Origin of the sequence: Rothia sp. HMSC069C03, assembly GCF_001811075.1 — a bacterium.
In the GTDB taxonomy this organism is placed as follows: domain Bacteria; phylum Actinomycetota; class Actinomycetes; order Actinomycetales; family Micrococcaceae; genus Rothia; species Rothia mucilaginosa.
The window spans coordinates 1-57,671 of sequence record NZ_KZ627140.1 but is presented as its reverse complement, the minus strand read 5'-3'; the positions used below and the strand labels follow the sequence as shown (position 1 = coordinate 57,671).

The window sequence follows — 57,671 nt, the reverse complement described above, 5'->3', positions numbered from 1 at the left end:
GCATCCGTCTGCTCAATCAGAGGAATCACCTCAACCGCCGCGAACGAGGTCTGGCGGCGGCCCTGATTATCGAACGGCGAAATACGCACCAGGCGGTGAGTACCCGCCTCCACCGACAGGCGGCCAAAAGCATACGGTGCGTTCACCTCAAAGGTCACCGACTTCAGGCCCGCCTCCTCAGCGTAGGAGGTGTCCAGAACCTTCGTCGGGTAGCCGTTCTTCTCCGCCCAACGCAGATACATGCGTAGCAGCATCTCCGCGAAATCAGCAGCATCCACGCCGCCGGCGCCCGAACGGATCGTCACCACAGCCTCACGCTGATCGTACTCACCCGACAGCAGCACCAACACCTCAAGCTCTTCCAGCTTGGCGCGGATCTCACCGCACTCGCGTTCAGCATCAGCGAGCAGCTCGGCGGCGGTCTCCTCATCCTCCGCTTCGGCAAGCTCCACCATCACCTCAACATCATCAATGCGAGAAGACAGCGAACGCAGACGATTCAGCTCCGACTGCTTATACGACAGCGCGCTCGTCACCTTCTGCGCGTTCTCCACGTCATCCCACAAATCGGGTGCGGCAGCCTGCGCAGACAGGTCCTCAATGGCGCGCTCAATCCCCTCAATATCGCTCACAGCAGCAATAGAGGTGAAAATCGCGCGAAGCTCTTTAATCTCAGCAGAAAAGTCGAAGGATGCCATAGCTTTTAACACTATCGCGAAACTGCCAGAAAGTCCCGCCGTTACAGCCCCCAACAGCCCACAGCGCAGAAGGATAAGGCAGGCAGAGGGCAGAAGCCACGCAATGAAGACCTAAAAAGGGCATAAAACGAGGGCGCATCCGCTAGCCGTTACACTACCTTGCGGATGCACCCTCGCAGTCTAAGGGGCTCACAACACACCAATAAGCGAGTGAGCCGATAAGCCCGTGCGCCGTTGATGGACGCACTAATCGGTGGACGGACCCTGGCTCGTCTTCAAACGCGACGAACCATGAGCGGTCACCTCAATACCATCAGGCACCAGAATCGACAGCAGCGGCGGACGAATACGAGCCGACAGGTACACGTGCACACTGTGATCAGAATCCACGGACACGTTCTCCAGGCGCAACGCATGAAAATCCTGCCCCGGCTGAACCTCAGCCAGGTACGCACTCGCATACTCCCACGCCGCCGAACCACTCGCTTCATCCGGAGTGCGCATCGTGCGGGTAATCGAGTTCGCCTGAGCGTCCGCCACATCCTGCAGATGCTGAGTCTGCAGATACGCACCCGTAATCGCCACCGTCACCGAACCGATGAGCAGAAGCAACGCCAGCATGCCCACAATCAGCAGGGCAATGCTGCCCTCTTCCGGGTCTGAGGCAATCGGGTCAGCGGCGAGGCGGCCTGAGGCAATCGGGTCAGCGGCGAGCGCCCGGCTCTGCACACGGGCTCGAATCTTCATGTTGGCACGAGCCAGCAAACCATTAGGAATCAGCATGACCAGACCCCCAACTCGTCGCATGAGAACTCACCGGAATCACGCCGCCACCCATAAACGAAGGCAGAAGCGGCAGACGCGCCTGAACCGTCACCGTGGCGTAGGCCTTCGTACCCGAGACGCACTCCCCCGACGCACAACTCAACGACACGCTCACATCGGAGGGCTCAACCCCATAGTCAGCGGCAGCATGCACCGCCAGACGCTGAGCTAAATCCGGGCCAACCGACGAATCCTGCGGTTGCTCCTGCACGTACAGCACCACCTGGGCGCTCGCCGCATGAGCTGCCATCACCGAAGACTGCAAGCTAAAAATCGTCAGAATGCAGTAGAGCACCGGGATGAGCAGAGTAATACCTAAGCCCAGGAACTCCACAATGGCGCTACCTTCTTCAGGATTATGCCGATCAGAGCGGCTCTTCAGGCGTTCCTTCACCCGTTGCCGAAGCGAAAAGTCGCTAATCACCGGAACGATGCTCCGCATAAATCGCATGCCCCTTCACCTCAATAGAATCCGGAAAACCCCACGGACCCAGCACCGGCAACGGCGACTTCACCGTCACCTCCAAAGTGCGCACACCCGTAGAATCACTACTCTGACGGTACGAAATATTCTCAGCATACGAGGACGGAAGAACCCCCTCAATCATCTGACGGGTACGCTCCATGCCCTCCTGCGGAGTGCGGTCACGCATCGTACCGTAACGTGCCCCAGCCGCCGCAGCATCCACCAACATGGTTCGTGCATACAGGGCGAAAGAAACCTGCAGAATCGCCATGGTCAGCAACACCAGCAGCGCACCGACCATGACGAATTCCGTGCTGACGTCACCGCGCTCGCTATCCTCCACAGAATGTTCCGCGGAGGATAGCTCAGCGGCAGTCAGCTCAGAAGCGATGCGGGGCTTACGCATTACTGGTGAACCAGGGCAATCGCGTCGTTGAACATCTTGGTCAGAGCGGGCTGAGCAATCGCCAGGATAGCGGCAACCAGCACGGCGCTCATCATGGTGATCATGACCCAGCCGGGCACGTCGCCGCGCTCGGGGTCATCCTGCTTGTTCTTCAGGCGCAGAGCCAGCACGGATGCGATAGCCAGGGCAATCAGCACGGTGAGGGTGGTGCGGAAACGACGGAACATGATTTTCTCCTTCTATCAAAGGGTGTAGTGTGTGGTTGGTGCGGCGCACCGGGCAATCAGCCCAGCCCACCGCGGTGCGACCGGTACGGTGTGTACCCGCCGCAAAATCTAAAAGTTCAAACGCATGAGCGATAAGCCCGGGAAGACCGCAAAAATCACCGTCAGCGGCAGGATGAAGAACACCACCGGGGCGAGCATCGCAATCTCCTTCTTACCGGCTGTTTCCATCAGCTCACGCTTAGCGTTATCGCGCACATCCTGAGCCTGCGCACGCAACACATCAGCCAGAGGGGTACCGCGCTCAATCGCAACAGCAATACCCTCAACGAAGCGGCTCAACGCCGGAACGCGAGTACGCTCCGCGAACTCCTGCAGCGCGCTCAGCAGCGAAACACCGGTGCGGGTCTGCGCCAAAATCTCAGAAAACTCACGAGCCAACTCACCGCGAGAGGTCAAACAGATACGCTCCAAAGCCGCCAGCGCCGACTCGCCCGCCGTCACCGACAGAGCCATCATCTCCGCCAGCGCCGGGAACTCAGCAACCAGCTGCTTCTCACGCTTAGTCACCGCCTCGCCCAGCCACCAGTCACGCGCCAGGAAGCCGCTCAAACCGCTCACCAGCACCAGCACAAGAGCCACCAGGATGGAGAAACGCTCCTGCACCACGCCAATGACGGTCAAGGCGCTCATGACGGTCACACCGGCAAGAGCCCACAGCAGCTGCTCAGCACGAAACGCGCTCACACTCTGCGAAGAGCCGGCACGACGCAGACGCTCCTGCACCGAACTATCGCTCAGCGACGAGCCGCTCAACGACGAAGACAGCGAACGCAGAAGCGGCGCGCAGAACGCCGAAATCGCCTCCAGCAGGCTCGGCTCACGGCGCTCCTGCTCCTTCAACAGCGACTCACGCAGAGTCTCACCGCGCAGCTGCGACGCCACACGATCAGAAAACGAAATACTGCGAGTATTCAGCACCGACGAAAGAATCAGACCCACGCCGGTCGCCAACAGCAGACCAAAAATCAGAGGCAGGTTCACCCGAAAACCCTCCGTTCACGCGGCAACTCACCAATACGCAGCATCAGACGGTACGCCGCCAAAGAAATAGCGGCACCGGCAATCATCAGCATCGCACCGGCAAAGGAGTTATAAACCATGCGCGCGGCAGGCTGAGTCGCCATCAAGCACAACACAAACCAGGGCGCCACACAGGAGAGACGAGCCGCATTCACAGTCCACGACTGGCGAGCCAGAAGCTCCGAACGGGTACGCGCATTCTCACGCAGAAAATCACTCAGCGTGCCCAGCAGCTTACCCAGGTCCGAACCACCCACCTCGCGGGCAATCTTCAACGCCTCAATAATGGTGTCCGCCACCGGGTCAGAGAGGTACTCCTTCAAACGGTTCAGCGACGGCACAAACTCACCCGACGCGCGGTAATCACGCGAGAAATGGGCGAAGGCATCACGCAGCTCTTCCGGGCCGCGGTACGAGAGCTGAATCAGCGCCTCCGGCAGGGACAGACCCGCTCGAATCGCCGAACGCAGGTGGTCCACCGCATCCGGCCACAACTGCCAAATACGGGCATCTGCCGCACGGGCACGATGATTCACAATCACGCGAGGCGCCGCAAAACCACCAATCAGGCCCAGCAGACCCAGCGGCAAAAGCTGAGTAAGCATCAGCAGCAGAACCGACGCGCTCACACCGCTGGCGACGCTCACCCACATGAACGTGCGAGGAGTCAGCGAATGCATACCCGCCTTACGCAACGCCACAACCAGCGCCGGATCGTTACTCGGCTTCGGCGGCTTGCCGTTATCAGGAAAGCAGGAAAGGTAAATCAGGCAGACGCCCAACCCCAAAATCAGGCTCAGAAACAGAGGCATTACTGCCCCGCCTTCGCCGCAGCCAGCACCTGCTCAGGGCGGTGACCGGCACGAACCCAACGGTCCGGGTTCGGCAGCTCCAACGCCACACACATCATCTGACCGTCACGGCGCACAAACAGCGGGGACATCTCAATCACGCCGTCCTCAACGCGGCCGCCCAGCATGCTGATCTCTTCGACCTGGCGCTGACCGCGCGAATCGCGGCCGCAATGCACCACAATGTCAAAGCAGGACGCCACGGTCGGCACCACGAACGCCGAGGAAATATTCTCGCCCGCCAGCAGCGGCAGGGTACAAATCTTGGTCACCGCGTCACGCGCCGAGTTCGCGTGAATCGTGCACATACCCGGCAGACCCGCGTTGAGCGCAATGAGCATATCCAGGGACTCCGCCTCACGCACCTCACCAATGAGGATGCGGTCCGGACGCATACGCAGAGCCTCCTTGACCAGGCGGCGTAGCTCAATCGCACCGGTGCCCTCAAGGTTCGGCTGGCGGCACTGCAGACCCACCACATCGCGTAGCGGAACCGCGAGCTCAAAGATTTCTTCGCACGTAATCACGCGCTCACGCGGCGGAATGGATGCCGACAGGCAGTTCAGCATCGTGGTCTTACCCGCCTGGGTTGCGCCCGAAACGAGGATGTTCATGCCGCTCTCCACCGCCGCGTGTAGCAGGGACGCCGCGCCGGCACTCAGCGAGTTCATGCGCACCAGGTCGGGCAGGCGGCGGGCACGCACCACGAACTTACGAATATTGATGCTCGTGTGCCTGCGAGTAATATCGGGAATTACCGCGTGCAAGCGGGAGCCATCCGGCAGGGATGCATCAACAAACGGGGAGGAAAGGTCCACACGACGGCCCGAAGGCTTGAGCATGCGCTCCAGCAAGCTATTGATCGCCTCGGCGCTCAGGTGCAGACCGGTCAATTCACTTTCGCCGTTACGGGCGATAAAGATTTCGTCAGGAGAGTTGATCCAGATTTCTTCAACGCTCTCATCATCGAGGAACGGCTGAATCACGCCAAAGCCGCAGATTTCATCGTGCAGGCGCTGAATCACGGATTCGCGGTCGCCCAAATCCGGCAGGGAAATGCGGGTGCGTCGCTGTTCGTAATCGGTCAGGTGCTCGTCAATGAGCCCACGCACCGTATGCTGGTCCTCGTGCGGGTCCAGGCTGCGGTGGCGCATTGCCTCACGGATATTCTCCTCGAGCAGAGTTAGATGCTCCGCCCGGGTATCCAGTACGGTGTTCTCCATTGAAATGATCCGATGCTGTGTGTGGTGTGGTTGTGTGGAATACGGTGAAGCATTGATACATCAATGCCACCATCACCCTACCCTCAGCGCATCAAATTTATCAAAATGTAATAAAACGCCCCTTAATATTTACGAGTATAGTATTTGAGCATTTTTGATGCACAGAATTGCACATATTGTTACCCAACGTGCACTAAAATTTCAAAACACCTAGTCAGCTGTGACTTGCAGAATAGTTGCAGGTACACCCCTCGAACCGCTCACCGTCAATCACTGCCATATTGCACTCGGTGCACACGTAACATTTCGTCTTAAAAGCCGCTGCCTCCCCTGCTAAAACGCAAGAACCCTACCCAGCAGCAGCACCTTCCCGGGCACAACTTTCGGGCACAGTAAAGGGGCGTGAACTCCCCCATCGGGAATACACGCCCCCATCACCAGCAATTATCTAGCGGTTAGTCGCCGCCACGAATCACCTTCACGGCTTCCTTAATCGGACCGTCAAAACGCAGGTTACCGTGCTCCAGCACCACGCCGCGGTCACAAATCTTAGACACCAAATCCAGGTCATGGCTCACCACGGCAAGAGTCTTACCGGCAGAGCACAGCTCCTGAATCTTCGCAATACACTTCTTCTGGAACGGCTCATCGCCCACCGCAAGAATCTCATCCACCAGGAAGATATCCGGGTTCGTATGAACCGCAACCGAGAACGCCAGACGCAGGTACATACCCGAAGAGTAGAACTTCACCTCGGTATCGATAAAGTCGTGAATCTCAGCGAAATCCACAATCGAATCGAAGGAAGCCTCAATCTCATCCTTGGTCATACCCAAGATTGCGCCGTTGAGGTACACGTTATCGCGGCCGGTCAGATCCGGGTGGAAACCAGCGCCCACCTCAATCAGACCCGCAATGTTGCCGCGGGTGAGAACCTCACCCTCATCGGCGCGCATCACGCCAGAAATCATCTTCAGCAGCGTAGACTTACCCGAGCCGTTCAGACCCAGAAGAGCCACACGCTCACCCTGACGAATGTCCAGGCTCACGCCGTTGAGCGCATTGAACTTCTCCGAAAGATCACCCTTACGGCCCTTAATCAGCCACACAAAAGCTTCCTTCATCGAACGGGTGTGGCGCAGAACGAAGCGCTTCACCAAATTCTCCACGTGAATCACCACGGGAGCGTCCGGGCTCACCGGCGGGAACTCAAGCTTCTTAATATCCACAGAATCAGAGCTCCTGGGCGAAGTTGCCCTCAAACTTACGGAAGAGCAAATCACCAATCAAAACGGTCAGCAGAGAAATACCAAGGGCAATCGGAGTCCAGAAGCTGAAGAGATGCGGAACCACCTGCGAAGCAGGAAGCGCCAAATCCTCAGGACGGAGCGTCGGATGCCAGAAACCGTAGTGGAACAGTTCCACGGCAACCGTCAACGGGTTAAGCATGAACACGTTGAACACCCAGGGGTACAGGGTGTCACGCACCATGGTCCAGGAATACAGCACCGGCGAGAACCAGGTAGCCACCATCAGCAGCATGTCCACAATGTTCTCCGAATCGCGGAAGAACACGTTCGCCACACCGAAAATCAGACCCAGACCATAGGACAGCAGCATCACGATGAGCATGCCCGCCAGAATCGATCCAAACGCCAGGAAAGTCGGGGACCAACCCACCAAGAAGCAGGCCAGCAGCATCACAGCAATCTGAGGCACAAAATGCACCAGAGCCACCCACACCGTCGACAGCGAGAATAGCTCACGCGGCAGGTAAATCTTACGAATCAGCGCGCTGTTAACCACCATGGCGCGAGCACCATTACCAAAACCCTCCGAGAAGAAGTTAATGGCAATCATGCCCGAGAACAGGTACACCGCATAGTTGTGCATACCGCGTTCCAAGCCAAGGAACATACCCATGGCAATGTAGAACACCAGGAACTGCACACCCGGCTTAATGTACGACCACAAAATGCCCAGCACCGAGCCGCGGTAGCGGACCTGGATTTCCTTATCGACCAGCAGTCGAAGCAGGTAGCGGTTCTTCACCGCATCCAGGATGCCGCGCCCACGGCCGGGCGCCTTCAGGGGAACAGACTTCAGATCGTTCATCGGGTCAGCTCAGAATCCGTATGCTCGGCGAAGGTCTTAGCCCACGCATCGTAGGAGGCAACCTCAGCAGCCTTCGAACGGTACTGCTCACGCAGCTTATCCCAGCCGGTCACCAGCTGAACGTGCAGCTTAGCAGCCTGAGCCAGCTTCGACTTGAGCTGCTCGGGGTCGCGGCGGTACCAGAACAGGCCGGTACCCTCAGCATTAGTCGCCAGAGCCGAATCGAACTTCGACAGGGTCCACCAGTTAGTCTCGCCGTAGTTCAGCTGAATCTGCGGGTGAGCCTTCGCCTCTTCGCTCACCGGTTTGAACAGCTGACGAGCAACAGTCTTCGCGGTCCAGGAAGCAAGCTTCTTGTAACCGGGGGACGCGAAGGAACGGCGACCACGGAACGGAGGCTTCTTCGTCTGGATAGCCGGGAAATCATCCACGTTCGGCTTCACCTGAGACTCCGGGTACTCCTTAGCCATCGCACGAATCACCGGCAGACGCTGCGAGAGCGAGGGGTGCAGGTGATCGGGGCCGGAGAGCAGGTCCTCCAGCGCCATCAGGCGGCCAGCCTCGGTGTAGTACTGCATGGACAGGGTGTGCTTGACGTCCAAGAACAGGGACTCCAGCAGCACGCGGCCACCCTTATCGAAGGGCGAGTGTAGCAGCGCCGTAATGAGGCGGTTGCGCTCGTGGTAGTACGCCTGCCAGCCGACGGAGTCATCCTTATCGGTCCAGGACACGTGCCACACGCCCGCACCGGGGAAGGACACAGTAGAGAAGCCCGCAGCCTTAGCGCGCAGACCGTACTCAGCGTCATCCCACTTCAGGAACAGGGGCAGAGACAGACCGATTTCCTTGATGACGGTGGTCGGGATGAGGCACATCCACCAGCCGTTGTAGTCCACGTCCACGCGGCGGTGCAGCCACGGGGTGTTACGCAGGTTGTAGTGGCCCAGGTTGTGGCCCATCGCCATGTCATTGTGCGGCTTAGCGTAGAAGTTACGCCACGGGTCAACAACCTCACCGAACGCGTGCAGGACCGAACGGTCGAACATGTCGAACATGTGCGCACCCACGATGGTGGGTTCCTTGCAGTAGTTCGCGAAGATCACCATACGCAGGATCGACTCAGGCTCAACGATAACGTCGTCATCAAGCAACAGCACGTAATCGGAACCGTTGTTAACAGCCTCAAACATGCCGCGCGAGAAGCCACCGGAACCACCCAGGTTGCCCTGGTTGATAATGCGGAACTTACCGGAGAGGGGCTTGACGACCTCTTCGAAGTCCTCGTGGTCCTGCACCTTCTGGGTGCCCTGATCCACAATCAGGAACTCGTGCACAGCATCGAAAATCTCTGGGCTCTCACCCAGAGCACGAATGTTGTTGATGCAGTACTCTACCTTGTTCATGGTGGTAATCTGCACAGTCGCCTGACCAACCTTCACGTCTGCGCGGGGCTCAATGTCGCCCAGCCAGTTCGCCTCAACCAGCTCAAGGTCGGTGGTGCCAGCCAGGTCGAACCAGTACCAGCCGCCGTCACCGAACGGTGCCAGAGGCAGCGTGAATGTGTTGGTTTCCTCGCCGGAGAGCAGCTTCGCATCCACGCGCTGAATCACGCCACGGCCGTTGGACTTGTACACAATGACCATGCCCTCGCCGCGAGTCTGAACGCTCAGCACGACCTTCTGCAGGTCAGTCCAGCGGCGCCAGTACGAAGCGGGGAACGCATTGAAGTACGTGCCGAAAGACAGGCTCTGACCCGCGTTCACGGTGATGGAGCGACGGCTGTTCAGGCTGTTCGCGGCATCACGGTTCGCGCTGGAGCTCGACACAGACAGACCGGAGGTGTTCATCGCCTCCGCAATAGAGGTGGAAGCGTCACCGTCAATACGGGTGGGCAGCTGAACGCCGGTTGCGACACTCGCGTCCACGTACAGGGGCACGACGTCAGTCTCAACCGCGCTCGGGAAAATAACCCGCTGCAGGTTCTTCAAAGTCTTATCAGCCATGGTTATGCGTCAACACCACCGGACTCGATCTTCGCACCGTTAGCGAAGTGCGGGCGGATCTTGTTGTCAAACATGGACAGTGCAGCGCCGATAGCCATGTGCATATCCAGGTACTTGTAGGTACCCAGGCGGCCGCCGAACAGCACATTGTTCTCGCCCTTAGCCAGGTCGCGGTACGCCAGCAGCTTCTCACGGTCCACGGAGGTGTTGACCGGGTAGTACGGCTCGTCACCCTTGTTCGCGAAGCGAGAGTACTCGCGCATGATGACGGTTGCATCCTTAGTGTAGTCACGCTCGGGGTGGAAGTGACGGAACTCGTGGATGCGGGTGAAGGGAACATCAGCATCGGGGTAGTTCATCACGGAGCAACCCTGGAAGTCCTCAATCGGCAGGACTTCTTCTTCCAGGTCGATGGTACGCCAGGACAGGTCGCCCTCAGCGTAGTCGAAGTAGCGGTCAACCGGGCCGGTGTAGACCACGGGAATCTGACCCAGGACGTTCTCGCGAGAGTACTGGTGACCGGGCTCGAAGAAGTCAGTGTTCAGGTGCACCTCAATGTTCGGGTGCGCCGCCATACGCTCCAGCCACGCTGCGTAGCCGTCAACGGGCAGACCCTCGTACTTGTCGTTGAAGTAGCGGTTGTCGTAGTTGTAGCGAACCGGCAGGCGGGAAATGATGGATGCGGGCAGCTCTTCCGGCGGGGTCTGCCACTGCTTAGCGGTGTAGTGCTTGATGAACGCCTCGTATAGGGGGCGACCAATCAGGGAGATACCCTTATCGTTCAGGTTCTGCGGGTCGGTACCAGCCAGCTCGCCAGCCTGCTCAGCGATGAGCGCCTTTGCCTCTGCGGGAGAGTAAGCTGCGTTGAAGAACTGGTTGATGGTGCCCAGGTTAATCGGCATGGGGTAGACGATGCCGTTGTGGCGGGTGTACACGCGGTGTACGTAGTTGGTGAACTCGGTGAAACGGTTCACGTACTCCCAGACACGCTCGTTGGAGGTGTGGAACAGGTGCGCACCGTAGCGGTGCACCTCAATACCGGTCTGCTTCTCCTTCTCGCTGTATGCGTTACCACCGATGTGGGAACGGCGGTCCAGCAGGGCAACCTTCAGGCCCAGCTCAGTGGCAGCCTGTTCTGCGATGGTCAGACCAAAGAGGCCCGAACCGACTACTACGAGGTCAGCGGTCAATGTTTTCTCCTGTATTATCACGGCGCACCGCCGCTTCTGCGAGGGCGGTATTCACCTACCAGATTGGACACATCCGAGTGTTCTCAGTCGCGCCGCAATCCGCACGGGTAGGGACAAAAAGCCCCACCCGTGATGGATATAGTCATAATCTAAGATACCCGTTTATCATGCCTCACGCATACTTATGACGTGTTTTTAGTGGCTTTTGGGCTATTGTTCGCACACTCTTTCCCCGAGTGAATATTCTTCACGAACCCCGAGGTCAAGCGGGTCTGAGCGAGTTTCTTTTTCTGCAGACTTTGACGTTCCACCAACGGCAAGGAAAGTTGGTTTACGGGTAAATATTCATTGTGAATAGCTATCGCGATTTTGTTGAACCACCAAACGATCGACGGGACAAAGCCGTGAACCAATTCGGATACCAGAGTCTTCTAGGGGCGTCAATGAGGATGCGCAAGCAGGGTCAAACATGGATGTTTCAGCGGGTGCACTGCCGGGCTTTTCGAACGGCAATCTGGGCAGTATATCGGTGAGTTATCCACAGTTTTTTGAAAAACGAGGCGAAAAATTCAAAAAATACGAACATGTTAATTTTTATACAGATAATTTATTGAGCTTTAATGCCTTTTAATGTTTTCTGAGGGTATGACTCTCTTCTTTCTTGACCACCACAACACCACTCTCCCCTACCCCCGCGTACTCCGACTCGACGGCGAGGCGGCACCCAACGGGATACAGTTGCGCCCTGGTAGCGCAGGTAGCGCAAACCAGCAGGCTCTAGAGCAGGCGCTCAACCACGCTCTGCAACACCCTGCCGCCGGCACGCACGCTCAGACACAGGAGACTACGTTCCAGCTACGCCCCGTGCACAATAATGACCCCCTCGACGCCACGGGTGCGCCAAACAGCCACATTCCGAACGAATCTCAAACTCCGGGCGCACCCGCCGTCAGCCTCCTGCACATTCTGCGCGGACCCGACGCGGGCGCAACCTTCCCCATCAGCCGCGGCCGAACCAGCCTCGGCAGGGCGGCGCTAACTACCCGCGGAGAAGAACAGCCGCACCACATTCACCTGCAAGACCCCTTCCTCAAGCCGGTGCACGGCAACTTCTACGCCGACAGCTCCGGCATCCGCTGGATCGAGAAACGCCCCGCTGCAAGCGAGGGCAGCGAGAACGCACAGGGCAGTATGAAAGCACAGGGCGGCAAGAAGTCACAGGACGGTAAAAAGGCCCAGAACGCCGAGCCGCGCATCCTGCGCTGGGGCGAGCCTTTCCGCCTCGGCTCCTCACTCTGCATGCTCACTTCCCCCAGCACCGACGGCGAACGCACCGCCACGAAGGCGAGCGCCACCGCTTCCCCCGACTCTTCCAGTGGCGAGCCCGCGCAGATGCTCGCTCCCCTGGGCGATGCCGGAAACCCCTTTGAGCCGGTGGTGGTGAACCCTCCCGCGCCGCGTAAGCTCAAGCAGATTCTGCTGAGCGTGTGCCTGCCGATTGTGGTGGGCCTGATTATTGCGCTGGTGACCGGCATGTGGTTCCTTCTGCTGATGTCTGCGGCGTCTTCGCTGCTGATGCTCCTGCATTTCTTTGGCGGTCGGGCGGAGAACCGTGCCGCATCGCAGCAAACTCATCAGGCGGCACTGCAAGAGAAGAAACGTGCCCTCGCCCTGCCGACCGCGGGCGGCCTGGCAATTTCGGGTCCCTCAGCCCTGCATGATGTCGCCTACCCGGCTATTGTGCTCGGATGCGGTCCCCGCCAGCCCTACCTGCGCGGCCGCAACCTCCCGCTGAGCACTCTGGAGAAACAGGAGGCGCCCCACTATCTTCCGCTACCCACCCCGGCTCTCGGTCACTACCTGAAGCTGGAGGAGGCGCATCTGCGTGCCTACCTGGTGCAACTGGTGGCGGGTTATCCGGGTGCGGTGCATGTTCTGTTGGCGGGTGCTGAAAGCGCTGATCAGCTGCGGACCAATAGTCTCTTGCAGACTCTGGCTGTGGTGCCGGGTGTGAGCGTGCATTGTCTGCCGGGCGTGCAGCAGGAGAAGTATCTGCAGGCCCGGCAGAGCAGCTTGCAGTCGGAGCTTTCCGCTTCTGTTCCGCCGCTGATTCTCATGCCCCAGCAGGCGAGCGCTGTCTACGCTCCCCTGCTGACCGCGCTGAACTCTGGGGCGGTCGCGGAGTCTTCGCAGTCCCGTGCGTTCGCTTCCCCGCGTGAGCAGAAGATGAATGCCCCGGCACTCTGCGTGCTGGGCAGCGCTGAGGGTGATAGCTCCGCCCATACACCCGGTGCGCTTTTTGGTGCCGCCTGGGTTGAGTGCGCGAGTGAGGGTAGCCACCGTCAGAGCATCCGATACCGTACGCAGGGCTATGCGGCGCCGCCGGTGCAGCCCACCGAGGGTGTCTACCAGGTGCATCCGCTGGCGTGTGAGGGTCTGTGCCAGCACGCCGACGGGCTCAGCGTTGAGGCGTTCTGTGCCGCTCTTGAGAACCTGTACCGCACCGGATGCGAGCAGGAGCAGGGTCCGCTCAGTGAGGCGCAGGTGCACCAGTCGACGCATCTATTCTCTTCCCTGCAGGCGCAGAGCGCGCGGCAGAAGAACCGCACCGATGACATGGCGGTGGAGTCCGTTCTGCAGCGCTGGTCCGCTCAGCGTTACGCCTCCGATATTCGCTGCTACCTGGGTGTTTCTTCGGGTGGCTCACTGAATATTGGTCTGTCTGAACACGGCCCGCACTGGCTGCTCGGTGGCACGACCGGTGCCGGCAAATCGCAGCTGCTGCGTTCGCTGGTGCTCAGCACTGCCCTACGTTACCCGCCCGAGCGCCTCGGCCTGATTCTGGTGGATTTCAAAGGCTCGGCTGGTTTGGGTCCTCTGGCTCAGCTACCGCATGCGCTCAGCGTGTTGAGCAATTTTGATGTGTCCGCGGTGGAGCGTGCGCTCGAATTTTTGCGCGCCGATATTCACCGACGCGAGGTGGATCTGCAGGCGCTCGGCGTGAACTCCTACCGTGACTACCTGGCGTCCTGCCAGGCGGCGGGTACGACTCCGCGCTATCCCGAGCTGCTGATTGTGGTGGATGAGTTCCGCATGCTCATCGATTCCATGCCGGACGCTATGGCTGAGCTGATGCGCATTGCCACGATTGGCCGCTCGCTGGGTCTGCACCTGGTGTTGGCGACTCAGCGTCCGCAGGGTGCTATTTCGCAGGATATTCGCGCCAATATTGCCACGAGCATTTGTCTGCGTGTGGCGAGCGCGCAGGATTCCTATAACCTGCTGGAGCATGAGTCTGCGGCATATATTTCGGCGGCGCATCCGGGTGCCGGGTATGTGCGCCTGCCGGATGGTCGTTCTCTACCGTTCCGCGCCCCGCTGGTGGATGCGGTCCCCTCGAGCAGCGATGCCCGTCCGGTGCAGGTACTGGGTCTTGAGGAGGGCGGCTGGCGTGAGCTGACTGCCACTTCTGCCGTTCAGACGTTGGGCGGTCATGAGGATGAGCTGCTGATTCGTTCGGCACAGCAGATTCGTGCACTTTATGAACGCGAGTACGCACCGAAGAGTCTTCAGAAGAATGCGGCAGTTGAAGATGAGTACTGCCCGATTCCGCCGGAGCTTCCCGAGAGCACCCCGCTACCCGTGGTGGAGGCGCCGGTGAGCGAACCGGTAGCGTACGGCATCGACCCGGCGGCTACCTCTCAGGTTGTAGATTCTCAGGAACCCGCAGACTCTGGCGCGGCTTCCGAAGGGTACCTGTTGGGCGAGCTGGAGATTGCCCGCTACGGTGTGCGCCGCCCGATCAGCTGGTCGGGTCAGCAGGCTCTGGCGCTGCTGGCTCAGAGTGCCGAACGTGCCCCGATGCTCTACGGTCTTTTAACTCAGGCGTTTGCCACCCGCACGCCAGTTGTTCTGCTGACCTCTGACGGTGCGCTCTACCGCGACCTGGAACCCTACGCCGGTGCCTTTGAAGCGCTCGTGGGTGCCCAGGAACTTTCGCATCTACGTTTCTGCCTGGAGGAGCTGCGCACCCCGAACCTGTGGGGTACCGAGGGCTCCGCCCGCCCGCTCATTGTCGTGGATGGCCTGGACAGTTGGCTGGAGGCGCTGGTTCGCCAACCCGATACGGAGAACCTACTCTACGACTTGCTCTCGCAGGGGTGCCGTCGCGGCTATTCGGTGGTGTTCGCCTCCGCGTTGAACCCGCGCGGTCGTTTCGCCGCTGCGGCGCATTCCACGCTGTTGAGCCGCCGCTTCCTGGACGCCGACCTGATGCGTTCAACGAGCAAGGACTACCCCACCCCGGCGCAGAGCCACTACTGCGTGGAGGGTGCCATTAACGAGGAGCTGATTGGGGATCAGCCGCTGAGCGCGTCGATTCTTTCGCCCTGCGTTGCGGGTTTCCGGGAGCTGGTTCAGGTTCTGCGGGGTAACGCCGCGAGTGCTTCTAACGGGTCGAATACTCGCCCCGGCACTCTTCTGCGGCAGTTCCCCGAGTACTATCGCATGCCCTCGACCGAGTACGTGACCGCCGCCCACGCCGCGTGCAATCCTCAGGGCGCTAAGCTGTTGGTCGCGTTTGACCGCCGGCAGATGCCGGTGTGGTTGAGCGCCCCGGCTGGCGCGGTAGTTCCGGTGCAGGGTTCCCGGTCGGCGGGTAAAACCACCCTGCTGGAGAGCATTGCTCAGCTCAACCCGCAACTCGAAGCCCTCGTCCTTGAGGGTTCTGGCGGCACCTCGGGTGATGGCGGTGCTACGGGTGAGCCGCCGAGCGTGGAGCGTACCCGCGCGCTCCTGGATTCGGTGAAGGACCCCGCACACACGCTCGTGTTTGTCGATGACCTGCAGTATCTCTCCCCCGCCATTCAGCAGCTACTTCTGGAGCGTCGAGGTGAGTTCCGCGCCATACTGGTCGCCTACACGCCCTGGCCGAGGCGCGCCTCCTCACCCCTGCTGGCTGCGCTCATGGGATGCTCGCGTGCGCTTCTGCTCGCGCCCGCATCCCTGGCGGATGCCGACATGTGCACGGTGACCGCGCTACCTCTGGATCGGTTCACGCAGGGTGAGCAGCCCGCCGGCCGTCTCGTGGTGGTGGATGGTGCCTCCGTGTGCGCGGCGCAGGTTCCCCTGGCACTGGCCACGGCTGCACAGGCTGTAACAGCTACGCAGAAGGTACCGGCTGGAGTCTAGAGTGGAGCGGTCTAGAGTGAGCCGTCTAGGGTTTTACACTCCAGGGGTTTAGCGGTGTCGGCGGTTGTACTTCTCCGCTTCTTCGCCCGATGCCTCGGTGACCGCCTCAATATAGCGGCGGCTACTGGGCATGAGCACGAAGATGAAGGCAGCCGCCGCACCAATAACACCCGCAATCGTGATGAACTGGCCGATATTCAGGCCGTAGGCACTCACGTTCATGACTAAGGTGCTTGCGGTGACCCACAGGGCGCAGAGGGTAATCAGAATCATGGGCAGGCGCGAACCGAAGCGGCCGCGGTAAAAACGCAGGCCGAAGTAGGTCATGCCCGCGGCAATGAGCACCTGGAGTACGCCGCCCACAATCGCCTGGGCGGTAGACATTCCGCTGATGATAAAGGGGTAGAGGATACCGCGAATCAGAATGTATGCCGCGAAGACTTCGGTCAGAACGAATGCGTAAATGACGTTGAACGGGCGTGACGTCACGGTGGGCTCCTCATGGGTAGTGTCGGCGGCAGACCGGGGTTTATTTGGTCCGATGTGCTGGTATGTTTCCGATGCGCTGGTGCGTTAGCGGGTGGGCGCTCCCCCGTCTCGGGTTCACCGCCTCGTCGTCGGTACGGTATTTCAGGGGTAGGTACCGCTTTATATTATGCCTGAGGCGCCGCTCACCCAGCCGCCCGCGTCTCGCCTATGAGACACAACTCAGAATATGTGTGTCAGCATGCGATTCCCCACCCTCTCAATTAGACAAAGGTTTGCCTAAGTGATAGATGCCTCAGTGTAATACTGAAGTTTTTAGAGAAAAGTACTTGTCACATCCGCTCCAACATGCGAAAGTTGATAAGTCAATTTTCACCCTAACGCTGGGTGAGCATCCCATCATCGGATGTATTTGACACGCACACAGGAAAATAGATGTGTCTTGCCACCGCGTGAGACCGTAAATCATGAAGGAGGTCCACCGTGGATTGGCGTAGTCGTGCAGCTTGTTTGGACAAGGATCCGGAGCTGTTCTTCCCCGTAGGAAACACCGGACCTGCCCTGTTGCAAATTGAAGAGGCTAAGACTGTCTGCCGCTCTTGCGAGGTTGTAGACGTCTGCCTGAAGTGGGCCATCGAGACCGGCCAGGACTCCGGCGTATGGGGTGGCACCAGTGAAGACGAGCGTCGTGCGATGAAGCGTCGCGCAGCTCGTGCCCGCCGTGCATCCTAACTTCCGGAGTATTCAATAGGGCATCAAAAGCGTGGTGCAGTGATATAAAGTCACTGCACCACGCTTTTGCCATATACAGAACCTATCTAGACAGCAAACTGCCGCCACCCCGTACTCGGGGCGGCGGCAGTTCAATATGTCGTGCGAGAAGGTGGCTAGATGAGCACCGCGGTGATGACCACGCGGGTACCGGTCGGTTCGTTAGCCTCCCAGCGGATCGAGCCGTTCAGCTCGCTCGCCACCAGGGTACGCACAATCTGCATGCCCAGGCCTTCCTTACCGGTCACCGGGCGGTAGGCGTTCGGACCGGACTCTTCAATCTTCTTATCGCCCATGCCCTTACCGTCATCAGTAATCACGACGGTGAGGATGTTCTCACCCTCATCGTTGGTGCCGCGAATACCCTCGAGGGTTACGGTACCGGTCTCACCGTCCAGGCCGTGCTCCACAGCGTTCGCGACAACCTCGTTGATAACCAGCGCCAGAGGGGTAGCGAACTGGCTCGGCAAAGATCCAAAGGAGCCAATCAGTTTGGTAGACACGTGCTGACCGGGGGAAGCAAGCTCAGCGGCAAGGTGGAACTGACGCTCAATCAGCTCGTCAAAGTTGACGTTCTGAGTCAGGCCCTGCGAGAGCGCCTCGTGCACGGTAGCAATCGTTGCCACGCGGCGCATCGCCTGCTCCAGGCCCTGACGTGCCTCATCAGTGGTCATACGGCGCGACTGCAGACGCAGCAGAGCGGACACGGTCTGCAGGTTGTTCTTCACGCGGTGGTGGATTTCGCGGATGGTCGCGTCCTTGGTCATGAGTTCCAGTTCACGGCGGCGCAACTCGGTCACGTCGCGGCAAAGAATCACGGCACCTTCACGCTCGATGCGAGCACGCCTCTGCGCAAGCAGCGGGATGGATCGCATGGTCACGCGGGCACGAGCAATAACCAATTCGGTGCGCAGGTCACTACGACCTGCAAGGACCAACTGCAGAGTTTCATCCGCCTGCTCACCGGCAGGAAGCATCGCACGTGTGACGTCGGCGAGGTTTTGCTTTTCGAGGTAGCCGGTCATGCCCATGCGGTTGTACATGGAGTTCGCGTTCGGGGAAGCGACGACCACACGACCGGAAGGGTCAAGCACAATAATGCCGTCGATCACGCGGGGGTTGCCCTGGGTGTTATTTCCCTGGGCAAGGGGGTCGGGCCACAGGCCGGAGTGCACCATGGAGAGCATGGTGTCAGCAGTATATTCGTAGACCTCGTCACTGATGGAGGGGTAGCCACTGGGTGTGGCAATCTTGTGGCTGGTCAGCAACGCGATGGTGCGGTTGTTGCGCACGATGGGCACAAAGGTTACGTGCACGCGCGGGCGGGAACCAACGCCTTCACCGCTTCCTTCGTCGGTGTAGGTGCTGATGTTCTGGTCAATCCAGACGCGGTAGGCTTCGTCGCGGATTCCGTCTTCCATGTCGTGGTCGATGATGTCGTGGTGGAAGAGGGTTCGGACGTTGGAGGGGCGCACGTGCGCGAAGGCACGGAAAGTACTGGTTTCGCTGGGGCCGGATACGGCGTCCGGGGAGCTACCGTCGGCAACAACGTAGTCGGTGGGGAACCATAGAACCAGGTCACTCTGGGCGATGTCAGAGATGACCTGCCATTCACCCATGATGAGGTGAACGCGTTCAGTGTCGCCGGGGCCGAAGTCGCAGGCGCTCATAATTCCTTCTGCAAAAGACATATGTTTGTGTGCTTCCCATGAGTTCGGGTGTGTTCAACCATTTTACGGTGTGTTCGCCGCAAATCCCATTCGAACGGCAATACGTGGAATAGTTTACAGAGCATTTCTTGGAGTGCGCTTTTAATCGCAAATATGACGCAGCGCAATGAGAAGCACCCCTCAGTTGTACAGTGAGGCATTCGCACCACTCCCCCGCCCTCAATATGCGTAAGACGCAGAAACCCGACCTGCCGGCGCCCCCAATTTCGGGACCTTACACCGGTAGGTCGGGTCTTCTTGTGCCCGCTTCTAGCAGACGATAATTTTTAGTGCTCTGGCATCACGCTACGCACCGGGTTTGACACTACGAGCCGGGGCGTACCGCGTACATGCCCGCAAGCATCGCTTCGAAGGACTGTACGACCGCATGGCGGGGCGCCACCTCCAGCAGTGCCTCACCGTTGCGGCGCAAACGGTCCATGACCTTCCGCTCGTACGGAATCACTCCGGTGAGCGGAACCGACAGGTAGCGCGCCCAGTTATCGCGCATCTTCGCCTCGGGGTTGAATCCGGCGGCTTCGCGGCGGCTTCGGTTGAGCCAGTACTGCACATCCGTTTCGGGGGCGAAAAGATCCGGGCGCGACTGCACCTCGCGGGCGAGGTTAATCAGACGCGGCAGGCCGATGACGTCCGCTTCGCCGAGCGCAATCACGCGGTCGGAGCAGGCGAGCGCGGTGAGGGTCGCGGCGTTACGGCGCGGTGCCGGGCCGTCAAAGGTCAGTTCCTCGTCGACCTCAATGGGGGCGGCAACATCGCAGATGACCAGGTCATAGCGGTGCTTGAGCCATTCGAGTACCTCGGCGAAGGCCCGGGCGCGAACCTCGGGCCAGCGCGAGGAGGAGGTGATGCCACTCAAGAAGTCGAAGGTGCCGTTTTTGAGGGGCACGCGCTCCATAATGGCGCCGGCTTTCTTCTCGTCGAGCTGGGCACGGTCGGCGTCCGAGCAGAGAATTGCCAGGCCGGAGCCGGTATCTTCGAGCGCCATGAGCGCATCCAGGCTGGGCGCGTAGGTGTCTGCGTCGATGAGACAGACCTGCTGGCCCTGCTGCGCCGCGAGGGCGGCGAGGTTGAAGGCGATGGTGCTTCGACCGGGGGCACCGTGAGTGCCCCAGACGGTCACGATTTTGCCGAGGCGGTGGCCGGGCTGGTAGCGGGAGGGCGCGGCGGGGTCCTGGTTAATGTCCGGGTGCTGAGGCAGGGTGCCGTCGTTGTTCTCGTTCTGCACGTGCAGGGCGTAGTCGCTACCGGGTGCGAAAGAGTCGACGATGGCGGCGGCCTGGCTGAGCACGGATTCCTCGTTGCTGGGCGCAACGTTACTGGGCATAACGGAGGAGGCTTCCGCCGGGTCATGCGCGCCGGGCGCGTTTCCGGCGGGGGCTGCGGGGTCGATTCCGTAGCTTCCGTAGTCGGCGCCGTAGGGCGCGCCGGCGTTTATGGCAGTACCCGCGGCGGGGTCGTAACCGTAGCCGCCCGCCCTATGGCCAGCAGCTCCGTTATCGTAACCGTAGCCGCCGTATCCACTGTCGTAGCCGTAGCCTGCATCGTAACCGTACCCGGCATCCTGACCGTAGGCGGCCTCCGGGCGGTGGGCGACAGGCTGAACGGGCGGCTGAGCCGGAATCTGCGCGGGCACGCCGTAGCCTGCGGCGGGCCGGGCGAGCGCCGCATCCACCGCCTGTTCGAGCGAGCCCAGGATCTCTTCGAGGGCAGCTTCGGGGCGGATGCGGTGCGCCTGCGTGGGCAGCGGCAGGTTGTCCGGGGCGATGACCGCCAGGAGCACTTCGGAGGCGGCGAGCGCATCCACGGTGGAGGCGCTCATTTCGGCGGGCATGTGGGCGCAGAGCAGCACGCGGGCAATGCCTGTGTGCGCCATGCCGACGGCTTCGCTGAAGTCCTGCACAGTACGCGCCACGGAAACGCGGCCGCGCTGGGATTCGATGCGGGTCAAGAGCGAACCGTCATCGCCGTAGAGGATGACGGGGATGTTCACTGGCCCTCCCCGTAGGTGCCGGGGATGAGGCTGATCTTGGAGTCGCTATTGCTTTCCTTGACGAGGGCGGCGAGGGCTTCTTCCTTGACCCACAACTGCACGGTTGCCTTGCCGTTGGCACCAAGCACACCTTCATCGACCGTTACGGCAACGATTTCGGCATTGGTGACGATGGCGCGGGCACCGTTTTCGGTGCGGTTATCACTCTTGGTGTCGGGGTTGCGCGGGCCGGAAGTCCACACGTCCACGCGCTCGCCTGCCTTCAGTGCGGAGGCGGCGGTGCGGTCAATGCTGACAGTGGCGAGGCGGCGCCCCGGGGAGGTTTCGGTACCTACGGATTCTTTGCTGATGAAGTTGCCGGCGGGGATGCGCTGGGTGGCGATTTTGCCGTTCATCTGTGCGGCTTCGGCGCGGGTGAAGTACTTGTCTTTGGCGGAGTCTATGTTCGCTTCGACTCGGGCGAGTTTGTCTTCGGTAATCTTCTCGCCGAGGCGGATTTCGCTTTTGGCGGTGTAGTACTCGGTTTTACTGTTGTTGGCTTGCACGTAGAGCTGCACGCCTGTGATGGAAACGAGCACGAGAAGTACACCGAGGATGAATCGCCAGTCTTTGATGGTGGGTCTTTTGAGACGTTTGGCGTGGGTTTCGGTGAGGGTGGAACGCTTCGTCGCGTTCTGTCGTATGCGCATGATATGGTTGTGCCTTTCGGTGCGGAAGCCGGCGGTGATTCCGGTGTTGTTCAACTGACCGATGAGCGAGTGGTGTGTTTTCGATAGTGCTTTATTTGGTTCTGACACTAGCCCTAACAGCATATTTCATTTAGTACTCTCTCTCAACAAGAGTCGTGTTTATGAAATATTTTTGAGTCTTGCCCCTTTTGAAAGGGTAATTAGATAACTTTTCGGCTCATATAAGGCTTTTTGTGAGCAAATTTCATGGTGATGACATATACTGAAAGTACTCAATAGATGTTCTGTATGGACTCTATACAAAAGGCCGCTAACGGTGGCTAAGGGACCCAGGATTTCACTCACGGAAAGGAATAATTCGATGACTGCACCTCGTTTCCTCACTCTGAGCGACGTTGCTGAGGAGCTGCAGGTTTCGCTTTCGCAGGTGCGTGCTCTGGTGCGCAGCGGCGAACTTCCCGCCATTCAGATTGGTGGACGTAACCAGTGGCGTATTGAACGCTCTCGCTTTGAAGAGTACATTACCGAGCGCCACGAGCAGACTCTGGAGGCGATTGCTTCCGGCAAGCTCACGGCAAAGGCTAAGGTCGATTAGTATTTCGACATGCACCTCGCGGGCGTAATGCTCGAGTGTTTTAGAAAGGTCCGCTCCTCTCGTTGAGATTTCAATGGAGAGGGGCGGACCTTTTTGTGTTTTTTGTTGCTTTTATAAGGGTATTTATAGTTGTCGAGGCGCTTTTGCGGGCGTGCCCGCGAATGGCGTCGCCCGCTATATACTCTTGTACTTTTAGCGTGAAATGCGGGCAATCACCGCGCTGACGCGAGCCAGCGGGATGGTACGTACGCCGGCGCCGCGAGGTGCACGGGAGTAGCCGGAGGCACCCTGCCCATAACCACTCTGACCGTAACTGCCCTGACTATAACCAACCTGCCCGTAGGTTCCCTGCGCGCCGTAGGCTGCACGCACGTACTGGTCGCGTTCATAGATGCGTGGGTACTGGCCACCGTTGAGCAGACGCAATTCAAGGAAGTCAGCGCCAACTCGCTCGATCACGCCGTCGTAGCTGACGGTTCCGCCTTCGAGGGAGAGGCGGACGGGTTCGCGTGCCATGGCGAGGGAGCGGAGGGCGAGCTGAATTTTCATTCGGTAGCGTTCGGGGCGAATATCAGCGCGCCCGGGAGCGATGCCGCCTTCCCACCAGAGCATTCCGTGCAGGGGGATGATGATGTTCTCGCCGCGCGCTTCGATGCTGACCCATTCTTCGCCGACCATTTCGAGTTTGCCTTCGTAGGTTTGCATGTCGGTGGCACAGATGCGGATCGGGCCGCCAACCTGCGCGAGGAGGCGGTCGTCGAGGGTAATGGTGGAGTACTGGACGCGGGCGACTTGGCGGGCGTCCTGTTCCATATCCCAGGCACGTTCGGAGGCGAGGCGCGCCTCAATGTCTCGTAGGAACTTTTCCATGCTCATACTACGACCCTACCCGAGTAGCGGGTGCGGATACGAACCGGGGCATTTTTCTGGTCGAGTGATGGTTCTTGAGCCTGATTTTTGAAGCAAATTCTACCAAATTACATGTTTTTCATACATTTTAATCCGTTTTGCTTCATTTTTAGCGTGACTTCCTGTATAAATGAAGCAACACCAAAAGCTATCAAACACACCGTTTGGAGGTCATCGTGGACCAATTTTCCACCCCCGGATCACCCCCCCGCAGCCTTCGCTTCACGCCCTGCCACCTTCGCAGCACACTCCGCAGTCTCATACTCCACAGCCGCGCCTCGTACTGTCAGCGCAGAGGTGGCCGCCGGCACCAGCTCTGCAACCGGGCCCGGCGCTAAGGCAAACTACCAGGACGCGGTGCTCTTCATCGCCCCTCCCTTGCTTTCCGCGGCGGTCTTGGGCGCGTTGAGCGTGAACCTGCACCGCATCCCCTCGGCACACCCGCTGGCAGATGCTTCGTTGCTCTGCGCTGGTGCGGTAGCAGTCCTCATTACCGCCTGGTGGTTCATCAGTTTTATCTACGCTCTCTTCTACGCTTGGTCTTTGCGCGTTTCGAGCAATAATGCTGACCGTACGGCGCTGAAGGTTCCGACGTTTTTTCGTCCGCGTTTTATGCGCCGCATCGTTCTGACGCTCGGCGGCACGGCTCTTGGAGTCGGCGTGGTCTTGGCTCCCGCGCAGGCTACGGTGGTTACGCCCAGCAACGCCGGGGTAAACGGCACGGAGGGAATGCCGCAGACGACCATTTCGGCAGTCATGACCACAGACTCAACGAGCACTGCAGATTCAATGGGCGCTGAGACGGCAGATGCCAGCCCGGGCTCCAACGCAGATGCGGCTCTCTCCGATACGGCCCCGGATCAGTCCGCTACTCCTCTGGCACTCTCTGCTGAGGTTCCCGATATTCCGCTGGCTTCTCAGCCTTCGGAGGCGGCAGGCTCGCTACAGGATCGCAGCCCGTTCTTCTCCCCACCCCGCACTGAGGCGGGCACCTACTCCTACACGGTCCAGGCGGGCGATACGCTCTGGTCTATTGCCGCCGAGCAGTTGGGTGAAGGCACCGACGCCTCCACCATTTACGACTACACTCTCGATATTTACGAGGCGAATAAGGACGCTCTGGGCCAGAACGCCGAACTGCTCTACGCGGGGCAGGTTCTGCAGATCCCCGAACAGCCCGTTCACTAACCCTCGCCGTCTAGCCCTCGCCGCCGCTACCTCGAATCTTCTGCCCCACCCGATAGCTTTCGCTCAGCTCACCTCACATACCTTGCACCGAAAGGAGCCGTCATGAGCTTCGCCCACCTTCTCCCCCGCGCCCCGTGGACGCCGCCGCCTTCTCAGCCTGCACAGCGTTCTCAGCCTGCACAGCCCGCCGCCCGCAACAATCAACCTGCCGGCCCGTATTCGAAGAGCCGCCCGTCCGCTCAGCCTGCGCTTCCGCAGCAGGTGGCTCCGCTTCCCGAGCAGGGTCAGGGCACGATGGCTCTGGTGCAGAGACGGAACAGCACGTCGGTCTATTCGCTGTTGCCGATACCGCGTTATGAGCAGCATTCGGCGCAGCGCCCGAAGGTAGCGAAGAGGGGCCGCCCGCTGCGTCCTGCGGATGCGTTGGCTCGCCAGCTGGAGGGCCGTTGCGCGGGTGTGGCGATTGCTTACCTGGAGATCATGTCGGCTCGTCGTTCGCGTCAGCAGCTGGCGCAGTGGGTGTCAGCGGATTGTTTCCACCGTCTGCTGCCCTTCTTCCCAAAGAACCCGCGTCAGGTGCGCAAGGATATGCTGCTGACTCTTCCGCCGGTTCTGCTGCGGGTGCGTGCGCAGAAGGTGCACGATGAGCTCTACGAGGTGGTGGCGCTGCTGCGTTGTGCGGAAAGGGTGCGCGTGGTGACCATGCAGATGCGTCTGATTCACGGTATGTGGCTGATTACCGCGATTGAGCAGCCGCAGAGCCGCGCGGACGAAGACTAAGGGTCCCCTACACAACACGTCCAGAAACGAACAGACGTGCAGAGACACGCAGAGAGGGTGCGAATCCGGTATTGGATTCGCACCCTCTCTGTTGCGTCTATAGCGTTTTCGGGTTTACGCCGAGGTTACTTCTCCTTGGTGCGCTCCACGTGAACCTGCTCGTGGCCGTCCTCATCCGGGGCAGAGTACTGCAGGAACTTCGGGCGCGAAGGCTCAGCCAGGCGCACGGCAGAAGCCTGAGTACGCTGCTTGGACAGGTCCAGGTTGAACAGGTAGGTCACGGTCTCTTCACGAACCGCGCCGAGCATCGACTGGTACATGTCGTAGCCTTCACGCTGGTACTCGACCAGCGGGTCACGCTGAGCCATCGCACGCAGACCGATACCTTCCTTGAGGTATTCCATCTCGTACAGGTGCTCGGGCCAGCGCTCGCCGATGACGGACAGCATGACACGGCGTTCGATTTCGCGCATGCTCTCTTCGCCGACGCTCTTTTCACGCTCATCGTAGATGAGGTGTGCGTCCGCCAAAACTTCCTTCACGATCTGGTCGCGAGTAATCTTGGTGCGGTCGCCGGCGTCTTCAGCGAGGTCGTCCACGGTAATGGAGATGGGGTACACCTGCTTGAGGGCGCTCCAGAGTTCGTCGAAGTCCCAGTCCTCGGCGTGGCCTTCAGAGACGCGCGCGTCGATGATGGTGGTCAGCACCTCGTCCACAAAGCCGGAAATCTGTTCCTTCAGGTCGTCACCGTGCAGGATGCGGCCGCGGTCCTTGTAGATCGCTTCACGCTGGCGGTTGAGCACGTCGTCATACTTGAGCACGTTCTTACGCTGTTCAGCGTTACGGCCTTCAACGTTTGACTGGGCGGTAGCGATAGCGCGGCTGACGATCTTGGAGTCCAGTGCGGAGTCCTCGGGGGCTGCCGCCATGAGGCGGGTTGCCATGCCGGTGTTGAACAGGCGCATCAGTTCGTCGGTCAGCGACAGGTAGAAGCGGGACTCGCCCGGGTCACCCTGACGGCCGGAACGACCGCGCAGCTGGTTGTCGATACGGCGGGACTCGTGACGCTCAGTGCCGAGCACGTACAGGCCACCGAGCTTGGTGACTTCATCGTGCTCTTCTTTAGCGGCGTCTTCGCAGGCCTTCAGGACCTCGGGCCAGCGTGCCTCGTATTCTTCGGAGTTGGTGTTCGGGTCCAGGCCGAGCTCACGCATCTTCTCGACGGCCTCAAATTCGGGGTTGCCGCCGAGCATAATGTCGGTACCGCGACCAGCCATGTTGGTTGCCACGGTGACGGCGCCCTTACAGCCCGCCTGCGCAACAATAGCAGCCTCACGCTCGTTGTTCTTTGCGTTCAGCACCTCGTGACGCACGCCTGCCTTCGCCAGCTGGCGGGAAAGGTACTCGGAGTTCTCCACGCTTGCGGTACCCACCAGGATCGGCTGGCCCTTTTCGTGGCGTTCCTTAATGTCCTTGACGACCGCCTTGAACTTGGCGATTTCGTCGCGGTACACCTTATCGGGGTTGTCGATGCGCTGCACACCCTTGTTGGTGGGGATGGGCACCACGCCGAGCTCGTAGGTGTTCATGAACTCTGCCGCTTCGGTTTCCGCGGTACCGGTCATACCGGACAGCTTGTCGTACATGCGGAAGTAGTTCTGCAGGGTCACGGTCGCCATGGTCTGGTTCTCAGGCTTGATTTCGACGCCTTCCTTCGCCTCAATCGCCTGGTGGATGCCGTCGTTGTAGCGGCGGCCCGGCAGAATACGACCGGTGTGCTCGTCAACAATCAGGACTTCTCCGTCAATGACCACGTAGTCCTTGTTGTTGGTGAACAGCTCCTTCGCCTTGATGGAGTTGTTCAGGAAGCCAATGAGCGGGGTGTTCTTGGATTCGTAGAGGTTCTTCACACCCAGGTGGTCTTCCACCTTGTCAATGCCGGATTCGAGGATGCCGACGGTGCGCTTCTTCTCGTCTACTTCGTAGTCTTCGCCGCGCTTGAGCAGGGTTGCGGCAATGCGCGCGAACTCTGCGTACCAGCGGTTCGCCTCACCTGCTGCGGGGCCGGAAATAATCAGAGGGGTACGCGCCTCATCGATCAGGATGGAGTCCACCTCATCGATAATGGCGAAGTTGTGGCCGCGCTGAACCTGCTCCTCCACGGTCCACGCCATGTTGTCGCGCAGGTAGTCGAAGCCGAACTCGTTGTTCGTACCGTAGGTGATGTCTGCAGCGTACTGCTTACGACGCTCGTCAGGTTCCATGGAGGACAGAATCACGCCACACTCCATTCCGAGGAAACGGAACACACGACCCATGAGGTTCGCCTGGTACTCAGCCAGGTAGTCGTTCACGGTCACAATGTGCACGCCCTTGCCGCTCAACGCGTTCAGGTACGCGGGCAGGGTCGCAACGAGGGTCTTACCCTCACCGGTCTTCATTTCGGCAATGTTGCCCAAGTGTAGCGCTGCGCCACCCATGAGCTGCACGTCGTAGTGGCGCTTGCCCAGGGTGCGCTTGGATGCTTCACGGACCACCGCAAAGGCCTCCGGCAGCATAATGTCGAGGGATTCGCCGTCCTTGACGCGCTCGCGAAACTTGTCGGTTTCCGCTCGCAGTTCCTCATCGGTCATAGATGCGAAGCTGTCCTCGAGCGAGTTCACCGCCTTGGTGTACGCTTCGAGCTGTCGCAGAACCCTCTTATCGCCGGTTCGGAGGATTTTCTCCAAGAAAGATGCCACTGAGCTTCTACTCCTTGCTTGTTTCGGTACCCTCACCAAGGGCGCGCGAGAGTGCGCGCGGTGAGGCCTTCCTACATATTGTATGGCAGAGCCGCCTAATTCGCCCGTCCGAGCTATTTTTTACGCTGTACGCCCACGAGGTGATATTTGGTGACGTTGCACGTCGTTCATCCTCTGGCTGAGGTGGAGGGAGCACCGGAATCCGGGGGGCGGGCGCATCCCCGCGCTGAGAATCCGAGCCGAGAACCTCAGCTGTAGAAGGCAGAGAAAAACCCGGGGGCCTGGAGATTCACAGTGCGTGTTTCCAGACCGCCCGGGTCCTTAGCCTGCTCGCTGGGCTTGTCACCTCAGAGGGTCCTGCGCCTCAGCTGCCAGCAGGTACGTTGGGTTTTACTCGTTATCCAGAGTAATGATGCCGTAGCTCCAGCCCTTACGACGGTATGCCGCAGCCGGTGCGCCGGTCTCGCTGTCAATGTACAGGTAGAAGTCGTGGCCGACCAGTTCCATACGGTCAACAGCTTCTGCGGGAGTCAGACGCTCACCCTTGAAGCTCTTGTGGCGAATCTCAATGGGAGATGCTGCCTCGTCGGCGAGGGTGACCTCGCTATTATCGAATGCGGCTTCTTCCACCGGAACATCCGGCAGCAGAATCTCGGTAATTGCTTCGGTAACCACAGGAATCGAGCCGGTAGCGTCCGCAACGGAGACGGGGTGCTTACCACCGCGCTTGTGCAGCTTGCGGCGGTCACGTGCACGGCGCAGACGCTCCAGGAGCTTGCCGTAGGTTTCATCGAAGACCGCGAACTTGTCGTGACCCTGGGCTTCGGAACGGAGGACAGGGCCAGTACCAACAACGGTAATCTCAACGCGGATGGACTCGCCACCCAGATGACCGTCCTTGCTGAACTTGACGTCGATGTCCTTCACGTTATCGCCGAGCTGAGCGAACTTCTGAACCTTGTCGCTCACGTATTCTTCCAGGCGTTCGGTGACCTTGATATTGCGGCCGTAGATGTTGACTTCCACGATCATTCCCTCCAGGTTGGGGGCTTATACCGCGTCCGGTTGGACCCGGTACGGGGGTTCGACTTCAATGCCGTTCCCTTGTATATATTTTAGTACGAAACATGTTTCATATCACTAGATATGACAAATATTTAGCCTAAATAATAGCTATTCGTCCGTCTGCGAACTTTAACAGCTAAAAATCGTGTATCTCTTGCAACTAACTACAAGAAACGCTACGTCTGAGCCTTTTTCGGTACCGCCGCCACAGCACACACGCCCAGCACCCGCGAACCGGATTCCTGCAGCACACGCACCATCTCAGAGGCGGTCGCACCGGTGGTCACCACATCATCACAAATAATGCTCACCCGATCCGTGCACAGGGCAGGCTCCATAACGCGCAAGGCACCGTGCATCCGCTCGGCACGGCCCACAGCGCCCAGGCTCTTCTGCTCGTTCTTTGCCTCAGAAACGCCGAGAAGAGAAGACCCCACACGAGAAGATAAGGAGGTGCCGCTCCCCCGCCGGCCGCGAGGCTCATACCCGATGACGTCCACAGCACGCACCCGCACCGAGGCGGGCAGACGCCGATTGAGCTGACGCGCCGCCTCCTGCACCAAAAGATTCGCCGGCGCATAGCCGCGGCGGCGCACGCTCTGCGCGGAGGACGGTGCCGGAACCAGCAGAACCTCAACCGGTGCCGCGGAGGTGCCCACAGAAGAGATAGAAGACCCCGGCACGCTCTGAAGCTCAACCCGATGCGCCCGAAGAAGCTCATACACGCTACGCGCCAAACCCTCACCCAGCATCGGCAGCAAGTCAGTGCGACCAGCGTTCTTCAACGCCAACAGGGCACGCGGCATAATCCCCACGTAACGGGATGCCGCACGCACCTCAGGAGCGGCCGCACCCTCAAGAGGTTGCATCACCTGCACTCGCTCCACACGCGCCAACGCTGAACGCAGCTGCGGCAGGCATTGTTCACACAGCGGCGAACCGGAACCGTAGGCGACCGGCACCGCGCAGCACGGGCAGGTACGCGGCATCAATACCTCGCCCAAAGCCCCGCTGGCGCTCTTGAAAGCACCGGCGAGGCGGGTCAAAGGCTCGTTCAAAGATTCGTTCAAGGGCACGTCGCTAGAGAGCGCATTGTTTGAGGGCGCACCCAAGGAATCGTTCAAACCGCGCTGTTCTGAACTCACCGAAAGCACCCTTTCCTCGCTCGCGCCTACCCGAGGCTAACCGGCGTAACTAATCTCGTGCAGAGTCGTATCCAGACGGATCCAGCCGCGCTCCTCCGTCAGGTAGCACGAACCGTCAGAACGGTGAGCAATAATGTTCGACGTATTATCCGCCGTCGAAATGGTCATCACACCATCCAAACGGTCCAGCTTCGTCTCTTCACCGCTGAGGGAAATCACCTCAGACTCACCGTTCTTCACGTTCACCACCACGACGCTCTGGTCGCCAGCCCAACGGGCATTACGCGGAGTCACAGAAGAGCTCAGACGCACCATCTCCGTCAAGCGCAGAGGCTTACCTGCCTCATCACGCACAATACCGGAAATAATCACCGCCGACGCGCCCTCAGTAGCCGCTACAATCGCCATGCGCGCACCATCGTGCGAAACGTTCACGCTCGTAAAAATCAAATTACGCTGCCAGGACAAACCAATATCCACGCCCCGCTCACGCTCGTTCGCGTCCTCAGAATCCGGCTTGAACGCACGTACAACGCCCTCACCGTCAGCAGCCCACACCCAGCCGTACGCATCAAAACTAGGGGCAGTCAGAGCGGTACTCTGCCACACACGGCGGGCAGTACCCTGGTACACCGTGTACAGGCTCGCAGCATCATTCGCCAAACAAGCGAACACATCCGCAGAATAGCCCATCGCCGGGGAACTCAACTGGGTCACGCCACGCAGAAGCAACTGCTCACCCGCATTGCTCATATAGTCATCACGCGCCACCATCTGGCCGTTCGAATTAATAGCAACCGTGCGGGCAGGAACACCCGGGTTCAGCTTCACCGCAGAAAAGCCGCTCGGCGCGTTCTCAGGAATCAGAGTGCCGTTATAGAAAACCTCAGTCTTGCCCAGACCCGAGAAGTTCTCCAAGCCATGCATAATCTGCTCACGCACACGCGCCAAACGGTTATCGTCCAGGTGCTCACCCGAGAGGCGAACCAGCACATCCTGGTTATCGCTCATGTTAGCGGTCTCAAGGCTCATCGACTCATTCAACGCCGAGAACGCGACATCCTTCAGGTAGGATGCAGGACCAACCATGAGGGTACGCACCAGCAGCTCAAAGTAGCGGTCCGTATGCGGGAACCAGCGGATATCAGGCACAGCATAACGGAACGCACGATCATAGAAATACAGGCGGCACGGGCTAAACACACGCTCAAACTCAGCGCCATCCAGCCACAAACCATCCGGGCACGAGTTAATGCGCCATTGGTTATCTTCCATGACCACCGTAAAATCCTGAGTCTCAGTCTGAGCCTCAGGGAAGGTGCTCGTAATACCCTGGTTGCTCACCGTAGCAGTCTGCTGGAAACGCACATGGTACATCCCCTCAGCGGTTCCGCTATCGTCGCTACGAGGCTGCACCGTATTACGGTACACACGAGTCGTACCCATAGGATTCCAACGGCCCGCAAAAGAAGAACTCAAATACTGGCGCGCCACCGCATAGTTCTCGATACTGTCCGCACCGGCACGCACGAAGCCCTCAATAATCGCCTCGGGAGTAGCACCCGCCAGCGGACCCGGCGCACGCGCCGGAGAAGTATTGATGCTCTTCACATCCAGACCGCTACTATGCTGAGTCACTTTGTCATTCGAAGGAAGACCCGCGCAAGAGCTCACAAGCGTCGCCAAAGACACCGCACCCCAAGACAGCACGGCGCGTCGAGAAACAATAGCCCTGTGAGACATGGAGGTCTTAACCTTCCTCTACGAACAAAGACAAACACTCACCTGCTAACGCTGCAGGCCATCGCAGCGCGGTGAAAAGATAACCACAGTGAAATAGCAACACCGTGAAAATATGCCTGCATTGATTGTACTGGGTAAACAGTGCAAATACGCAAGGATAAGCGTAAATACAGCCGAGCAACACCAACACACCGATATACGGCAGAAGCATAAGCCTCTCCCCGCCCGAACGCCTTAGAGCTCGTCCTCAATGTTCACACGAGGAGCAATATTGGGCAGCGTATCCTTCGCAGTCGCCGAACGATGCGAGATTGCCTCAGGCTCACCCGTCACAAGAACCGGCGACTCGCCCAAAGGCGCACCATGAATCAGCGGCAGGTTCATCGTGAAGCAGGCACCGCGGCCCTTCTCGCCCCACGCCTCAATCGTGCCACCGTGCAGACGCACATCCTCAGCAGCAATCGACAGGCCCAGACCTGTACCGCCCAGGGTACGCTTACGAGAAGTATCAGCACGCCAGAAACGGTTGAATACCTGAACGGCTTCGTCTTCTGACAAACCGATACCGTGGTCACGCACCGCAACACCCAGGTTCGTGGCGTTCGCACCCACGTACACGTCAATCGGTCGGGATTCGCCGTGCTCGATTGCGTTGTACAGCAGGTTACGGAGCACACGCTCAATACGCACGCGGTCCATATCCACCATGATGCTCTCATGGCTCGTATGCACATTCAGCTTCGTGTTCGTACGCTCCAGGTGAGGCAAAGCCTCCTGCAGAATATTCGACAGCACACGCATGAAGTCTTCAGTGTCGATGGTCAGCATTGCGCTACCGGCATCGAAACGAGAAATCTCCAGCAGGTCAGCAAGCATCGACTGGAAACGATCCACCTGATCGTGCAGAAGCTCCACGGTACGGCTCAGCGTCCGCTCCATATCTCCACGCGAATCGTACAGAAGCTCCGTACCCAAACGCACCGTCGCCAGCGGGGTACGCAACTCGTGCGAAACGTCAGAAACAAATCGCTGCTGCAGAGTCGACAGGCGCTCCAGCTGAACAATCTTCTCCTGCAGCGAATCAGCCATCAGGTTGAAGGAATAACCCAAACGAGCCGCCTGATGCTCACCATTCACCGACACACGCTGATCCAAATCACCAGCAGCCAGCTTCTCCGCAGTAATAGCGGTCTGCGTAATCGGGCGGACCACAAAACGAGTCACAATCCACACCACAGAAAGCACCACTCCAAGCAGCGCACAGAAACCGCCAAAAAGAACAAAGTTAATATGCGCAATCGTGGCGGAAGAATCCGTCATATCGTACACAAGGAACAAACCGTAATTAGGGTTCTGAGAAATAGAAATATGTGTACCAACAATAAGCACCGGATAGGTACGCTCACGATTATTTTCGACAGTAGTCACCGTAGACGTCTGCCAGAAAATACCGTCCTTATCACGAACAGTTTCTTTGAAGTCATTCGGAATACTCGAAGAATTCAAAGAATTATTACTACTCTGCTCAGGAATAAAACCCTGCTTACCTTGACCTTCCAAAGGCACAAGAATCCAATTGCGTTTACCCGAACTACCCGCATCCAAGACCGTCAGGGTACGGCTCACATTACGGCGAATTTCGCTATCACTACGAGCTTCAGAGGAGTCCAGCACACTCTGAACGTTACGGAAACCGCTCGTCGATTCTTCCAGCGCCTGAGCCTTCTGATTCTCAAAAAGACTCGACGCAATCTGGCTCGACAAGGACCAACCCACCATCAAGAAGCTCAGGAACATCATGATGCCCGCAGTACCCAGAGCACGGAACTGCAGAGATTCCTTCCACAGACGCTGAGCGCACTGAATCAGGTTCCTACGCTGCTTCTGCGCCTTACGCGGCTTGGAAGTGCGGGTACGCGAAGAGGCGGAGGCTACCGCCTCCGCCGTCAAAGCGCCGTGCTCATGGCTCGACTTCGCAACAGACAATCAGGGTATCCCTTCGCCTATGGATAGGTTCCGATTAGCTACCGGAAGATCCCACCAGCTCGGTCGGAATCTTATAGCCAACGCCACGAACCGTCTGAATAAAACGATCCGCACCCAGCTCATCAAACTTAGCGCGCAAACGCTGGACGTGCACGTTTACCAGCGAATCGCTCACATCAGTGTAACCCCAGACCATGTCCAGCAGTTCCTGACGACTCAACGCCTGACCCGGGTGACGAACCAGCGCAGCCAACAGGTCAAACTCCAGAGGAGTCATCGGAACCTCAGTGCTGTGGTACTTGACGGTACGACCGTCCATATCCATGACAATATCGCCAATAGACACCACCAGCTGACGGCTCTCGCGCGGACGCAAACGGGTACGAATACGCGCCAACAATTCAGCGTGCTTAAAAGGCTTAGCAATGTAATCATCAGCGCCAGCTTCAAGACCCTTAACAACGTCTTCAGTGTCGCTTTTAGCGGTCAACATAATAATCGGCACATTAGAAGAACGGCGAATTTGCTGGCACACTTCAATACCGTTCATGCCAGGAAGCATCAAATCCAAAAGCACCAAATCGGGAGTGGAGCGCATAAAAGTTTCAAAAGCGCGGCCGCCATTTTCGCAGAAAACAGCGTTAAAGCCCTCTTGTGCGAGCACGAGGCCAATCATTTCCGCCAGAGCATCATCGTCATCAACCACCAAAATGGTGTGTGCGTCGCTTGCGCTCACAGTACCTCCCTAAAGAAATGTCGTAAATACTTACATAAAAAGCTGATTCTCTAATCATACCGCGCACTCAGCCAATGCACGGGCATACTCTGTAACCCGCGCCAGCGAAGCCGTAGCATCCAGCATACTTACCGTAGCTGAAGTCATCCCAGCAGGCACGGAACCGCTCTGAATACGCTCATCAGGCATCAAACCCACCGCGCTCAACTGCGTCGGCTCAAGACCAACCTCACGCCACAGACTGTACAGACGACGCACTTGATCTGGAACCCGTGCAGAGGTCACCACCGGCAGCCACAACCGGACCTGCGCCTCTAAAAGCTGCGCCACGGGCTCCCAGGAACGAGGGTCGCTCAGCGGCGGAACCTGCAACATGCCCGGCCCCTTGAGGCGGGCGCGATCAGGATGCAACAGCAAAGCGCAGGGAGCGCCGTCCTCAACACGCATCGCCTTCACAAGAGCCAATGCGTCAAGGGCGGGGCGGGGCTGGCTCAGCAGCTTCAGCTCCTGCACAGGCTTAAGCGCGGTACCATCCACGTCCAGGATGAGCTGCAGATTCAGCTCGGCGAAACGCTCCGAGATACGGCGGTACACCTGCTGATAGTAGTGAGGTTGCAATGCCGACAGGGAGCGGAAGCCACTCACCGTAGGGATGGCACCCTCCATCAGACGCTGAAACTCCGACTCATCCAGCTGCACGGCAATCAGCGCCCGCGGAGCTTGCAGAGCCTCGCGCAGAGAATCCATCCAGCGTTCCAGGCCTTCCAGGAACGACTCCAGCAGGTCACGGCTCGCTCCTGCATCACTGATGGCACGCTCGCCGCCGGGTAGGTAGATGCTGGCTGCGAGGGTCAACGGACCGACCAGCTGAATCTTATACACCGCGGCGGAACCCTCAACACCGGAAGTGAATCTCTTCTTCTGCGCGCCCACACGGTCAGCGAGAAGATTGATATCCGAGAGCAGACGGTCCTGCGCCAAGGCAGACTCGCGTGCTCCCCTGCCGCCGCTATGCACCATGCGCCAGCCAAACGAGGCACCGTCAAAGGCAAGTCCCTCGCACACCGCCAGGGTGCGCGCCTGAGGAGTACTCCGCCAGCCTAGCGCCGGCAGATGCGGCAAGAACGGCAGATGCGGGGCCCCTAGCTCCCCTTCCACTCGAGACATTGCTTCGCCCAAGTCATCGCCGGGAAAATCGCCCAGACCGCTGGCACGCACCAGCGGACACTCCGTAGCGAGCGCGGCAAGGTCCTGCTCGGTTAGTTCGTCCCCTTCGGGGGCGCGGTACTCACCGGGCAGCAACAGGCGCTCCGGCATCGGTTCAGTACGGACGTTCTGGCGGTTGGAAGATTGAGCGGGCATAGGAGTGTGTCCAGAGGGGTCAGATGGCGTACAGATTCAAACGCAATGATGCGAAAGTTGCGCGGTACTAGCCTTCGGACTTCTCGGCTTCAGTTGCCTCGCCGTCCTGCTCAGCCTGCTCGTTTGCGATGCGCACGTGGTGGCGAATCACCTCGGAAATAATAAAGTTCAGGAACTTCTCCGCGAATTCCGGGTCCAGGCTGGATTCCTTCGCCATGGCACGCAGGCGAGCAATCTGCGCCTCTTCACGGCCGGGGTCGCCGGCGGGCAGGTTGTGCTTAGCCTTCAGGATGCCCACGCGCTTGGTCGCCTGAAAACGCTCCGCGAGGATGTGCACCAACGCTGCATCGAAGTTGTCGATGGAGCGGCGCATGGCGAAGAGCTCCTCGTAGACTTCCGGTGCGACTTCATCGCCCATGGAGGTGGCGTGGGGGTCAAATTCGCAGGAAGTGTTTTCGGCAGTCATCGGTCTCTCCTCAGTTCGGTTGTGGTCTTCTGCGCGTTGCACCCAAGCAGGATGTTGCGGCAACGGTTGGCAATAGCGGGGTGCGCGGCTATTCGGCGCTGGTTGAGGCGCCGACGGACAGGGTTTCCTGAATGTCTTCGCGGTCCAGCGAGTAGGCGCGGGCGATGGTGGACTGGCCCAGCACGCGGGTGCCCTGGTAGAGCACCATGGTCTGTCCCGGTGCCACACCGGAGAGCGGATCCAGGAGGCGCACTACGGTTTCCAGGCGTAGCGCGCCTTCTTCTTCAGCTTCGGGATCGGGTGCCCAGGTCATGTACGCCTTGGCGCGGACCGGGTCGGCGTGCGCGCGCACCTGTGCGGTCACCTCAAACTCTTCGCTGCGGGCGCCCAGCTGTGCGGGCTCTTCCAGGAAGCGTGCCGCCTGTTCCACGGGGACGCCCGCCCAGGTGGCGCGGATGCCGCGGATTTCGTGCACGGCAAGCAGCTCGCGGGAGCCGACGATGACTTCGTTTTCCTTGGGGCGTACCTCCAGCACGAAGCGGGGCTTGCCATCGGCGGCGGGGCGGCCCAGTGCCAGGCCCTTGCGCTGGCCTACGGTGTATGCCTGCGCGCCGGGGTGCTCGCCGAGCACCTCGCCGTGGGTGTCTTTGATGAGGCCGGGGCGCATTGTGATGTGGTCGCCCAGCCAGGCGCGGGTATCGCCTTCGGGGATGAAGCAGATGTCGTAGGAGTCCGGTTTCTTCGCCACGGAGAAGCCGCGCTCTGCCGCTTCCGCGCGTACCTGTGCCTTGGAGGGGGTATCCGCCAGGGGGAACCAGGCGTGCTTGAGCTGTTCGTGGGTGAGCACGCCGAGCACGTAGGACTGGTCCTTAGCCCAGTCGGCGGCGCGGTGCAGTTCGCGGTTGCCGTCTTCGGTGGTAATGACGCGGGCGTAGTGGCCGGTTACCACGGCGTCGAAGCCGAGGGCGAGGGCGCGTTCGAGTAGCGCGGCGAACTTGATCTTTTCGTTGCAGCGCATGCAGGGGTTGGGGGTTCGTCCGGCTTCGTATTCGGAGATGAAGTCGTCGACGACGTCTTCCTTGAAGCGTTCGGAGAAGTCCCAGACGAAGAAGGGGATACCCAGCTGGGAGCAGACGCGGCGGGCGTCCATGGAGTCTTCGAGGGTGCAGCAGCCGCGGGAGCCGGGGCGCAGGGTGCCGGGCATGCGGGATAGGGCTAGGTGAACGCCGACTACTTCGTGTCCTACTTCTACGGCGCGGGCTGCGGCGACTGCGGAGTCAACGCCGCCACTCATAGCTGCAAGAATTTTCACTGCCTATCCTTCTGTTCTGTTGAGCCTCTAGGAAGGTACGCCGTGTTTGTGTGGGCGGACTTTCCGTTACTGTAGCTACCCATTGTACGCAGGGGCTCGGCGGGATATTGGGCAGTGCACCCTCAGCCAGCCCTCAGCGAACGCTGAGATTGCAGGCTGAGGGCGGTTCGGTATCTTCTCTTCTGCTTTTCTAATGCCAGCGGGAGGCATCCGGCAGCTGCGAAGACAGTCCCGCCTTTGCTGCATGTTCGTAGGCAGCGGGTAGTGCCGCGATGAGGCGCGCAATATCGGCTCCGGTGGTGGAGTGGCCGAGGGTGAAGCGCTGGGCGCTGCGGGCGGTGTCTTCGTCCATTCCCATTGCCATGAGCACGTGGGAGGGGCGGGTCACCCCGGCGTTGCAGGCGGAGCCGGTGGAGCTGCTGATACCCTGCATGTCCAGCAGGAAGAGCAGGGTGTCACCTTCGGCGTTTTCGAAGGTGAAGTGGGCGTTGCCGGGCAGTCGCTTCTGGCCCGGGTATTCTTCGGTGAGCGGGTTTTCGCCGCTCAGGTGCGCCTGCGGGATGAGCGCGCTAATTGCCGCAACGAGTTCGTTGCGTAGCGCGGCGATGCGGGCGGATTCTTTGTCGAGGTGCTGAACCGAGTGCACGGCGGCCTCTGCGAAACCTGCGATGGCGGGTGCGTCGATGGTGCCGGAGCGTACGGAGCGTTCCTGGCCGCCTCCGTGAAGCACGGGGGTCATCTGCACGGCGCGGGTTGCAACCAGCGCGCCGATGCCCATAGGGCCGCCGATCTTGTGGCCGGAGATTGCGAGGGTCGCCACGCCGCTGGCGTGGAAGTCGATGGGTACCGCACCGAAAGCCTGCACCGCATCCGAGTGCACGGGAATACCGTATTCAGCGGCGATAGCGGCGATTTCTGGAATGGGCTGTACGGTACCGACCTCGTTGTTCGCCCACATGACGGTCACGAGCGCGACGTCTTCGGGGTTCTTCTCGATGAGTTCGCGGACGGTCTGCGGGTTGACGCTACCGTGCTCGTCTACGGGGATCCATTCGAGCTGCGCGCCTTCTGCCTTTTCGAGCCATTCACAGGTTTCTTCCACGGCGTGGTGCTCGATGGAGGAGACGAGGATTCGGGTGCGTTGCGGGTCTTCTTCGCGGCGCTTCCAGTAGATGCCCTTGACGGCGAGGTTGTCCGCTTCGGTGCCTCCGGAGGTGAAAATAACCTCAGCGGGGTCGGCTCCGATGGCGCGGGCGATGCGTTCGCGGGCGTATTCGACGGTGGCGCGGGCGTCGCGTCCTACGGCGTGCAGGGAGGAGGGGTTGCCGCCGTTGCGCATCTGTTCGACCATGGCGTCGATGGCGGCGGGCAGTACGTCTGTGGTGGCGGCGTGGTCGAGATAGACGCGGCCGTTCTGACGGTTGGTTTCTGCGCTCATGGTTCCTCCTGCTGGGTTGTTCGGCGGTTTTTCGCCTCGCTTATTTTATCGCGCTCTATCCGCGCTCTTCTAGGCGTGTTCATCTGCGGCTGGGTCGGCGAGCGCTACTGCCCCGGGACGCTCAATGCTGGTCGGGGGCTGTTCCGGGCTGGTCGGGGGCTGCGCGGTACACTTAGGAACGTGTTCAAGATTCTTTTCTATACCCCTGAGATTCCCGGCAATACCGGCAACGCTATCCGTTTGGCGGCAATTACTGGCGCTGAGCTGCACCTGGTGAAGCCACTGGGCTTTAACTTTGATGATGCGCATCTGCGCCGCGCGGGTCTGGACTATCACGACCTGGCGGTGGTGACGGTGCATGAGACCCTTGAGGATGCGTGGCAGGCTCTGGCTCCGGAGCGTGTTTTTGCGTTCACGACGACTGCTTCGACGTCGTATGCGGATATTGAGTACCGTCCCGGTGACGTGTTCATGTTTGGTCCGGAGTCGGTGGGTCTGCCCGCTGAGGTTCAGCAGGATCCGCATGTGACTGAGCGGGTGAAAATTCCGATGAAGCCGGGCCGTCGTTCGCTGAACCTGGCTAATTCTGCGTCCATTGCGATTTTTGAGGCGTGGCGTCAGAACGGTTTTGAGGGAGGAGCCATCTAGCATGACTACAGCACACCATAATCTGCCGGGGCCTCTGGTTCAGCAGATTCTGGAGACGCGCCCTCCCCTGGCTGAGCAGATTCGTTTGGATTCGCAGAATAGGGAGTTCACGGAGCAGGGTTGGGAGCCGGTTTATTCGGCGTCGCCTCATGCTCGTATTGTGGTGATTGGTCAGGCACCTGGGCGTGCCGCGCAGGAGAGCCGTATCCCGTGGAATGACCCGAGCGGCGTGAAGTTGCGCGAGTGGATGGGCGTGACGGCTGAGCAGTTCTATGACCCCGAGCTGATTTCGCTGTTGCCGATGGATTTCTATTACCCGGGTAAGGGCGCGCACGGTGATAACCCGCCGCGTAAGGATTTCGCGCCGAAGTGGCATCCGCAGCTTCTGGAGCTCATGCCGAACGTTCAGCTGATTCTGCTGGTGGGGGCTTACTCTCAGAAGCACTACCTGGATGGTGTGCACGCCCCAAAGGCGCAGAAGAACCTGACGGAGACGGTTCGTGCGTGGGAGTCTTATCTTCCTAAGTTTCTGCCGCTGGTGCATCCTTCACCGCTGAATTTTAGGTGGCAGGCGAAGAACCCGTGGTTCGAGCAGGAGGTTGTCCCGGCTTTGCAGAAGCGTGTGAGTGAGGTTCTCGAGGGCATCTAATTCTCCCCTAATCTGCAACGCCAATACAGTTTGCTGTACTAACGAAAGAAAGCTCTCACCCCGCGTATGGGGTGGGAGCTTTCTTTCGTTACACCATGTGGCACTCTTTTGAAGTTAAAGTTACTAAACGGTAGAGCCGGCTGAACGGGTGTTTCCCAACTGCGTTTCTACCTGTTCAGAGGCAGAGTGCGTTTTACTTCTGGCTGTTTACTTCTGGCTGTCGGCGTTGCCCAGGGTCACGGTGATGTCCGGGGTGGAGGAGCCTCGTTTAATCTTCAGCTTCAGATCGGAGCCTGCTGCTGCCGCACGCACGGTACCGTTGAGCTCGTCGCTCCTAGTCACAGCGTGGCCGTCAGCTTCAATCACGACGTCGCCGGATCGCAGGCCTGCCTTGGCGGCGGGGCTGTTGGATTCCACCGAGGTGATTTCAACGCCACCGGGGATGAGCTTGGAGGATCCCGAACCGGTGTCCGCGGGGCTGTTCTTCACACTCGCGCCCAGGTAGCCGTGGGTTGCCTTACCCTTGGCAATGATCTCGGAGGAGATGCGCTTGGCGTAGTTGGAGGTAATGGAGAACGCCATACCGTCGGCGGTGCCGCCATCCTGGCTTGCCTGGCCCTGCGCGTTAATGCCGACCAGTTCGCCCTTGAGGTTCACCAGCGGACCGCCGGAGTTACCGTGGTTGATGGGCACATCAACCTGAATCATGGGGATGTAGTTCTGACCCTTCGCGTCAGCGGGCTGCACGCGGTTTGCGTTCGAGACTACTCCGGCAGTCACCGATTCGCTACGACGATAGGGTGCGCCGAGGGCAACCACGGCTTCGCCGGGGACCAGCTTGGAGGAGTCGCCCCAGGTGATGGGTTGCAGGTCCAGACCGGAGGGGTTGATCTTCAGAACCGCCAGGTCAGCAGCAGCGTCCAGGCCCACCACGGTTGCGGTGCGCACGGTGCCGTCGCTCAGGCGCACCTCAATGGTGGATGCTTCTCTGGAAGATTCGAGGGTGACCACGTGGTGGTTGGTGAGGATGTGGCCGTCCTTATCGAGGACAACGCCGCTACCGCCGCCGGAGGTGGAGCCGCTTGAGGCCATGATGGTCACGGTGGAGGGCAGGACCTTCTTCGCGGTTTCTGCTACGCCTGCCACGGTGGAGGAGTTGCTGATATTGGAGCTCACGGAACCGCGCGAGGAGGAGCTGGAGGAGCTGTTATTCGATGCTGCGATGCCGCCTCCGACGCCCGCGCCAACGCCGCCGCCAACGAGGGCTGCGAGCAGAGCTGCGGTGAGCACAACGCCGGCGCCGTAACGCTTGTTATGGTCGGTGTTCTGGGGTGCAGACTGCGCCGACGCAACCTGCGCGGCAGCAGCCTGGGGGTAGGTGTATCCGGGAGAGGCGTATGCCTGCGGGTATGCGTTCTGACCCTGCTGCTGGTTTGCGGGCTGGTAGCCTGCCTGTCCATTCACGTTCTGCAGGGGACGGGTTGCATCCGTGACGCCGTCATTGCCGCCGTAGGACCATCCATTGTTTTGAGTCATGAGTTCTCCTAGAGTCGTGCGTATGCGTCACCCTGGGCACACGCTATCTTTCTACTGTAGATGGTGTTGCATTGCGTTCTATATCTTTTTGCTGTTGGTTATCGGGGAGTTCCCTGGGAATTTTCCTCGCACCCTTTCATCGGCAGCTGATTCGCTGGTCTGAGATACCCGGCGATTTGCCCGGCGGCTAGTTTATTTTGGGGCTTTGTTCGCTACTCGCTCTCAGGTTTCTCTTTTAAAGCGCCCAGTTTTTCTCCACGGTTTACACAGCATGACGCGTCCGCATACACAGCTTGAACACAGGGTTGCTCCGTAATGTTGAAGGCGCATAGAGCCGAGAACAAAGGCAAAGGAGAAACCCATGATGATCGGAACCCTGATTTTCTGTGCGATCTTGGCAAGCTCCATCGGTATTGGTGCGGGTATTGTGGCGTGTTGCTCGGGAATGGTGTACCGCCGTCATCGTGCGGAAAAGGCCTCCGAGTTGGCTCAGCAGATGGCTACCCACGCACTGACTGCCGGTAGGTAGCGTATAGAGTTTGATAGTTTTCCGGGGCGGGAGATGAGAGCCCTGCACCGGGAGGGGCGAGAATCCCCAGTATGTCCCGAAGGGGCGGTGTGAGGACCGGCCCGGGTGTGATAATGAGTTGAGTGATGATTGATGCGGCGTGAGCCCCTACATGAGGGCGCACGCCGCATCGTCTTTTTAACTGTGAGGCGGATGCGGGAATCACTGGCGGAGAGCACCCGGGACCCAGGCTACTTCCCTTTTAGTATGCGGTAAGGCAACGGCGTTGCGAGCACCCGGGATTTAGCTGGGTTATGGTGAAGTCATGAGGATTATTTCTGCTGTTTTCGCTCTTGTTGGCGCGCTGCCGGTCATGCCTGCGGCGGTGGCGTCTTCTTTGGATGGCACTACCCGCCTGTATGCATTGCTTATATTTGTTTTGATCTGCGCGGCGGTAGCATTTTTCGCGTCGTTGAGCCCTTCGCGCCGTCGTGCGCGTGAGATTAGGCGGCAGGTATTGCAACAGCAGCAGAACCAGGCGATGAATCAGCAGGTACCGCCCACGCAGGCGCCCAATCAGCAGGTACCCCCTCAGCAGGGGCCTTCACAGCAAGTATCCCCTCAGCAGGTACAGGGCGCGGTGAGCTACCCGATGCACTACCAGCCGAAGCCAGCGCAGCCGGGTCATAGTACTCAGCAGGCTCAGGCGCCCTCACCTCACCCTGCCTCACCTCAGCAACCTGTGGCTGCACCTTCGCCGTTGGAGCCAATGCAGGCCGGCGGTGTCTCCGGTTCTTCGACGCAGAATCACTCGGCACAGAACCACTCGGCGCAAAACCGTTCAGCAGAAAGCCATTCAGCAGAAAGCCAGGTGCAGCAGAGCATGACCCAGAACACCCCGGCGCAGTATGAAGAGCACCCGCAGCAGGAGGCACCCCAGCAGGCTCCTGAGAGCAAGCCCTCCGATTATTTCTCTCTGAGCACCAACTTCAAGCTCATTCCTCCTCTAGAGAATGCACAGCGCAGCCGCTACCCCATGGTGCTTTCTATCAGTAAATCCGAGGATGAGGTCTTTGCGTTACCGTCGATTAGCGGTGTGCCGCAGCATCTGCTGGTAGGCACGCAGGAGAATCATGTTCCGCTGAATCAGCGTCCGCGCCTGCAGCAGGTCGATATTCTGGAGAACTACCTCATGCGTGCGGTCATGAACCTGCAGACGCTGAAGCGTGCGCAGGTTTCCCCGCTGCACAGTTTCAAAGAAACCCCGCAGGCTGACCGCGCGGTGCTTGCCGCCGAGCTGGAAGAAACCATCCGGGTATCTCGGCTGAAGCTGAGCGGGGCGTTGGAGTTCTATTCGTCCCTGCCCCGTTTGGCGGATACCCCGGGCTCTTTCGCTTTTGCCCGTGATCATGCGCTCTCTTTGAGCGCCGCCGTCATTAGCCTGACCGAGGAGTGCTTTGAGCGTACCTTCCGTTGGCGTCTGCTGGAGGATACCCTCCCGGATTCTTTGAGCGACCGCCTCTACGCGGTGCGTTATCTGCGTGAGAGCGCGCAGAAGCTGGCGGCTTTTGTGGAGCTGAGCGAATTTGATCGCGCCATGCAGCTTGCCGAGACCTGGAAGAAGACTGTTCGTAAGGACTCAAATCTCGATGAGGTCAAGGTCTGGAATGAGATGACAGAAGTTGCCTTTGACGTTCTACCTGAGTTGCGAAAGCGGGCGTTGAAGGGCGTTCAGTCTACGTTGGAGTTTAGCGAGCTTTTCTACCGTCCCGGCGAGGATGGTACGCACCGTATGCTCCGCCCGGAACAGCTGAGCGAGTTTGAGCTCAGGGGCGTGCAGTCCACGCTGGAAGAGCGTCTGGAGAAGGTGCGTCTTGAGCTTCAGGATGCGGAGTTCTGCGCTACGGTCTTGAGCTTGCAGGCGCAGGCCGTCATTGAGCTTCTGGAGGAGCTTCTGCAGGTTGAGCAGGACGGCGTTCTGGCGGAGGTCGTGACCGATTTGCGGGCGCTTGCTCATTACTCGCCGCACCTTGCTGAGCTACCTATCCAGACGTTGATGTACACGCGCGAACAGTACGCCCCCGATGGGGAGGATTTGCCGACCATTGGCGAGCGCATCCGTTCCCTCTCGAGCGTTCCCGAGGTTCTGGCGTTCGTTCACTACGAGGGCACCAAGCTTCTGCTGGGTAGCTTGGATCAGAGCGAGGCATCTTCTGAGGAGGCTCTCTCCGAGGGGCTGCTTTCGGAAGCGATGGCGTTCTCTTCTATGCCGCTATCGGTGTTGCGCACTCATTCGCGGCTTCTGCAGCAGGTGCTTCGCCTGCAGAATCTACGGTTGAAGCTGGCGTGGGTGAGTAGCTGTAGCGGCTACATGCCTTTGAGCCTGGTTGAGAGGTATTACGTCGGTCCCTCTGCCGGGGATGAGGATCTGAAGGAGCTGACCGAAAATATTGAGGCGCTCGCGGAGCTTCTGGAGGCTCGCGCTAGCTCCCGGGAGTATAGGGGCCGTGACGTGCCGGTCCCGCGAATCCTGTGGTCACAGATGCGGAAGCAGGCAGAACGCAGTTCTAGGTTGCTGAATACGGTGCAGTTCTTGGGCTGGATGTTCGCCTCGTCGTCGCGGGTGCAGGTGGTGAACGGCATAGCACAGAGTATCCACGATGTTGATGCCGCGGAGGTAGTGGAGCATCTGATGAGCAATCTGAAGATTGCGCGCCGGCGCTAACTAACTGAATAGCCGGTGAGCCGGGGTCTAGCATGAGCCTAGACCCTGGCTTTCTTATATACCGGCTTTCCTGTATAAAACCTGGGAAGACGGTAAACGGTCGGCAAACAGCGGCGCAATATTCTCGTATCTGTGCGTCTGTGTGTCTGTGCCACAGCTACACTAATAATGTGACCAGCACTAAGGTGTGCGATGACCAAGCACGCCGTGAAGTGCAGGTCCGTTCATACTTCACGACAACGGAGGAAAGACCATGATCGAGCACGCCTTTGCGCGTCAGATTCGTCCCGCACGCTCTCGCCTGCGCACTATCTTGGGTGCCACAGTGCTGGCGGCAGGTCTTTCTTGTGCCCCGGTGGTTCTGCCGGCTGGTTCTGCATTTTTGAGCACGTCTGCTCAGGCTGCTGACCCGATGCAGATTACGGGCACCACCGTGTACGATTCCACGAACTCTTTGGGTGATGCCGCTACCCTGAAGTCTAAGATTTCTGCTCTGTCGAAGAAGCACAACGTGGATTTGCACGTAGTGGTCATCGATAAGTTTGAGAACCCGTCTACTTCTTCGAGCTGGACGAAGGCGCTTGCTACGAAGAACAATTGGGGTTCTGCCGATGTGGTGCTGGTGATTGCTACCGAGTCTCGCCAGGCGTATTTCTTGGCAGGTAGCACGAAGACCCTGTCGAGCGATCAGCAGACGAAGGTGTACCAGAACTACATCAAGCCGAAGCTACAGAATAGTGACTATTCGGGTGCGGCTCTTGCCGCGGTTGAAGGTATCGAGACTCAGAAGGGCGGCAGCTCTTCGGGTGTTGTAACCGGTGTGCTCGGTGTGGGTGCGGCGGCGACCGTGGGTGCTGGCGGTTACGCGATGTATCGCCGCCGCAAGAAGAAGAACGCTCAGCAGCAGCCTCAGCGTTCCTACGGTGCGCCTCGTAACTACTCCCCCATTCCGGAGGTTCCGCTGGAGGAGTTGCGCACCCGCGCCGGTAGCGCCCTGCTGCAGGCTGATACGACGATGAGCCACGCGAAGCAGGAACTAGATTTTGCGCGCGCACAGTACAGCGATCAGCAGGTTGCTGAGTTCGCTCAGGAGATTGCGCGTGCTGAGGATCTGATGCGTAAGTCCTTCCAGCGTCAGCAGCTTCTGACCGATAGCATCCCGGATACTGAGGCTGAGCAGCGTGCCTGGTTGACTGAGATTATTGATAACTCTCAGGAAGTCACCCGCATTGCTCAGGAGCAGGACGCTAAGCTGGCTCAGTTGCGCAACCTGGAGCAGGAGGCGCCGCAGGCTATTGAGGCTCTGGCTCAGCGTCTGCCGCAGCTGCGTGCCTCGGTGGAGGAGATTGCCGCCCAGTACCGCGCGTTGAAGGAACGTTACCTGCCCAGCGCCCTGGAGCCCATTTCTAAGACTCCTACCCTGTTGGAGTCGAACATGGTGCTGTGCGCTGCGGAGGTTGAGAAGGCTCAGGCGACCGTTGCGACCGCTCGTTCGGAGGCGGTTGCTCACCTGCGCACCGCTGAGGAAGCCGCCTCGCAGATTCAGACTCTGGGTGCGGCAGTGAATACCCGCTCGCATGAGCTGGAGCAGGCTCAGCTGGGTCTGAGCACCGACCTGCTGAGCATTCAGCGTGACGTGGCTGAGGCGAAGAGCCTGGCTGCATCTCAGCGTCGCGATGATTTGGGTGCGGTCGCTGCCGGTATGGAGGCGGTGCTCAACCAGGTCAATCAGAGCGCTTCGGCTCGCCCGAATGACCCCCTGACTCTGGCGAACCAGCTGCGTCAGCTTTCCGCCGAGCTGGATAAGGCAATGACGAATATGCGTGCTACCCGCGAGCGTTCTCGTGCGGCTTCGCAGAACCTGGATCGTACGATGCGTTCTGCGTACGCTGCGGTGAACGGTGCGCGTAGCTACATCAATAACCGCCGTGCTGCGGTGGGCCCGATGACCCTGACCGCTGTTTCTGAGGCGGAGCGTCACCTGGGTCAGGCTCAGCGTCTCGCTTCTTCGGATCCGCTGAACGCCATGAAGGAAGCCAATATGGCAATCCAGAAGGCGACCGACGCGCAGAACCGAGCTCAGAGCGAGGTCGGCAACTACTACAACAACCAGAACAACCGCGGCGGCGGCAGCTTCGGCGGTGACCTGGCGAAGGGCCTGCTGCTGGGCGCTCTGATGACCGCGATGAACTCCGGCACCAGTAGCTGGGGTAGCAGCGGTGGCCACAGCAGTGGCGGTAGTAGCGGCGGCAGCTGGGGCGGCGACTTCAGCGGCGGTGACGGCGATTGGGGTAGCGGCGGCGGTGACGGCGGTAGCTTCTAACCGCCTCCACGCTAGCAATCCTGCCGGTCGGTTTCTGTAGGTTTTTCTACAATCTGACCGGCGGGGTGGATAGCTTACCTCACCGCTTTCTTCCCCAGTCGGAAAACATCTGAGGTAATTTACCCAAAGTTTAGGTGGCAGAAATCAGGCGTGCATCGTTTTCACAGCGTGCGCTCAGAAATCTACCACATAATTAGTTGTACGGGCACGGCTCACGAGGAGCGTAGTGCTCCCCCGCAGCCCGTGAACAGAAAGTAGGAGATTATGGCTAAGCAGACCATCTTCGGCCGTATTGCACAGCTCGCTAAGGCAAACATCAACGCCCTGATTGATGCAGCTGAGGACCCGGAGAAGATGCTGGACCAGATGGTTCGTGACTACACCAACAACATCCGCGAGGCGGAGGCTGCAGTAGCACAGACCATCGGCAACCTGCGACTGCTCGAAAAGGACCACGCTGAGGACGTCAAGGCCGCTCAGGAGTGGGGCACCAAGGCTCTGGCAGCTTCTAACAAGGCTGATGAATTCCGCGCAGCTGGCGACGTTGCCAACGCTGACAAGTTCGACAACCTCGCCAAGATCGCTCTGAACAAGCAGCTGCTGGCTGAGAAAGCTGCGCAGGCTGTTGAGCCTCAGCTGGCTTCTCAGACTCAGGTTGTCAACCAGCTCAAGGACGGCCTGGAGAAGATGCGCTCCAAGCTTGAAGAGGTCAAGTACAAGCGCGATGAGCTGACCGCACGTCAGAAGACTGCAGCAGCTCAGACCCAGGTGAACGACGCTCTGAAGGCGTTCGACGTTCTGGACCCGACCAGCGAGATGAGCCGCTTCGAAGAGAAGGTTCGCCGCGAAGAGGCACGCGTCATCGGTCAGCAGGAGCTGGCTGCTTCCTCCCTGGACGCACAGTTCAACACCCTGGACCAGATGGAGCGCGACACTGAGCTGGACGCTCGCCTGGCGGCTCTGAAGGCAAAGAACGCTCCGGCTGCTCCGGCTCCCGTGGCTGTGGAAACCCCCACCCAGACTCTCTAAGCCTGAGATTCTCCAGCCAGGTCTAGCGCATAGCTTCTTGAGCTAAACCTATAAAAGATCCGCCCCGTTCCTAAATTTCAGGAGCGGGGCGGATCTTTTATAGGTTAGGGGCCGTGCGCCTTAGTTAGCGTAGATGTACAGGTAACCTGCCATAGCGTCGCGAGTGATGGCCGCAGAGGAGGTCGAGCCGGTACCGATACCGTTGGAGGCAGCCCACGCCAGAGCCTGGGACGCGTAGCCGCCCTGAGCCTGTGCCGGGGAGCCAGCTGCACGGTACATGAACTCAGCCATGGTGGACTCGGTGACGGTCTCCAAGGGGCTGAAGTCGCTACCGTTGATGCCCTGCTGGCTCAGCCAGAAGATCTCCTTGTACGCGGGGTGGTTCGCCGGAACGTCGCTGAACGGCGAAACAGCCGGTGCGTTGACTGCGGGGCGACCAGCCACGCGGTACAGGTAGGTTGCCAGCTGCGCACGGTTGACCGATGCGTTCGGGCGGAAGGTGCCGTCCGCGAAGCCGAGCATGATGCGGCGATCAGAGTTCCAGCTGATCTCGTTGTAGTTCGGGTTCGAGGAGGAAACGTCGGTGTAGCCCAGCGCGGGGGTCTTACCGGCGAAGTCCAGGGAGGACGCCAGGATGTGCGGCAGGTCGTAGTCGTGGTGGCTGAAGCCGTCAATCAGCTTCACTCGGGCGTCGGAGAAGCCAGCGCCCAGGTATGCGTTGTAGCCGGACTCGACTGCGCCACGTGCGCTCCAGGTGACAGGGTTAGTGTTACCGGAGGTGTCCTTCGCGCCAACCCACCAGTACATGGGCAGACCCTTGGTGGTCGCATCAGCGTCCACGGAGCCGTCCGAGTCGCCGCCTGCAACCATGATGGAGCCGCCGCCATGACGCCAGGAGGTGTTGTGATCGGTCAGCTCGTAGGTGATGAACTCAGCGCCGCCGGAGTAGCCCATGGTCCACATCTGGGATGCGTCCAGGTTGTTCTCGCTCACGAAGGACTTCGCGAAGGAGCGGAAGAACTCACCGTTGGTGTTCATGTCTTCCCACCAGGTGATGCCGTCACCGGATGCGTTAGTGTCCGGGGAGATGATCGGCACGAAGACCATGTTGCGGGCGTTAGCAATCTTGCCCATTGCCGCGAGCATACCCTCGTCGGGGGTGTAGACCTTGGACTCATTACGCTGCCAGTAGTCACCGTCGAAGTAGAAGACCACGCCAACGGGCTTAGAGTAGTCCAGGTTGTTCGCGTACACGTGGTACTGGGAGGTGGTACCCGCCGGGGAGGTGTAGCTCTGGTAGGTTGCGGAGCTCATGGTGCGGGCGCGCTGAGTGTTCTGCTTCTGCTCAGACTTCTGTTCGCTCTTCTGCTCAGCCTTCTGCTCGGCCTTGGGGGCGGCGGTTGCCTTACCCTTAGTGAGCGAGTTGCTCAGAATCTGCGAGAAGTTGTAGTCGAAGTGGCCCGAGCCGTTCAGAACGGTCGCGGAAGCGTTGGTGTAGCCGGCGTTGCGGTAGGCGTTGTAGCCGCCCTCAACGGCGCCTCGTGCGCTCCAGGTCTGCGGGTAGGTCTCGCCGGAGCCATCGTTCGAGTTTGCGTACCAGAACATGGGCTGGTACTTCAGTGCAGCCGAGGGGGTCCCCTCGTCCAGGCCGCCGCCAGCAATCATGATGGAGCCGCCGCCGTTACGCCAGGTCTGGGGCTTGGTGTTCAGCTCGTAGGTGATGAATTCAGCGCCGCCGGAGTAGCCCATGGTCCACACGTTGGAGGAGTCCACGCCGTTAGCCGCGATGAAGGAGGAAGCGAAGGAGCGGAAGAACTCGCCGTTACGCTCCATGTCTTCCCACCAGGTCACGCCAGCGTCGTAACGGTTGGCGTCCGGGGAGATGACGGGCACGAACAGCATGTTCTGTGCCGCTGCGGATGCAGCCATCTGAGCCAGCTCACCGGAGGGGTCGTAGACCTTGGACTGGTCGTTGCGCCAGTAGTCGCCGTCGAAGTAGAAGACAACACCAACGGGCTTGGAGAAGTCCACCCCCTCAGCGTAGACGTGGTACTGCGAAGTGGTACCAGCCGGGGAGGTGTAGGGCAGGAAAGTCTGGTTGGTGCGGGTTGCCGCCACACCGGATGCCGCCTGCGCAGCCTGTGCGGTCTGCGCGGGCTGAGCGGCGGGGGTTGCAGCGCTCTGGGTAGCTGCGGGGGTCTGTGCAACCTGTGCCAGGGTGGGCTGAGCGGAAGGCTGAGCCGCCTGTGCGGACTGGAAGGTAGCCGAGGGGGTTGTCTGCTGAGTTGCCTGGGCAGTGTAGGTCTTCTGGATGGGCTGAACCGCGGTCGTTGCGGGAGCCTGCTGAGTCTGCTTTGCCTGTTCTGCCTGCTGGCGGATCTGTACAGCAACCTGCGAGAGGGTGGGCTGCACGGTGGAGGTGAACAGGGACTTCGGAGCCTGGGTAGCTGCGCCGGGGATGTCCTGAACGACGGGTGCGAATGCGGAAGCGGGTGCTACCAGGGTGCTACCGAGCACGGAGGGTACGGCGATGGCTGCGAGAGAGCCAGCCTTAACGGTGCGGGGGCGAAGTGCCATGGGTTGTCCTCGTTGTTGGTGTTTCGTGGGGCGCGGACGCCCGAGAGTGGTTGAGTGATAGGTGGTCTATAGGTGAGAAGCCTATAGGCGGTCGGCCTGCGAATGTGATGCCGCATGGAGCAAGTCCAGTAACCGTCCCGTGTGTGTTGCGGGGGTTTCCTCGTGTGATGGAGGGGTGCAGTATTCATTTCGGAGAGCTACGCGGCGGACCGCGGTGACCACGTACTCAAAGCTACCAGGTCAAAAAGCCTTTTCCAGCGGTTTTTTGGGGCTATTTTTGGGTATCGAACAAGATTCAATCTTAACAAGAGCTTTTTCTAAGCTTCTAGTTTAACTTGAATCACCCTCAAGTAGAGGTTGAATGGGCTATTTTTCCTTGATTTTCCGGGGTTTTTGAGCGTTTTTTGAAAGAGTTTCAAAAAACTCTACAATTAACTTGAATGTTTCGTATGTGATTACAATCACTTTCAGAGTGAATTGTTGCACTCGAAGCCCAATTTTTGCCAAAAACCGCGGAATTCCGGGGCAAAACGGGTGATTTCCAAGCCCGGAATATAGGCACCTTTCGCATATTCCACTTTGAGAATGCACTTTGAGGCAAAAACAGCCCCCTCGCCACTCCCCCACCCAGGCATCCTATCGGACCCCTTATCACGCTCTTGAGACCCGCCCCAGAGCCCCCTTCAGGACCCCTTTCAGATCCCCTTTCAAGGAGCTCAAAAGCAGCGTCTCAAGAAGGCGTAACCACCCTCCAGCAACCGCTCGGAAGTGACTCCACCACCCCCATGGGCACACCCGCTTGAAGCCCCGATAGACGGACTGAGGAATACCTCGAAAGACGCATCGGGAGACGTTCCGAAACCAGTCCAGGGTACTTTCACGACGGTTCTATGAAATTCCGTGAGGAGGTTTCAAGAGGGGTTTCGAGAGGCCGAAAGATCCACCTCAAGCACCCCGGAAGGGGCAGCAGGCTGCCCCCCCCCATCAGTCTCCCCGAAGCACCGCCCCGACAAGGTTCAGAAGACCCCCTCCGCAGATTACAGAAGGCAGGAGATACGGAGAGGCAGGAGATATAAAGAAAGCCGCCCAGCAGGCGGCAGAAAGGTAGCACAAGAAGAAGAAAAGTAGGCGGCAAATGAAGACAGGTCGCCGACAGGAAAGGTGCAGGAAGGTGGCGAAAGAAGGCAGACCGGCGGTCGGAAGGTGACGGGAGGACAGCAGAAGGAGACAGGTCGGCGGGAGTACGGGTTTTAGGGAATAAAAAAACTCCCGATAGCTAAGCTATCGGGAGTTATCCGTTGCGGGGACAGGATTTGAACCTGCGACCTCCGGGGTCTGCATCTCTTTTTAATGAAACAGTGAGATACAGCCAAGTAATCGTTGATATTGTGCGGTAACCGTCCCCTTATCCTTCCCTAAAGATACTTGAAGTTACCGGCATATCCTCACGAAAGATAGGGAATAAGGTAGGGACTACCTTTCCTCCCTACGCCGTGCTCGGGCTGCCTCGTACAGCGTTGTGAGGTCTGACAGGTCTGAGTATGCCTGTGCGTTCACATCGACCGAGTGGCCGAGCGTTCGAGCACGCAGTAGCGCGTCTACGTCCGTGCGGTACATGGTGTTGAGGGTGGTTCTCCAGACGTGGGTGCGGTGGGTCTCCAGCAGAGGCACTCCGCAGTCGCGAGCCAGATCCTTATAGAACGCCTTGAGAGCCTTCTGAGCGTTGTATCTGTCCCACTCGGTGTCTGGGTTGAGCGGTGCGCCCACAACGTAGGCTCCACCGACTTCATCTCGTCTACGGGTAAGGTGCTCATAGACCGCAGGCTCGACGAGAGCCGCGACGCGGGTGGTGCCTGTCTTGGCGTTTTCAGCCCGAATAATGCACGCTGGGCGGTTTTGGTCGTCGGTGATGATGTCGTCCCACATGAGAGTTCTTGCTTCGCTTACGCGCAGCCCTGTGGCCATTTGGAGCAGGGTTAGGTCGATGCAGCAGCGGTGGAGGAGCGCGTTCAGCGCATTGAGAGCACTCTCGATGGGTATGAGCAGCGCGTTGCTGATATTGGCGCTCAGAAGGTCGCTGAAACCGCTCAGAAGGTCGCTGAGGTCTCAGACAAGGCTAACAAGGTGTTTGCGTCCCTAGAGCGCAACGAGCGCCATCTGGAGTCCCTGGAGGGGCGCATACCTTGGACGACGGTCGGAAAAGTTGCCATTGCTGTGCTACCGCTGTTCGCCTCGCTCTTGCTCGTGGGTGGCCTCGTGTGGGGCGTTATGAGCATGTTCGGCATTGGTCCTCTCTTTGGCTGGGCATGGGCCTCGTTCACAGCGGCCTCGCTGTGGTGGCAGAAGATGTTGATCGCTGCTGCGACGCTCGGTGGGGCATCGTTGTTCATCTGGGCAGTCTTGCGGGTGAGCCGATGGATCTACGAGGAACTCAGGTGAGGAAGGAGGTGAGAAGGATGGTGAAACCTATGATTGGAACGGGCATCAAACTGGGCAAGCCTCGCGTCGAGGTCGATCACTCTCGGCCTATCAACAAGAACGCTGAGCGGCTCGATGGAACGGTGCGCAAAGGCGAGAGCGTTGTTGAGAGTATCAGCGCCGTGTTCTCGGTCTGATCAACAGTCTAAAGTAATTAGGCTAAATCATAGTCAGATCTGAACATTCTGAAAGTTGCCCCTACTAATCTTGCATCGTTGTATCATAGCAGTGCGGGTAACTTTCTGTTACCTGAATATGTTCAGATTCTGAGAGCTTGGAGAAGTCGTGGTCACCGTTGACCTTGACACCCGTGTTGAAGAGGTTGAGGAAGCTGTTTGTCCTCACATCACCTCGAAGTTCCTGTGCGCCCACTGGGTGCCCGACGGGTGGCATTGCATGCTTCACTGCCCAGTGTGCTAACGGCTGCGGCATCTCTGTTGGCTGCAAGTGGTTAGTAGCTTTGTCGCAGCAGTCGGCCCTGGAGGGAAGGCATCCTAGGCCTTACCTCCAGGGCCGTTTTCTTTGAAAGGTAGGCCATGCCAGCTATATCGGTAACTGATTTGTCGGTTGGGTACAAGAATTCCCCAGTAGTGAGCGGCATTAACTTGCAGCTAAATACTGGCAGGATAATCTGCCTCCTTGGACCAAATGGGGCAGGTAAAACCACCTTAATGAAAACGCTCCTTGGTCGGATAAAACCAGTAAGTGGCCACATTAGATACGATCAGACAGACATTAGCGAAATGTCAGCTGCAATCGACCATCCAAGCTACTTTCCGTATCTGAGCGGTAAACAAAATGTACAGGTCGTCGCGGCATTCTGGGGTCTGGATGTTGATCCTGAGTCGGCCTTGGATAGTGTGGGCATCGTCCGCGCTGCCCACGGGCGGAAAGCCAAGGACTACTCGACCGGCATGAAGGAACGGCTGGAGCTTTGTCTTGCTTTATTATCTAGACCAAGATTTTTGTTCCTTGATGAGCCACAGAATGGTTTGGATCCAGATGGCATGATCTCTTTGTCTGCGACGCTTCGTCGTTATCGGGACGAAGGGAACTGCGTTGTAATATCAACGCACCTCCTCCATGAGATTCAAGGCGTCCCGGATGAGTGTGTCGTAGTTCGTAACGGCAAAGCTTTGCATATCCCCGACCTCAACGGCGTGAATCTCGCGGACCTATATCACCGGGGGTAGGACCATGCGAATTACTTCAGCTATCCGTGCTTTGCTTACTTACTATTGGAACATCTGGTATTTTCTCGCGGCTATCTTGGGCTCAATGGCGTCACTATTCCTCGGTGCATGGATTTCAAGTGAGGCAAGCGGAACTCCAATAACAGGGGGATACAGCTTCTTCTTTACTGGAACGCAGCCACTAATTTCCCTCGCATTACTCTTTATACTTGATGCTAGGGTTTCCAAGGTCCACTACGGGGGTTTGCCTCAGCAGGTATACATTGCCTGGTTGCCTAGCGTCCTACGCACCATCTGTCGAACACTTTCAATAGTTCTTGTAAACCTACTTAGTGTGCTGCTATTCGATCTAACAATGGTTTTGTCTGGTTCGAAAATGCACTCTGGGCTAGCAACCCTGCTTTGCTTTCTTACCTTCCAAAGTATACTAATTGCTCTGATCTACTCGACATTAGAAAGTCTCTCAAAACCTCCGACTGCCGCGGTAATTTCAGGTGTTCTTCTGTACTTCTGGATAGTGCTACCCGGTAACCTAGCTGACAATGCTACCCCATACATATCAAACGCCCTCCACTCCGTAGGGCTGAATCTCAATGGTACCGCAATCTCGTTCGTAGATATCCAGGAGCAATCAAATTTCGGTTTCTCTGCGCTTATCCCGGTACCAATCCTAATTATTACCTATGTTCTTGTGGCTAGGTTTCGAAGTAAAGGAGCAGTAAGAAAATGAAGTCTTTGTGTTCTATCGAGCGAATTGCAATCATTCGTTGGGTCACGATCGCTTATCTCGGTGCACTAGTTCTTCCGCTGCTGTTTCTCCGTTATGGAAATACCATTGCCGTAGCGCAATCCGCGTTACTCATCATGCTCCCAATTGCCACGGCAGGTCTAGCTTTGTCGCATGCTAAGGTCCCTGCCTCGTACGTCTCGTTTAGTATTCACGATAAAGTTCTGCTCCGGTTCATTGCTAAATCGCTGCTTCTCGCACAAGTAGTTAACCTTTGTTTGAGTCTGCTTTATGTCTCTATCATTGGCGAGCTTGTTAATGAGCGACTGTCGAGTCATACTGCTTTAGTACTTGTTTTCTCTTCGGTTGTGCTAACTCTGGCCTGTTTTGCGCTTCGGCTTTGGACTACTTCATTAGTTTCATGGATTGTTATCATCTTTTTTGTGGTGGCAGGTCTTCCGATTAGCACAGGTGATTTTGCGAACTCACCGATCTTGTTTGCTGTCGTTCCCACGACTTGGATTTTAAAAGGCGCCACCTTTGGCTCCTATATATTTTCTACCGGGTTTCTGTTGGCTGCGATAAGTTCGGGGTTTTTACTAACGTCGGTGAAACGTGCATAGCTATACTTCACTTGGAAAAGCGTATGTGAGGATAGCTGCACTTCCAACGGATAGGTTTCCAAGTGACGGCAAAGCGAAGTCAGCGTTTGCTAAACTGTTCTATCGAATCCCAGTTTGAGATCGGTCCTTGCAAGTTCCACACCTTCGTTTTATTCCGCTATCACGAAGGCTATTTCCGGCTCTTCCGAGTTGAGTGTGGGTGACCAGGTATTGGTCGGGGGTTGTGGGTAGAGGTCGAGGTCCTTGATGATGAGCGGACTTCTACCACCGCGATCTTCAAAGGACCTCCTGTTGACTTCTTACCGTGACGGATCATGGGGCAGCCACACACAGAGCACGATGCAGTATTCACAGGAACGAGGCAAACACGACCAACTGAAAGAGTGACTTTCCCGCACCAGAAAGCCGAAAAGTCACCCAACCAGCAACACGTAGTGTCCTATAACCCAGAAAGAAAGCTCTCCCTGGAAGCCACTGAGGCTTCCAGGGAGAGCAGTCAGAGAGTGCGAAAGACGAATACACCGCTATCAAGCGTGAGGCGGCCGATGGGGGAGTCGTAGGTGGCGAGCGCCGGATCAGAATTGCTCGGGGTGATCGCGGTAGGCATACGCCCACACTGTCACGGCGACAGTCACAGCGCGAGTCCACGCGTCACGGACAGCGTCCAGTTCTGCGCCCTCGAAGCCCTCCGCCAGGAGACGGTGCCCGACCTCCACAGTCGGCGCGATGAAGGCGAGCACGTAGCGCAGAGGCACGAATGGCGTCGAGTCCGCCCCATCCGCCGCGTTCTTCGCCGCGGTCATGTGTCGAGCTCCGATCAGGTACTGGTAGTCCAACCACGCCTGATCCCGCTCGCGCGTGCACATGTCGATGATCCACTGGGCGAATCGGGGCTTTGACGCCTGCGCGTACTCGGGGTTCGGCTGTCCATCCGGATGCGCGGAATGTGCTGCCAGGTAGGTCTTTTGAGCCAAAATCCCGCGCCACGTGTCGACCATTTCCATGGCATGCGGCGCCAGGATGGGTTCTGCTCGCGCGAGCAGCTCTGCGTCACCGGGCTGGACGTGCGCGGCGGCCTCAATCTGGCGTAGATCCTCGAGTGTGAGCGGAGACGTGGGGACGGCATCGGTGCCGTAGGTGTACCCCGACGAGTGGTCGTAAGCGGTCATGCGAACCTCCTTGAACTCATGCGTCAATTGTAGAACGTGCTCTTGCTCAGGTCAAGTACTGTGGAGTGGTGTAATCGTTT

At 58.9% G+C, this 57,671-nt stretch carries 45 protein-coding genes (1 of these 45 running past the window's edge); 14 read left to right on the top strand and 31 right to left on the bottom strand.

Annotated features, from left to right (window positions below):
* The 12 genes from prfB to glf form a co-directional block, all read right to left on the bottom strand.
* Positions 1-698, bottom strand: the 5' portion of a protein-coding gene (prfB, locus tag HMPREF2779_RS07440) for a peptide chain release factor 2 (protein WP_049327697.1). Its footprint begins 430 nt before the window's first position; the window shows 698 of its 1,128 coding nt (coding positions 1-698); its start codon is at positions 696-698; the stop codon falls past the left edge of the window.
* A 246-nt stretch (positions 699-944) separates the two neighbouring features.
* Positions 945-1,505 carry a pilus assembly protein TadG-related protein gene (locus HMPREF2779_RS07435; RefSeq protein WP_105361202.1) on the bottom strand — a complete coding sequence of 187 codons (561 nt, stop codon included), beginning with the start codon at positions 1,503-1,505 and terminating at the stop codon, positions 945-947.
* Complete coding sequence (locus tag HMPREF2779_RS07430; protein WP_105361314.1) at positions 1,468-1,974, bottom strand: pilus assembly protein TadE; 507 nt, start codon at positions 1,972-1,974, stop codon at positions 1,468-1,470. Before HMPREF2779_RS07430 ends, HMPREF2779_RS07435 begins: the two co-directional genes overlap by 38 nt.
* The gene (locus HMPREF2779_RS07425) at positions 1,940-2,395 is read right to left on the bottom strand and encodes a TadE family protein (RefSeq protein WP_105361201.1); all 456 of its coding nucleotides are present in this window, start codon (positions 2,393-2,395) and stop codon (positions 1,940-1,942) included. The genes HMPREF2779_RS07430 and HMPREF2779_RS07425 overlap by 35 nt, the downstream gene beginning before the upstream one ends.
* The gene (locus HMPREF2779_RS07420; protein ID WP_005505403.1) at positions 2,395-2,622 is read right to left on the bottom strand and encodes a hypothetical protein; all 228 of its coding nucleotides are present in this window, start codon (positions 2,620-2,622) and stop codon (positions 2,395-2,397) included. Before HMPREF2779_RS07420 ends, HMPREF2779_RS07425 begins: the two co-directional genes overlap by 1 nt.
* Positions 2,623-2,730: 108 nt before the next feature.
* On the bottom strand, positions 2,731-3,663 hold the full coding sequence (locus HMPREF2779_RS07415) for a type II secretion system F family protein (RefSeq protein WP_049345773.1): 933 nt from the start codon (positions 3,661-3,663) through the stop codon (positions 2,731-2,733).
* A complete protein-coding gene (locus tag HMPREF2779_RS07410; protein WP_005505400.1) occupies positions 3,660-4,514 on the bottom strand; it encodes a type II secretion system F family protein in 855 nt (284 codons plus the stop codon). The genes HMPREF2779_RS07415 and HMPREF2779_RS07410 overlap by 4 nt, the downstream gene beginning before the upstream one ends.
* Positions 4,514-5,776, bottom strand: coding sequence for a CpaF family protein (locus HMPREF2779_RS07405; protein ID WP_070685013.1), 1,263 nt, complete (start codon positions 5,774-5,776; stop codon positions 4,514-4,516). The genes HMPREF2779_RS07410 and HMPREF2779_RS07405 overlap by 1 nt, the downstream gene beginning before the upstream one ends.
* A 455-nt stretch (positions 5,777-6,231) precedes the next feature.
* Positions 6,232-7,005, bottom strand: coding sequence for an ABC transporter ATP-binding protein (locus HMPREF2779_RS07400; protein WP_005505398.1), 774 nt, complete (start codon positions 7,003-7,005; stop codon positions 6,232-6,234).
* A 4-nt stretch (positions 7,006-7,009) separates the two neighbouring features.
* Positions 7,010-7,891 (bottom strand): ABC transporter permease, encoded by an 882-nt coding sequence (locus HMPREF2779_RS07395; protein WP_070685009.1) that lies wholly within the window; start codon positions 7,889-7,891, stop codon positions 7,010-7,012.
* Entirely contained in the window at positions 7,888-9,894 is a 2,007-nt protein-coding gene (locus HMPREF2779_RS07390; protein WP_105361200.1) for a glycosyltransferase, read from the bottom strand. Before HMPREF2779_RS07390 ends, HMPREF2779_RS07395 begins: the two co-directional genes overlap by 4 nt.
* Before the next feature lie 2 nt (positions 9,895-9,896).
* The gene (gene glf / locus HMPREF2779_RS07385) at positions 9,897-11,084 is read right to left on the bottom strand and encodes a UDP-galactopyranose mutase (protein ID WP_005508581.1); all 1,188 of its coding nucleotides are present in this window, start codon (positions 11,082-11,084) and stop codon (positions 9,897-9,899) included.
* Positions 11,085-11,729: 645 nt separating this feature from the next.
* Here glf and HMPREF2779_RS07380 point away from each other — a divergent pair.
* Entirely contained in the window at positions 11,730-16,274 is a 4,545-nt protein-coding gene (locus HMPREF2779_RS07380) for an FtsK/SpoIIIE domain-containing protein (protein WP_233992316.1), read from the top strand.
* 48 nt (positions 16,275-16,322) lie between these two features.
* Here the strand turns inward: HMPREF2779_RS07380 and HMPREF2779_RS07375 are convergent, their stop codons facing one another.
* Entirely contained in the window at positions 16,323-16,763 is a 441-nt protein-coding gene (locus HMPREF2779_RS07375) for an alpha-N-acetylglucosamine transferase (protein ID WP_105361198.1), read from the bottom strand.
* Between the two features lie 480 nt (positions 16,764-17,243).
* On the opposite strand from HMPREF2779_RS07375, the gene HMPREF2779_RS07370 reads away from it, so the two are divergent.
* Positions 17,244-17,492: a WhiB family transcriptional regulator gene (locus HMPREF2779_RS07370; RefSeq protein ID WP_005505386.1), complete on the top strand. Its 249-nt coding sequence runs from the start codon at positions 17,244-17,246 to the stop codon at positions 17,490-17,492.
* Positions 17,493-17,647: 155 nt separating this feature from the next.
* Here HMPREF2779_RS07370 and HMPREF2779_RS07365 read toward each other — a convergent pair whose 3' ends face one another.
* From HMPREF2779_RS07365 to HMPREF2779_RS07355, 3 genes are all read right to left on the bottom strand, one after another.
* Positions 17,648-19,222 carry a sensor histidine kinase gene (locus tag HMPREF2779_RS07365; RefSeq protein WP_070685002.1) on the bottom strand — a complete coding sequence of 525 codons (1,575 nt, stop codon included), beginning with the start codon at positions 19,220-19,222 and terminating at the stop codon, positions 17,648-17,650.
* 343 nt (positions 19,223-19,565) lie between these two features.
* Positions 19,566-21,251 (bottom strand): AAA family ATPase, encoded by a 1,686-nt coding sequence (locus HMPREF2779_RS07360; RefSeq protein WP_105361197.1) that lies wholly within the window; start codon positions 21,249-21,251, stop codon positions 19,566-19,568.
* Positions 21,248-21,940 carry an SAF domain-containing protein gene (locus tag HMPREF2779_RS07355; RefSeq protein ID WP_070684998.1) on the bottom strand — a complete coding sequence of 231 codons (693 nt, stop codon included), beginning with the start codon at positions 21,938-21,940 and terminating at the stop codon, positions 21,248-21,250. The genes HMPREF2779_RS07360 and HMPREF2779_RS07355 overlap by 4 nt, the downstream gene beginning before the upstream one ends.
* Before the next feature lie 361 nt (positions 21,941-22,301).
* Here HMPREF2779_RS07355 and HMPREF2779_RS07350 point away from each other — a divergent pair, with 361 nt between their 5' ends.
* Positions 22,302-22,535: a helix-turn-helix domain-containing protein gene (locus HMPREF2779_RS07350; RefSeq protein WP_005505378.1), complete on the top strand. Its 234-nt coding sequence runs from the start codon at positions 22,302-22,304 to the stop codon at positions 22,533-22,535.
* Between the two features lie 192 nt (positions 22,536-22,727).
* On the opposite strand, the gene HMPREF2779_RS07345 is transcribed toward HMPREF2779_RS07350, so the two are convergent.
* Entirely contained in the window at positions 22,728-23,411 is a 684-nt protein-coding gene (locus HMPREF2779_RS07345) for a histidine kinase (protein WP_105361196.1), read from the bottom strand.
* Positions 23,412-23,741: 330 nt separating this feature from the next.
* Here HMPREF2779_RS07345 and HMPREF2779_RS07340 point away from each other — a divergent pair, with 330 nt between their 5' ends.
* Positions 23,742-24,632, top strand: a complete 891-nt coding sequence (locus tag HMPREF2779_RS07340) for a LysM peptidoglycan-binding domain-containing protein (RefSeq protein ID WP_233992315.1) — start codon at positions 23,742-23,744, stop codon at positions 24,630-24,632.
* A gap of 102 nt (positions 24,633-24,734) precedes the next feature.
* Complete coding sequence (locus tag HMPREF2779_RS07335) at positions 24,735-25,412, top strand: Rv3235 family protein (RefSeq protein WP_105361195.1); 678 nt, start codon at positions 24,735-24,737, stop codon at positions 25,410-25,412.
* A gap of 125 nt (positions 25,413-25,537) precedes the next feature.
* Here HMPREF2779_RS07335 and secA read toward each other — a convergent pair whose 3' ends face one another.
* From secA to HMPREF2779_RS07285, 10 genes are all read right to left on the bottom strand, one after another.
* On the bottom strand, positions 25,538-28,153 hold the full coding sequence (secA, locus tag HMPREF2779_RS07330) for a preprotein translocase subunit SecA (RefSeq protein WP_105361194.1): 2,616 nt from the start codon (positions 28,151-28,153) through the stop codon (positions 25,538-25,540).
* A 390-nt stretch (positions 28,154-28,543) separates the two neighbouring features.
* Positions 28,544-29,185 carry a ribosome hibernation-promoting factor, HPF/YfiA family gene (gene hpf / locus HMPREF2779_RS07325; protein ID WP_230457231.1) on the bottom strand — a complete coding sequence of 214 codons (642 nt, stop codon included), beginning with the start codon at positions 29,183-29,185 and terminating at the stop codon, positions 28,544-28,546.
* Positions 29,186-29,394: 209 nt separating this feature from the next.
* Positions 29,395-30,363 (bottom strand): ComF family protein, encoded by a 969-nt coding sequence (locus tag HMPREF2779_RS07320; RefSeq protein ID WP_233992314.1) that lies wholly within the window; start codon positions 30,361-30,363, stop codon positions 29,395-29,397.
* Positions 30,364-30,399: 36 nt separating this feature from the next.
* Positions 30,400-32,106, bottom strand: coding sequence for an LpqB family beta-propeller domain-containing protein (locus HMPREF2779_RS07315; protein WP_070684988.1), 1,707 nt, complete (start codon positions 32,104-32,106; stop codon positions 30,400-30,402).
* 234 nt (positions 32,107-32,340) lie between these two features.
* Positions 32,341-34,092: an MtrAB system histidine kinase MtrB gene (gene mtrB / locus HMPREF2779_RS07310; RefSeq protein WP_070684986.1), complete on the bottom strand. Its 1,752-nt coding sequence runs from the start codon at positions 34,090-34,092 to the stop codon at positions 32,341-32,343.
* A 34-nt stretch (positions 34,093-34,126) separates the two neighbouring features.
* Entirely contained in the window at positions 34,127-34,828 is a 702-nt protein-coding gene (gene mtrA / locus HMPREF2779_RS07305; protein ID WP_080974466.1) for an MtrAB system response regulator MtrA, read from the bottom strand.
* 54 nt (positions 34,829-34,882) lie between these two features.
* A complete protein-coding gene (locus tag HMPREF2779_RS07300; protein WP_105361193.1) occupies positions 34,883-36,190 on the bottom strand; it encodes a uroporphyrinogen decarboxylase/cobalamine-independent methonine synthase family protein in 1,308 nt (435 codons plus the stop codon).
* Between the two features lie 67 nt (positions 36,191-36,257).
* Positions 36,258-36,656: a chorismate mutase gene (locus HMPREF2779_RS07295; protein ID WP_070634482.1), complete on the bottom strand. Its 399-nt coding sequence runs from the start codon at positions 36,654-36,656 to the stop codon at positions 36,258-36,260.
* A gap of 88 nt (positions 36,657-36,744) precedes the next feature.
* Positions 36,745-37,968: a tRNA 2-thiouridine(34) synthase MnmA gene (gene mnmA / locus HMPREF2779_RS07290; RefSeq protein ID WP_105361192.1), complete on the bottom strand. Its 1,224-nt coding sequence runs from the start codon at positions 37,966-37,968 to the stop codon at positions 36,745-36,747.
* Positions 37,969-38,158: 190 nt separating this feature from the next.
* Positions 38,159-39,406 carry a cysteine desulfurase family protein gene (locus HMPREF2779_RS07285; protein WP_070684980.1) on the bottom strand — a complete coding sequence of 416 codons (1,248 nt, stop codon included), beginning with the start codon at positions 39,404-39,406 and terminating at the stop codon, positions 38,159-38,161.
* Positions 39,407-39,586: 180 nt separating this feature from the next.
* On the opposite strand from HMPREF2779_RS07285, the gene HMPREF2779_RS07280 reads away from it, so the two are divergent.
* Together HMPREF2779_RS07280 and HMPREF2779_RS07275 are read left to right on the top strand one after the other, a co-directional pair.
* Positions 39,587-40,054: a tRNA (cytidine(34)-2'-O)-methyltransferase gene (locus tag HMPREF2779_RS07280; RefSeq protein WP_044145784.1), complete on the top strand. Its 468-nt coding sequence runs from the start codon at positions 39,587-39,589 to the stop codon at positions 40,052-40,054.
* 1 nt (position 40,055) lies between these two features.
* On the top strand, positions 40,056-40,703 hold the full coding sequence (locus HMPREF2779_RS07275) for a uracil-DNA glycosylase family protein (RefSeq protein WP_105361191.1): 648 nt from the start codon (positions 40,056-40,058) through the stop codon (positions 40,701-40,703).
* Between the two features lie 207 nt (positions 40,704-40,910).
* Here the strand turns inward: HMPREF2779_RS07275 and HMPREF2779_RS07270 are convergent, their stop codons facing one another.
* Positions 40,911-42,239 carry a S1C family serine protease gene (locus HMPREF2779_RS07270; RefSeq protein WP_105361190.1) on the bottom strand — a complete coding sequence of 443 codons (1,329 nt, stop codon included), beginning with the start codon at positions 42,237-42,239 and terminating at the stop codon, positions 40,911-40,913.
* 361 nt (positions 42,240-42,600) lie between these two features.
* Here HMPREF2779_RS07270 and HMPREF2779_RS09025 point away from each other — a divergent pair, with 361 nt between their 5' ends.
* From HMPREF2779_RS09025 to HMPREF2779_RS07255, 4 genes are all read left to right on the top strand, one after another.
* Positions 42,601-42,768 carry a hypothetical protein gene (locus tag HMPREF2779_RS09025; RefSeq protein WP_168160863.1) on the top strand — a complete coding sequence of 56 codons (168 nt, stop codon included), beginning with the start codon at positions 42,601-42,603 and terminating at the stop codon, positions 42,766-42,768.
* A gap of 304 nt (positions 42,769-43,072) precedes the next feature.
* Positions 43,073-45,472 (top strand): non-ribosomal peptide synthetase subunit, encoded by a 2,400-nt coding sequence (locus tag HMPREF2779_RS07265; protein ID WP_105361189.1) that lies wholly within the window; start codon positions 43,073-43,075, stop codon positions 45,470-45,472.
* Between the two features lie 253 nt (positions 45,473-45,725).
* Positions 45,726-47,795, top strand: a complete 2,070-nt coding sequence (locus HMPREF2779_RS07260; RefSeq protein ID WP_105361188.1) for a TPM domain-containing protein — start codon at positions 45,726-45,728, stop codon at positions 47,793-47,795.
* Positions 47,796-48,059: 264 nt separating this feature from the next.
* Complete coding sequence (locus HMPREF2779_RS07255; protein ID WP_070684971.1) at positions 48,060-48,824, top strand: PspA/IM30 family protein; 765 nt, start codon at positions 48,060-48,062, stop codon at positions 48,822-48,824.
* Positions 48,825-48,944: 120 nt separating this feature from the next.
* On the opposite strand, the gene HMPREF2779_RS07250 is transcribed toward HMPREF2779_RS07255, so the two are convergent.
* Both HMPREF2779_RS07250 and HMPREF2779_RS07245 read right to left on the bottom strand, forming a co-directional pair.
* A complete protein-coding gene (locus HMPREF2779_RS07250; protein ID WP_105361187.1) occupies positions 48,945-51,401 on the bottom strand; it encodes an S-layer homology domain-containing protein in 2,457 nt (818 codons plus the stop codon).
* A gap of 1,473 nt (positions 51,402-52,874) precedes the next feature.
* On the bottom strand, positions 52,875-53,387 hold the full coding sequence (locus HMPREF2779_RS07245; protein WP_369825424.1) for a site-specific integrase: 513 nt from the start codon (positions 53,385-53,387) through the stop codon (positions 52,875-52,877).
* Between the two features lie 9 nt (positions 53,388-53,396).
* On the opposite strand from HMPREF2779_RS07245, the gene HMPREF2779_RS07240 reads away from it, so the two are divergent.
* From HMPREF2779_RS07240 to HMPREF2779_RS07215, 3 genes are all read left to right on the top strand, one after another.
* Positions 53,397-53,840, top strand: a complete 444-nt coding sequence (locus HMPREF2779_RS07240) for a hypothetical protein (RefSeq protein ID WP_070684968.1) — start codon at positions 53,397-53,399, stop codon at positions 53,838-53,840.
* A gap of 575 nt (positions 53,841-54,415) precedes the next feature.
* Complete coding sequence (locus HMPREF2779_RS07225; protein WP_049349449.1) at positions 54,416-55,072, top strand: ABC transporter ATP-binding protein; 657 nt, start codon at positions 54,416-54,418, stop codon at positions 55,070-55,072.
* A gap of 726 nt (positions 55,073-55,798) precedes the next feature.
* The gene (locus HMPREF2779_RS07215; protein WP_005505326.1) at positions 55,799-56,422 is read left to right on the top strand and encodes a hypothetical protein; all 624 of its coding nucleotides are present in this window, start codon (positions 55,799-55,801) and stop codon (positions 56,420-56,422) included.
* A gap of 575 nt (positions 56,423-56,997) precedes the next feature.
* Here the strand turns inward: HMPREF2779_RS07215 and HMPREF2779_RS07205 are convergent.
* A complete protein-coding gene (locus HMPREF2779_RS07205; protein ID WP_005505324.1) occupies positions 56,998-57,591 on the bottom strand; it encodes a protoglobin domain-containing protein in 594 nt (197 codons plus the stop codon).
* Between the last annotated feature and the right edge of the window lie 80 nt (positions 57,592-57,671).

Coding starts and splice junctions, on each gene's coding strand:
- HMPREF2779_RS07435 (WP_105361202.1), bottom strand. CDS start 1,505: ATGCGACGAGTTGGGGGTCTGGTCATGCTGATTCCTAATGGTTTGCTG.
- HMPREF2779_RS07430 (WP_105361314.1), bottom strand. CDS start 1,974: ATGCGATTTATGCGGAGCATCGTTCCGGTGATTAGCGACTTTTCGCTT.
- HMPREF2779_RS07425 (WP_105361201.1), bottom strand. CDS start 2,395: ATGCGTAAGCCCCGCATCGCTTCTGAGCTGACTGCCGCTGAGCTATCC.
- HMPREF2779_RS07420 (WP_005505403.1), bottom strand. CDS start 2,622: ATGTTCCGTCGTTTCCGCACCACCCTCACCGTGCTGATTGCCCTGGCT.
- HMPREF2779_RS07410 (WP_005505400.1), bottom strand. CDS start 4,514: ATGCCTCTGTTTCTGAGCCTGATTTTGGGGTTGGGCGTCTGCCTGATT.
- HMPREF2779_RS07405 (WP_070685013.1), bottom strand. CDS start 5,776: ATGGAGAACACCGTACTGGATACCCGGGCGGAGCATCTAACTCTGCTC.
- HMPREF2779_RS07395 (WP_070685009.1), bottom strand. CDS start 7,891: ATGAACGATCTGAAGTCTGTTCCCCTGAAGGCGCCCGGCCGTGGGCGC.
- HMPREF2779_RS07390 (WP_105361200.1), bottom strand. CDS start 9,894: ATGGCTGATAAGACTTTGAAGAACCTGCAGCGGGTTATTTTCCCGAGC.
- HMPREF2779_RS07380 (WP_233992316.1), top strand. CDS start 11,730: ATGACTCTCTTCTTTCTTGACCACCACAACACCACTCTCCCCTACCCC.
- HMPREF2779_RS07365 (WP_070685002.1), bottom strand. CDS start 19,222: ATGTCTTTTGCAGAAGGAATTATGAGCGCCTGCGACTTCGGCCCCGGC.
- HMPREF2779_RS07355 (WP_070684998.1), bottom strand. CDS start 21,940: ATGCGCATACGACAGAACGCGACGAAGCGTTCCACCCTCACCGAAACC.
- HMPREF2779_RS07350 (WP_005505378.1), top strand. CDS start 22,302: ATGACTGCACCTCGTTTCCTCACTCTGAGCGACGTTGCTGAGGAGCTG.
- HMPREF2779_RS07345 (WP_105361196.1), bottom strand. CDS start 23,411: ATGAGCATGGAAAAGTTCCTACGAGACATTGAGGCGCGCCTCGCCTCC.
- HMPREF2779_RS07335 (WP_105361195.1), top strand. CDS start 24,735: ATGAGCTTCGCCCACCTTCTCCCCCGCGCCCCGTGGACGCCGCCGCCT.
- hpf (WP_230457231.1), bottom strand. CDS start 29,185: ATGATCGTGGAAGTCAACATCTACGGCCGCAATATCAAGGTCACCGAA.
- HMPREF2779_RS07315 (WP_070684988.1), bottom strand. CDS start 32,106: ATGTCTCACAGGGCTATTGTTTCTCGACGCGCCGTGCTGTCTTGGGGT.
- HMPREF2779_RS07300 (WP_105361193.1), bottom strand. CDS start 36,190: ATGCCCGCTCAATCTTCCAACCGCCAGAACGTCCGTACTGAACCGATG.
- HMPREF2779_RS07295 (WP_070634482.1), bottom strand. CDS start 36,656: ATGACTGCCGAAAACACTTCCTGCGAATTTGACCCCCACGCCACCTCC.
- HMPREF2779_RS07285 (WP_070684980.1), bottom strand. CDS start 39,406: ATGAGCGCAGAAACCAACCGTCAGAACGGCCGCGTCTATCTCGACCAC.
- HMPREF2779_RS07275 (WP_105361191.1), top strand. CDS start 40,056: ATGACTACAGCACACCATAATCTGCCGGGGCCTCTGGTTCAGCAGATT.
- HMPREF2779_RS07270 (WP_105361190.1), bottom strand. CDS start 42,239: ATGACTCAAAACAATGGATGGTCCTACGGCGGCAATGACGGCGTCACG.
- HMPREF2779_RS09025 (WP_168160863.1), top strand. CDS start 42,601: ATGATGATCGGAACCCTGATTTTCTGTGCGATCTTGGCAAGCTCCATC.
- HMPREF2779_RS07265 (WP_105361189.1), top strand. CDS start 43,073: ATGAGGATTATTTCTGCTGTTTTCGCTCTTGTTGGCGCGCTGCCGGTC.
- HMPREF2779_RS07260 (WP_105361188.1), top strand. CDS start 45,726: ATGATCGAGCACGCCTTTGCGCGTCAGATTCGTCCCGCACGCTCTCGC.
- HMPREF2779_RS07255 (WP_070684971.1), top strand. CDS start 48,060: ATGGCTAAGCAGACCATCTTCGGCCGTATTGCACAGCTCGCTAAGGCA.
- HMPREF2779_RS07250 (WP_105361187.1), bottom strand. CDS start 51,401: ATGGCACTTCGCCCCCGCACCGTTAAGGCTGGCTCTCTCGCAGCCATC.
- HMPREF2779_RS07225 (WP_049349449.1), top strand. CDS start 54,416: ATGCCAGCTATATCGGTAACTGATTTGTCGGTTGGGTACAAGAATTCC.
- HMPREF2779_RS07215 (WP_005505326.1), top strand. CDS start 55,799: ATGAAGTCTTTGTGTTCTATCGAGCGAATTGCAATCATTCGTTGGGTC.
- HMPREF2779_RS07205 (WP_005505324.1), bottom strand. CDS start 57,591: ATGACCGCTTACGACCACTCGTCGGGGTACACCTACGGCACCGATGCC.